General features: G+C 64.2%; 57 protein-coding genes. 36 read left to right on the plus strand and 21 right to left on the minus strand.

Features of this window, described 5'->3' with window-relative positions:
- A partial coding sequence (ychF, locus tag QM797_RS24945; protein WP_283278394.1) for a redox-regulated ATPase YchF occupies nt 1-1,071 on the plus strand: 1,071 nt, incomplete at its 5' end.
- 22 nt (nt 1,072-1,093) lie between these two features.
- On the opposite strand, the gene QM797_RS24950 is transcribed toward ychF, so the two are convergent.
- Complete coding sequence (locus QM797_RS24950) at nt 1,094-1,723, minus strand: DUF4190 domain-containing protein (RefSeq protein ID WP_283278395.1); 630 nt, start codon at nt 1,721-1,723, stop codon at nt 1,094-1,096.
- A gap of 138 nt (nt 1,724-1,861) precedes the next feature.
- On the opposite strand from QM797_RS24950, the gene QM797_RS24955 reads away from it, so the two are divergent.
- The 3 genes from QM797_RS24955 (at nt 1,862) to QM797_RS24965 (ending at nt 3,197) form a co-directional block, all read left to right on the plus strand.
- A complete protein-coding gene (locus QM797_RS24955; protein ID WP_283278397.1) occupies nt 1,862-2,479 on the plus strand; it encodes a class I SAM-dependent methyltransferase in 618 nt (205 codons plus the stop codon).
- 65 nt (nt 2,480-2,544) lie between these two features.
- Nucleotides 2,545-2,808 (plus strand): type II toxin-antitoxin system Phd/YefM family antitoxin, encoded by a 264-nt coding sequence (locus QM797_RS24960; RefSeq protein ID WP_283278398.1) that lies wholly within the window; start codon nt 2,545-2,547, stop codon nt 2,806-2,808.
- Nucleotides 2,805-3,197: a type II toxin-antitoxin system VapC family toxin gene (locus tag QM797_RS24965; protein ID WP_283278400.1), complete on the plus strand. Its 393-nt coding sequence runs from the start codon at nt 2,805-2,807 to the stop codon at nt 3,195-3,197. The genes QM797_RS24960 and QM797_RS24965 overlap by 4 nt, the downstream gene beginning before the upstream one ends.
- Nucleotides 3,198-3,294: 97 nt before the next feature.
- Here the strand turns inward: QM797_RS24965 and QM797_RS24970 are convergent, their stop codons facing one another.
- On the minus strand, nt 3,295-4,467 hold the full coding sequence (locus tag QM797_RS24970) for a winged helix DNA-binding domain-containing protein (RefSeq protein ID WP_283278402.1): 1,173 nt from the start codon (nt 4,465-4,467) through the stop codon (nt 3,295-3,297).
- A gap of 4 nt (nt 4,468-4,471) precedes the next feature.
- Nucleotides 4,472-5,239 (minus strand): metallophosphoesterase family protein, encoded by a 768-nt coding sequence (locus tag QM797_RS24975; RefSeq protein ID WP_283278403.1) that lies wholly within the window; start codon nt 5,237-5,239, stop codon nt 4,472-4,474.
- A gap of 170 nt (nt 5,240-5,409) precedes the next feature.
- On the opposite strand from QM797_RS24975, the gene QM797_RS24980 reads away from it, so the two are divergent.
- Nucleotides 5,410-6,753, plus strand: coding sequence for an MFS transporter (locus QM797_RS24980; protein WP_283278405.1), 1,344 nt, complete (start codon nt 5,410-5,412; stop codon nt 6,751-6,753).
- 84 nt (nt 6,754-6,837) lie between these two features.
- Nucleotides 6,838-7,476 carry a hypothetical protein gene (locus tag QM797_RS24985; RefSeq protein WP_283278406.1) on the plus strand — a complete coding sequence of 213 codons (639 nt, stop codon included), beginning with the start codon at nt 6,838-6,840 and terminating at the stop codon, nt 7,474-7,476.
- A 59-nt stretch (nt 7,477-7,535) separates the two neighbouring features.
- On the opposite strand, the gene QM797_RS24990 is transcribed toward QM797_RS24985, so the two are convergent.
- Nucleotides 7,536-7,946: an ABC transporter permease gene (locus tag QM797_RS24990; RefSeq protein ID WP_283278407.1), complete on the minus strand. Its 411-nt coding sequence runs from the start codon at nt 7,944-7,946 to the stop codon at nt 7,536-7,538.
- A 263-nt stretch (nt 7,947-8,209) separates the two neighbouring features.
- Between QM797_RS24990 and QM797_RS24995 the strand changes: the two genes are divergently transcribed.
- Nucleotides 8,210-8,692: a hypothetical protein gene (locus QM797_RS24995; RefSeq protein ID WP_283278408.1), complete on the plus strand. Its 483-nt coding sequence runs from the start codon at nt 8,210-8,212 to the stop codon at nt 8,690-8,692.
- 11 nt (nt 8,693-8,703) lie between these two features.
- Here QM797_RS24995 and QM797_RS25000 read toward each other — a convergent pair whose 3' ends face one another.
- Both QM797_RS25000 and QM797_RS25005 read right to left on the minus strand, forming a co-directional pair.
- The gene (locus tag QM797_RS25000; RefSeq protein ID WP_283278409.1) at nt 8,704-9,234 is read right to left on the minus strand and encodes a hypothetical protein; all 531 of its coding nucleotides are present in this window, start codon (nt 9,232-9,234) and stop codon (nt 8,704-8,706) included.
- A 61-nt stretch (nt 9,235-9,295) separates the two neighbouring features.
- Nucleotides 9,296-9,862: a DUF2716 domain-containing protein gene (locus QM797_RS25005; protein ID WP_283278410.1), complete on the minus strand. Its 567-nt coding sequence runs from the start codon at nt 9,860-9,862 to the stop codon at nt 9,296-9,298.
- Nucleotides 9,863-10,026: 164 nt separating this feature from the next.
- On the opposite strand from QM797_RS25005, the gene QM797_RS25010 reads away from it, so the two are divergent.
- Nucleotides 10,027-10,251 carry a hypothetical protein gene (locus QM797_RS25010; RefSeq protein ID WP_283278411.1) on the plus strand — a complete coding sequence of 75 codons (225 nt, stop codon included), beginning with the start codon at nt 10,027-10,029 and terminating at the stop codon, nt 10,249-10,251.
- A 13-nt stretch (nt 10,252-10,264) separates the two neighbouring features.
- Here QM797_RS25010 and QM797_RS25015 read toward each other — a convergent pair whose 3' ends face one another.
- Nucleotides 10,265-11,638: an FAD-binding oxidoreductase gene (locus tag QM797_RS25015; RefSeq protein ID WP_283278412.1), complete on the minus strand. Its 1,374-nt coding sequence runs from the start codon at nt 11,636-11,638 to the stop codon at nt 10,265-10,267.
- A 70-nt stretch (nt 11,639-11,708) separates the two neighbouring features.
- Between QM797_RS25015 and QM797_RS25020 the strand changes: the two genes are divergently transcribed.
- Nucleotides 11,709-13,457, plus strand: coding sequence for a helix-turn-helix domain-containing protein (locus tag QM797_RS25020; protein ID WP_502942395.1), 1,749 nt, complete (start codon nt 11,709-11,711; stop codon nt 13,455-13,457).
- A gap of 37 nt (nt 13,458-13,494) precedes the next feature.
- Nucleotides 13,495-14,040 carry a hypothetical protein gene (locus QM797_RS25025; protein ID WP_283278414.1) on the plus strand — a complete coding sequence of 182 codons (546 nt, stop codon included), beginning with the start codon at nt 13,495-13,497 and terminating at the stop codon, nt 14,038-14,040.
- 6 nt (nt 14,041-14,046) lie between these two features.
- Here QM797_RS25025 and QM797_RS25030 read toward each other — a convergent pair whose 3' ends face one another.
- The gene (locus tag QM797_RS25030) at nt 14,047-15,006 is read right to left on the minus strand and encodes an SDR family NAD(P)-dependent oxidoreductase (protein WP_283278415.1); all 960 of its coding nucleotides are present in this window, start codon (nt 15,004-15,006) and stop codon (nt 14,047-14,049) included.
- Between the two features lie 60 nt (nt 15,007-15,066).
- On the opposite strand from QM797_RS25030, the gene QM797_RS25035 reads away from it, so the two are divergent.
- The gene (locus tag QM797_RS25035) at nt 15,067-16,980 is read left to right on the plus strand and encodes an alpha-amylase family protein (RefSeq protein ID WP_283278416.1); all 1,914 of its coding nucleotides are present in this window, start codon (nt 15,067-15,069) and stop codon (nt 16,978-16,980) included.
- Between the two features lie 75 nt (nt 16,981-17,055).
- Nucleotides 17,056-18,012: an alpha/beta hydrolase gene (locus tag QM797_RS25040; protein WP_283278451.1), complete on the plus strand. Its 957-nt coding sequence runs from the start codon at nt 17,056-17,058 to the stop codon at nt 18,010-18,012.
- Here QM797_RS25040 and QM797_RS25045 read toward each other — a convergent pair.
- Complete coding sequence (locus tag QM797_RS25045) at nt 17,987-18,886, minus strand: glycosyltransferase family 2 protein (RefSeq protein ID WP_283278417.1); 900 nt, start codon at nt 18,884-18,886, stop codon at nt 17,987-17,989. The genes QM797_RS25040 and QM797_RS25045 overlap by 26 nt on opposite strands.
- Nucleotides 18,887-18,917: 31 nt before the next feature.
- Between QM797_RS25045 and QM797_RS25050 the strand changes: the two genes are divergently transcribed.
- Nucleotides 18,918-19,277 carry a VOC family protein gene (locus tag QM797_RS25050; protein WP_283278418.1) on the plus strand — a complete coding sequence of 120 codons (360 nt, stop codon included), beginning with the start codon at nt 18,918-18,920 and terminating at the stop codon, nt 19,275-19,277.
- Between the two features lie 39 nt (nt 19,278-19,316).
- Here the strand turns inward: QM797_RS25050 and QM797_RS25055 are convergent, their stop codons facing one another.
- Nucleotides 19,317-20,183, minus strand: coding sequence for a PE-PPE domain-containing protein (locus tag QM797_RS25055; protein WP_283278419.1), 867 nt, complete (start codon nt 20,181-20,183; stop codon nt 19,317-19,319).
- Nucleotides 20,184-20,258: 75 nt separating this feature from the next.
- Entirely contained in the window at nt 20,259-21,632 is a 1,374-nt protein-coding gene (locus QM797_RS25060) for a WS/DGAT domain-containing protein (RefSeq protein ID WP_283278420.1), read from the minus strand.
- 194 nt (nt 21,633-21,826) lie between these two features.
- On the opposite strand from QM797_RS25060, the gene QM797_RS25065 reads away from it, so the two are divergent.
- The gene (locus QM797_RS25065; protein WP_283278421.1) at nt 21,827-23,179 is read left to right on the plus strand and encodes a sialidase family protein; all 1,353 of its coding nucleotides are present in this window, start codon (nt 21,827-21,829) and stop codon (nt 23,177-23,179) included.
- A 53-nt stretch (nt 23,180-23,232) separates the two neighbouring features.
- Here QM797_RS25065 and QM797_RS25070 read toward each other — a convergent pair whose 3' ends face one another.
- Together QM797_RS25070 and QM797_RS25075 are read right to left on the minus strand one after the other, a co-directional pair.
- Nucleotides 23,233-24,054, minus strand: a complete 822-nt coding sequence (locus tag QM797_RS25070) for a hypothetical protein (protein ID WP_283278422.1) — start codon at nt 24,052-24,054, stop codon at nt 23,233-23,235.
- 133 nt (nt 24,055-24,187) lie between these two features.
- Nucleotides 24,188-24,766: a TerD family protein gene (locus QM797_RS25075; RefSeq protein WP_283278423.1), complete on the minus strand. Its 579-nt coding sequence runs from the start codon at nt 24,764-24,766 to the stop codon at nt 24,188-24,190.
- A gap of 228 nt (nt 24,767-24,994) precedes the next feature.
- Between QM797_RS25075 and QM797_RS25080 the strand changes: the two genes are divergently transcribed.
- Nucleotides 24,995-25,744, plus strand: coding sequence for a DUF1906 domain-containing protein (locus QM797_RS25080; protein ID WP_283278424.1), 750 nt, complete (start codon nt 24,995-24,997; stop codon nt 25,742-25,744).
- A gap of 159 nt (nt 25,745-25,903) precedes the next feature.
- Here the strand turns inward: QM797_RS25080 and QM797_RS25085 are convergent, their stop codons facing one another.
- A complete protein-coding gene (locus QM797_RS25085; protein ID WP_371833955.1) occupies nt 25,904-26,764 on the minus strand; it encodes an Rv1157c family protein in 861 nt (286 codons plus the stop codon).
- Between the two features lie 301 nt (nt 26,765-27,065).
- On the opposite strand from QM797_RS25085, the gene QM797_RS25090 reads away from it, so the two are divergent.
- On the plus strand, nt 27,066-28,283 hold the full coding sequence (locus QM797_RS25090) for a mannosyltransferase (protein ID WP_283278425.1): 1,218 nt from the start codon (nt 27,066-27,068) through the stop codon (nt 28,281-28,283).
- Here QM797_RS25090 and QM797_RS25095 read toward each other — a convergent pair.
- Nucleotides 28,228-28,509 (minus strand): 4a-hydroxytetrahydrobiopterin dehydratase, encoded by a 282-nt coding sequence (locus QM797_RS25095; RefSeq protein ID WP_283278426.1) that lies wholly within the window; start codon nt 28,507-28,509, stop codon nt 28,228-28,230. The genes QM797_RS25090 and QM797_RS25095 overlap by 56 nt on opposite strands.
- 14 nt (nt 28,510-28,523) lie before the next feature.
- On the opposite strand from QM797_RS25095, the gene QM797_RS25100 reads away from it, so the two are divergent.
- Nucleotides 28,524-28,937 (plus strand): (deoxy)nucleoside triphosphate pyrophosphohydrolase, encoded by a 414-nt coding sequence (locus tag QM797_RS25100; RefSeq protein ID WP_283278427.1) that lies wholly within the window; start codon nt 28,524-28,526, stop codon nt 28,935-28,937.
- On the opposite strand, the gene QM797_RS25105 is transcribed toward QM797_RS25100, so the two are convergent.
- Nucleotides 28,915-29,091, minus strand: coding sequence for a hypothetical protein (locus QM797_RS25105; protein ID WP_283278428.1), 177 nt, complete (start codon nt 29,089-29,091; stop codon nt 28,915-28,917). The two genes, QM797_RS25100 and QM797_RS25105, sit on opposite strands and share 23 nt — an antisense overlap.
- A gap of 175 nt (nt 29,092-29,266) precedes the next feature.
- On the opposite strand from QM797_RS25105, the gene typA reads away from it, so the two are divergent.
- The 5 genes from typA (at nt 29,267) to QM797_RS25130 (ending at nt 34,824) form a co-directional block, all read left to right on the plus strand.
- The gene (typA, locus tag QM797_RS25110; RefSeq protein WP_283278429.1) at nt 29,267-31,204 is read left to right on the plus strand and encodes a translational GTPase TypA; all 1,938 of its coding nucleotides are present in this window, start codon (nt 29,267-29,269) and stop codon (nt 31,202-31,204) included.
- Nucleotides 31,205-31,307: 103 nt separating this feature from the next.
- A complete protein-coding gene (locus QM797_RS25115) occupies nt 31,308-33,131 on the plus strand; it encodes an ABC transporter family substrate-binding protein (protein WP_283278453.1) in 1,824 nt (607 codons plus the stop codon).
- 50 nt (nt 33,132-33,181) lie between these two features.
- Complete coding sequence (gene mshB, locus QM797_RS25120; protein ID WP_502942394.1) at nt 33,182-34,102, plus strand: N-acetyl-1-D-myo-inositol-2-amino-2-deoxy-alpha-D-glucopyranoside deacetylase; 921 nt, start codon at nt 33,182-33,184, stop codon at nt 34,100-34,102.
- 44 nt (nt 34,103-34,146) lie between these two features.
- On the plus strand, nt 34,147-34,305 hold the full coding sequence (locus QM797_RS25125) for a hypothetical protein (RefSeq protein ID WP_008714214.1): 159 nt from the start codon (nt 34,147-34,149) through the stop codon (nt 34,303-34,305).
- A 66-nt stretch (nt 34,306-34,371) separates the two neighbouring features.
- Nucleotides 34,372-34,824: a hypothetical protein gene (locus tag QM797_RS25130; RefSeq protein WP_283278430.1), complete on the plus strand. Its 453-nt coding sequence runs from the start codon at nt 34,372-34,374 to the stop codon at nt 34,822-34,824.
- Here QM797_RS25130 and QM797_RS25135 read toward each other — a convergent pair.
- From QM797_RS25135 to QM797_RS25145, 3 genes are read right to left on the minus strand one after another with little or no spacing between them, the layout of a single operon-like run.
- On the minus strand, nt 34,751-35,446 hold the full coding sequence (locus QM797_RS25135; RefSeq protein WP_283278432.1) for a uracil-DNA glycosylase: 696 nt from the start codon (nt 35,444-35,446) through the stop codon (nt 34,751-34,753). The two genes, QM797_RS25130 and QM797_RS25135, sit on opposite strands and share 74 nt — an antisense overlap.
- A 1-nt stretch (nt 35,447) precedes the next feature.
- Nucleotides 35,448-36,962, minus strand: a complete 1,515-nt coding sequence (locus QM797_RS25140; RefSeq protein WP_283278433.1) for a PH domain-containing protein — start codon at nt 36,960-36,962, stop codon at nt 35,448-35,450.
- Nucleotides 36,959-37,438 carry a PH domain-containing protein gene (locus tag QM797_RS25145; RefSeq protein WP_283278455.1) on the minus strand — a complete coding sequence of 160 codons (480 nt, stop codon included), beginning with the start codon at nt 37,436-37,438 and terminating at the stop codon, nt 36,959-36,961. The genes QM797_RS25140 and QM797_RS25145 overlap by 4 nt, the downstream gene beginning before the upstream one ends.
- 123 nt (nt 37,439-37,561) lie before the next feature.
- On the opposite strand from QM797_RS25145, the gene QM797_RS25150 reads away from it, so the two are divergent.
- From QM797_RS25150 to QM797_RS25170, 5 genes are all read left to right on the plus strand, one after another.
- Nucleotides 37,562-40,102: a bifunctional FO biosynthesis protein CofGH gene (locus QM797_RS25150; protein ID WP_283278434.1), complete on the plus strand. Its 2,541-nt coding sequence runs from the start codon at nt 37,562-37,564 to the stop codon at nt 40,100-40,102.
- A gap of 38 nt (nt 40,103-40,140) precedes the next feature.
- Nucleotides 40,141-40,899: a hypothetical protein gene (locus QM797_RS25155; protein ID WP_283278435.1), complete on the plus strand. Its 759-nt coding sequence runs from the start codon at nt 40,141-40,143 to the stop codon at nt 40,897-40,899.
- Between the two features lie 113 nt (nt 40,900-41,012).
- Nucleotides 41,013-41,336, plus strand: a complete 324-nt coding sequence (gene fdxA / locus QM797_RS25160) for a ferredoxin (RefSeq protein WP_008714223.1) — start codon at nt 41,013-41,015, stop codon at nt 41,334-41,336.
- 4 nt (nt 41,337-41,340) lie between these two features.
- A complete protein-coding gene (dapC, locus tag QM797_RS25165) occupies nt 41,341-42,444 on the plus strand; it encodes a succinyldiaminopimelate transaminase (RefSeq protein ID WP_283278437.1) in 1,104 nt (367 codons plus the stop codon).
- Between the two features lie 126 nt (nt 42,445-42,570).
- Nucleotides 42,571-43,188 carry a LysE family translocator gene (locus QM797_RS25170; RefSeq protein WP_032380586.1) on the plus strand — a complete coding sequence of 206 codons (618 nt, stop codon included), beginning with the start codon at nt 42,571-42,573 and terminating at the stop codon, nt 43,186-43,188.
- A gap of 12 nt (nt 43,189-43,200) precedes the next feature.
- On the opposite strand, the gene QM797_RS25175 is transcribed toward QM797_RS25170, so the two are convergent.
- The gene (locus tag QM797_RS25175) at nt 43,201-43,623 is read right to left on the minus strand and encodes a hypothetical protein (RefSeq protein WP_032380587.1); all 423 of its coding nucleotides are present in this window, start codon (nt 43,621-43,623) and stop codon (nt 43,201-43,203) included.
- A gap of 2 nt (nt 43,624-43,625) precedes the next feature.
- Here QM797_RS25175 and QM797_RS25180 point away from each other — a divergent pair, with 2 nt between their 5' ends.
- The 5 genes from QM797_RS25180 (at nt 43,626) to QM797_RS25200 (ending at nt 48,356) form a co-directional block, all read left to right on the plus strand.
- Complete coding sequence (locus QM797_RS25180; RefSeq protein WP_283278438.1) at nt 43,626-45,041, plus strand: acyl-CoA synthetase; 1,416 nt, start codon at nt 43,626-43,628, stop codon at nt 45,039-45,041.
- Between the two features lie 152 nt (nt 45,042-45,193).
- Nucleotides 45,194-45,853: an SDR family NAD(P)-dependent oxidoreductase gene (locus tag QM797_RS25185; RefSeq protein WP_283278440.1), complete on the plus strand. Its 660-nt coding sequence runs from the start codon at nt 45,194-45,196 to the stop codon at nt 45,851-45,853.
- A gap of 205 nt (nt 45,854-46,058) precedes the next feature.
- Entirely contained in the window at nt 46,059-46,571 is a 513-nt protein-coding gene (locus QM797_RS25190) for an OsmC family protein (protein WP_283278441.1), read from the plus strand.
- 4 nt (nt 46,572-46,575) lie between these two features.
- Nucleotides 46,576-47,874 carry an O-acetylhomoserine aminocarboxypropyltransferase/cysteine synthase family protein gene (locus QM797_RS25195; RefSeq protein WP_283278442.1) on the plus strand — a complete coding sequence of 433 codons (1,299 nt, stop codon included), beginning with the start codon at nt 46,576-46,578 and terminating at the stop codon, nt 47,872-47,874.
- Nucleotides 47,871-48,356 (plus strand): CoA-binding protein, encoded by a 486-nt coding sequence (locus tag QM797_RS25200; RefSeq protein WP_283278443.1) that lies wholly within the window; start codon nt 47,871-47,873, stop codon nt 48,354-48,356. The genes QM797_RS25195 and QM797_RS25200 overlap by 4 nt, the downstream gene beginning before the upstream one ends.
- 3 nt (nt 48,357-48,359) lie before the next feature.
- On the opposite strand, the gene QM797_RS25205 is transcribed toward QM797_RS25200, so the two are convergent.
- Nucleotides 48,360-49,121, minus strand: a complete 762-nt coding sequence (locus QM797_RS25205) for an SDR family NAD(P)-dependent oxidoreductase (RefSeq protein ID WP_283278445.1) — start codon at nt 49,119-49,121, stop codon at nt 48,360-48,362.
- Nucleotides 49,122-49,182: 61 nt separating this feature from the next.
- On the opposite strand from QM797_RS25205, the gene QM797_RS25210 reads away from it, so the two are divergent.
- Genes QM797_RS25210 through QM797_RS25225 form a run of 4 tightly spaced genes read left to right on the plus strand, consistent with a single transcriptional unit; the run spans nt 49,183 to nt 51,138 of the window.
- Nucleotides 49,183-49,767, plus strand: coding sequence for a TetR/AcrR family transcriptional regulator (locus QM797_RS25210; RefSeq protein ID WP_283278446.1), 585 nt, complete (start codon nt 49,183-49,185; stop codon nt 49,765-49,767).
- Nucleotides 49,768-49,810: 43 nt separating this feature from the next.
- Nucleotides 49,811-50,242 (plus strand): DUF1810 domain-containing protein, encoded by a 432-nt coding sequence (locus QM797_RS25215; protein WP_283278448.1) that lies wholly within the window; start codon nt 49,811-49,813, stop codon nt 50,240-50,242.
- A gap of 10 nt (nt 50,243-50,252) precedes the next feature.
- Complete coding sequence (locus QM797_RS25220; RefSeq protein ID WP_283278449.1) at nt 50,253-50,708, plus strand: 6,7-dimethyl-8-ribityllumazine synthase; 456 nt, start codon at nt 50,253-50,255, stop codon at nt 50,706-50,708.
- Between the two features lie 4 nt (nt 50,709-50,712).
- A complete protein-coding gene (locus tag QM797_RS25225; protein WP_283278450.1) occupies nt 50,713-51,138 on the plus strand; it encodes a nuclear transport factor 2 family protein in 426 nt (141 codons plus the stop codon).
- Nucleotides 51,139-51,330 lie beyond the last annotated feature (192 nt).

Genomic DNA, 51,330 nt, shown 5'->3' on the forward strand with positions numbered 1-51,330 from the left:
ACCCTCGGAATCGTCGGACTGCCCAACGTCGGCAAGTCCACCCTCTTCAATGCACTGACCAACAACGATGTGCTGGCCGCGAACTATCCGTTCGCCACCATCGAGCCCAATGTCGGTGTGGTCGCGCTGCCGGATCCCCGGCTCGGGAAGCTGGCCGAGGTGTTCGGTTCGGAGAAGCTCGTGCCTGCGCTGGTGTCGTTCGTCGACATTGCCGGCATCGTCAAGGGAGCATCCGAGGGCGCAGGTCTGGGCAACAAGTTCCTCGCCAACATCCGTGAGGCCGACGCCATCTGTCAGGTCGTGCGTGTCTTCGCCGACGACGACGTGGTGCACGTCGACGGTCGCGTCGACCCGACCGCAGATATCGAGGTCATCGAAACCGAACTCGCGATCGCGGATCTGCAGACGCTCGAGAAGGTCATCCCGCGCCTCGAGAAGGAGGTGCGGATCAAGAAGGATCGCAAGCCTGCACTCGACGCCGCGCTGGCAGCGCAGGCCGTGCTGAACGAGGGCAAGACGCTGTTCTCGGCCAAGGCGAAGTTGGACTTCGAGCTGCTCGGTGAATTCCAGCTGCTCACCACCAAGCCCTTCCTGTACGTCTTCAACGCAGACGAGTCGGTGCTGACCGACGACGCGAAAATCGGCGAACTGGCTCGCCTCGTCGCCCCCGCCGATGCCGTGTTCCTCGACGCAAAGATCGAATCCGAGTTGCTCGAACTCGACAAGGAATCGGCGGCGGAACTGCTCGAATCCGTCGGACAAACCGAGCCCGGTCTCGACGCGCTCGCCCGCGCCGGCTTCCACACCCTGGGCCTGCAGACCTACCTCACCGCAGGCCCGAAAGAGGCCCGTGCGTGGACAATTCACCGGGGTGACACCGCCCCGCAGGCAGCAGGCGTCATTCATACCGACTTCGAGCGCGGCTTCATCAAGGCCGAAATCGTTTCCTTCGACGACCTGGTTGCCGCAGGTTCCATGGCCTCGGCCAAGGCTGCCGGCAAGGTGCGCATCGAGGGCAAGGACTACGTCATGTCCGACGGCGATGTGGTGGAGTTCCGCTTCAACGTTTAACGGCCTTAGTCGCGTTGATCGGCTACGGCCCAGGCGACCAGTAGCCGCCGCCTTCTGCGCCGTCAGAGACGCAGAACATGTCGAATCCATCCGGCGACACCGCGATGCCTCTGACAGTCGGATCGCATGCCGATCCTGCCTCCGCGTTGCCGTCGATGATCGGTGCGGACTGCACCCACCGCGCGCTGGTCGACCCTGCGTAGGTGCACTTTAGGAATGTGCCATCGGCGGAGGTGTCGTGATTGTCGGTGCTCGGGTCGCATGGCCCGTCCACTTTGGGCAGCGAGGCGACGGGTACCTCGGTCGCATCGACGGTGGTCTCCGCCGGAGGTAGAGCCGTCGTCGCGGACGGAACCGTCAACATCGCGGTGGCCGGTACCGAGTAAGGCGTGAATGTTTCGCTGGATGCCGAATTGCTCGGCGTGAGAGATCCGAAGCCGTACAGGAAAGTCGCGACAACGAGCAGCTCGATCACCCCGATTGCCAAGCCAGCGAAAGCAATTCCTCTACCAGCAGGTCGCCAGAAGGCCAGGATCGCGAACACTATTGCGACGGGAAACAGCCCCAACAGAGCTGCCACCAGTGAGATCACGGCGTACGGGTTGACCGGTCCGGCGGCGCGGTCACCGCCTTTGGTGAGATCTACGGTCATCGACTCGTTCCCCGTTCACGGTGCGGAAAGTCATTCGGTGCAAACGCTACAGCCATTGGCTGTGGGCACGAACCAGCCGTCGTCTGCATGGAGCATCGAAGTTGGCTACGCTCCGAATCAGACGATAGGAGAACGTAGATGGGTCTGCAGGAACTCGAAACGTTGGTGCACCAAACGGCCACTGCTGGAGAACCTTTCGAGCGTGGAGCCGATGAGGCGGAGCAGAAATACCTGTCCTCGCTTGCGGCCCGGCGGGGTACGAAATTGATCTGTGAGGTCGGATTCAATGCCGGTTTCTCGAGCTGGGCTTTTCTGTCCGCGTCACCCGACGTGACCGTCGTATCCTTCGACTTGGCCGCGTATGCCTACAGTGACGCCGCGAAAGCCCATATCGACGAACACTTTCCGGGCCGCCACACCTTGATCCAGGGTGATTCGCACACCACCATCGCCGCGTACGCGAAGGAACATCCGGAGCAGCGATTCGATGTCATCTTCGTCGACGGCGACCATTCCGTGGAGGGTGCTCGCGCGGACCTAGACGACCTACGTGCGTTCGCTACCCCGGACACGGTCGTGATCATGGACGACATCACCCCGTGGCTCTGGTTCGGTGAAGGCCCGACCCAGGCCTGGCAGGAAGCAGTCGACGGGGGTCGAATTCTGCACACCAGCTACTTCCGCGACGGCGAGCCCGTCGACGAGGTGGCGCCCCCTGCTGCTCGCGTTTGGGCAGAGGGTCGCTACCAGTTTTGACCACTTGCTGTCGAGGCGTTCTTCAACCTTCAGTCGAGTAGCACAAGAAGTGCTACTTTGGTGTGATGGAGAGAATCGGAGTCCGCGAGCTTCGCCAACACGCAAGCAGATATTTGGCGCGCGTGAAGGCCGGCGAAACCGTAGAGGTCACCGATCGTGGTGAGCTGGTAGCGCTCCTGGTACCACCCGAACCTGGGCGTAGTGCTGTAGAGCGTCTCGCTGCCGAGGGGCGACTGACGGCCGCAACGCTGCCCGTCCGCTTCCCGAACCGTGTGCGTACCGAGACTCCCACGCAGTCCATGCTCGACGAGATGCGTGAAGACCGGTGATCTATTTGGACTCTTCCGCTGTGCTGAAATTGATTTTCGATGAGGCGGAGAGCGACGGACTGCAGACTTGGCTGACTGAGCGGGCAGGGGTGCCCTGGGCCAGTAGCGAACTCGCGAAGGTGGAAGTGGTGCGGGCGGCGCGGCGATATGCACCGAATTCGGTGGACACAGCGCGGGCATTGGTTGCGCAGCTGAACCTGGTGCCGATCACAGGTGGCATGGCCGATCGAGCAGCCGGTGTCGGTGACCCGACGCTGCGCACCCTCGACGCGATCCATCTGGCCAGTGCGTTGTCGATTCAAGACGAACTCACAGCCTTCGTCGCCTACGAACACCGCCTTGCTTCTGCGGCACATGCGCACGGGCTTGTCGTCGATGCGCCTCGCTGACGCTGCCTTGCCCTGCGGCAACAAACGTTTGCCCACAAATTGTTCGGGTGCCTACCTGTGACGGTGGGCAGATGGATAGTTCGTGGGCAAACGCCGGCTACTTCTTCCCCCGCAACCTCTTCTCCAACGGCGTCGGGAAGGACGGGACCACCGAAGTTCCGTCGAACAGGTTGGTGAGTCGGTCGGCCTCTGCCGCAACGGCTTTCGACACCGTCGAGCCGACGTCTTCCAAAAATTCGGTCACCACCGCCCCGGCCGAAGTCACGGCCCACCCGCCGACTATGCGACCCCCGGACCAGATGGTCGGACCGATGTTGCCGAAGGTATCGAACAGCGGTGCCTTGTGTTCGCCGAGATACCAGGAGCGGTGTTTCCATCCCATCGGCGTGGGATCGAGTGCAGGCAGCAGCAATACGCTCGTCCCAGCTGGCTTGTCGAAGGTAGTGCCGGTCAACATGATTCCTTCGCCCTCGGTCAGCTCGACCGCCACGGTGTCGAGGCCCGAAACCGCACCACGAGTCTGTGTCTTGTTCCAGCCCGTCCACCATTGCAGGTCGTCGAGCGTCGCCGGTCCGAATACTTCGAGCCAGCGTCGGGCAAGTTCGGCGCGTGCCTCGGCTTCGTCGAGATCGGGAATCCCGTCCGGCCACCAATGATCGATAGGTGCCCACGCATGCCGTCGAGAAGTCCATGCTCCCCGCGGCTCCACGCGAACCAGTTTGCCCTCGGCGGCCATCATCACCAGCACCTCGGAGGTGACGTATCGCCTGACGTCGTACACCTTGTCGGTGGTCGGTAGCAGCGCGGTCTTGAGGCCGGGGACCACAGCCGACAGCTCCGCCCCGGTGGCGGTGCCCATCGAGCGCAACGCCGCCTCGGTCTCTTGTTCCGTTGCTGCAAGCCAGGATTCGACGTTATCGAGCACCGGTTCGGTGGGTAGCGTGGAGACTTGTTTGAGCAAGCGCGCCCGCATCGTGCGCGCAACCCCGAGACTCGCGGCGGCATGAATCATCGGGACGTCGTCGTGATCGACGACGAACATCGTGCGCCGCATCGCCATCAGGCGGACCAGGCTCCGACGTTCGTACATCGCGTCGCGAATATCGGAAAGTCCCAGCGATCGAGCACGCGCCAACACCGAGAGATACACCGTCGCCGGGTCGGTGGCATGCAATGCGAGCACTGACGACACAACGTCGTCGGCAGTCGAGGCACGGGAGAAGTGCTGCGCGACGAGCCGGTGTCGCCGCTGGGCATCGGTGATCTTCACGCGATCAGTGTGACGCTCCATCCGGTCTCGAGTCGACATAACCGGTGAGGAGGGCGTCGGCGATGGCGCTCATGCCGTGTGCGCGGGCATCGGCGGCAGCAGCGACGTGGTCGTACTGGACCAGCTCGAAAGACGCAGTCCAGCTGCCTCTGCCGTGATCGTCGAGTATCGCGTAGCGCGCATGCGGCGACCCGGATTCCATGACGTGCGGGTAGGGCTGATCGTCGTCGTACGCGGGGATTCCGACGCTGCCCGGGTTGACCACGAGTGTGCCGCTGGGAAGAGTCCACCGGCGCTGCAGGTGGGTGTGCCCGCAGGCGATGACAGATCGGTCCATGAAACCTGCTGCCCGATCGAGGATTTCGGCTTCGGTGGCCTCACGAGAGCCGTCGGGGTCCACCGAGTGCAGGAAATATTGCTGATCATCGGTGGGAGTTCCGTGCACTGTAAGGATTCCGTGATCCAGCTCGAGTGAGAACGGGAGCGAGCCCAGCCACTGCAGATGCTCGTCGTCGAGTTGATCGTGGGCGTGCCGATCCCAACTACCCATGGACTCGGGATCCTGCTCGAGCAGATAGCGATCGTGATTTCCGGCGATGGTGGGAAAGTTCAGCGACATCAGCCGGTCCGCAGTCCGACGCGGATGCAGTCCGCCGGACAGCAGATCGCCGAGGTTCACCACCGAGTCGACGCGTTGCCGTTCGATGTCGTCGAGGACGGCGTCGAGCGCCGCGATGTTGCCGTGGATATCGGCTATGAGAGCTACCCGCACAATCACAGGATCGCAGCGTGGGCATTCGACTGCAACACGGCAGCCCTCGGCGAGCGTTGGAGGTCTCGCCCTCGGATCTCCGCCGTCGGTGGGTGATATCTCCATAGACCCACGTCCGATAGGTCCATAATGTGGTTCAGGTCACTTTCGCTCCAAGGAAAGCCGAGCCCATGCCTGCCGTCACGTCGAAGCCCGAGATCGAAACGAGGGTGGTCAAGAAGGTCGCCCGACGCATCATCCCGTTTCTCGGGTTGGCCTACTTCGTCAACTATCTCGACCGCACCAACATCGGTCTCGCCAAGCTGACCATGAGCGACGAATTGGGCCTCACCGAAACGATGTTCGGCCTGGCGTCGGGACTGTTCTTCATCGGGTACCTGCTGTTCGAGGTGCCCAGTAACCTGGCGCTGCACAAATTCGGTGCCAGACGGTGGATCGCTCGCATCATGGTGTCGTGGGGAATCGTTGCCGCTGCCATGGCATTCGTGCCGACAGCAGGGTGGCTGTACGGGCTGCGAGTGCTACTCGGTATCGCCGAGGCCGGCTTCTTCCCCGGCGTGCTGCTGTACATGACGATGTGGTTTCCGCGCGCCTACCGAGTCCGGTTGATGGGCCTGTTCATGCTGGCACTACCGGTGTCGTCGGCGCTCGGTGCGCCCCTGTCGAGCGCGATCATTCAGTACATGGACGGGCTGTTCGGACTGTCGGGTTGGCGGGTGATGTTCCTCCTCGAGGGCATTCCGGCGATCCTGCTCGGAGTGGTGACCTGGTTCTATCTCACGGATCGGCCCTCGCAGGCGAAGTGGCTCAGTGCCGACGAGAAGGCCTGGCTCACCGCGGAATTGGAGTCTGAGGATGCCGTCAAGGGTGGGCACATCAGCGGCTCGGTGAAGCGTGCTCTCGGTGACGTCCGGGTCTGGATGCTCGGCTTGGTGTATTTCGGCATCACCTACGGTCTCTACTCCCTGAGTTTCTTCCTGCCCAGCATCGTCGCGGGATTCAAGCAGACGTTCGACACCGACTTCTCGCTCGTGACAACGGGACTCATCGTGGCCGTGCCGTTCGCAGTGGGCGCAGTGGCAATGGTGCTCTGGAGTCGACACTCGGACCGGACGGGCGAGCGCACCTGGCATGTCGCGATCCCCACCCTGATCGGTGCGATATCCATTCCGTTTGCGCTGTATATGGATTCACCGTTCACCACCATGATCGCGGTGACGGTCAATGCCGTCGGCGTGTTCTGTGCGCTTCCCGTGTTCTGGTACCTGCCCAGTACGTTCCTCACCGGAGCGGGGGCAGCCGCCGGAATCGCGATCATCAACTCGGTCGGCAACACCTCGGGCTTCGGTGCCCCCTATGTGACGGGGTGGCTGCTCGACGCTACCGGCAACGCCAAGGCCGGTTTGTGGGTAGTCGGCGGTGTCATGCTCATGGCGGTTGTACTGGTGATCGCTCTGCGCAGCCGAATGGGAGTGCGCTCCGAGAGCAACACGGAAGTGCCGGTAGCGCACTGACTAACGGCTGCGTAGTCACGGAGCGGAGTATTTGCACGGAACAGGATCCAGCTATTGCGCCCGAACACCGGACATACTCGACGGATGACAAGTCGTGGGCGGGTCCGGAGCTGGGAGATTCTCGGCATGCAGGGCGTGATCGATTCTGAGGACACACCGGGCGGAAGTTGGACGCCGTCGGTATCGGTCGCTGTTCACGGACCTCCTGTTCTGACTCCGGGCGAGGAGGTGGAGTTCGAGTGGCAGCACCAGGCAGAACCTCTGTACGGGCATAGCTTCTTCACAGTTCGCGCGTGGCCCCTGGGTACCGAGCCGGTCGCACAGTCGGATCGCCCGACATCCGGTGCTTGGAATATTGCCCCTGACGGCACCGTCACCGAAGTGACAGATCTGGATTGGGAAGAACCGATTCGGGTTGGAACGTGGTCTGTCGGCGTGGTGTCCGTGTGGAACGGCGAAGAGAGTTGGGGTGTCATCGATTCCGAGGACACTCCGGGTGGGTGCTGGACTTTCTTCAGTGCCCTTCATCCAGACGAAGTCATCAACTCTCGATCGGTGGGAGGTTTCAGCATCGGTGGAGGTGTCTCCGACCTCGACGTAGGCGAACAGGTCGACTTCGAGTGGGAGCCCGCCATCGATCAGGACGGGTATCGGTTTCGTGCGATCAAGGTCCGACCGCGTCGGGAGATTCCGCCGTGGCGGGTCGAGCGATTCGAAGGCTGAGCGGTTTGCACCCGCACGGGCGGTTGTCGAGGGGCGATGTCATCGCCCGCTTCGATGCGTCACGAGAACTTTCTGGCTCCGCCATCTGGGGCAGTTCGTTGGAACATGGCTGTTGCGGATCCGATGACCGCCATAGGAAGAGCGAGAACAAGCAAGTTCCAGTAGGAGTCATGTGTCACGGCCGCGATTCCGGCGATGAACAGTACAACGAGGGTGGTGACGGCAAACCAGGAAACCCACTGACGCAGTGCTATCGCGGCCACCGCAGGTGGCGTGGCAAGCAACAGCCCGACGGCAACCAGAGGCCACACCCCAAGCACGTCGATGGCTCGGTCATCGCAGTGGTAGGAACCGCCCTCGCCGATCTTGGAGCACGCCATCGACACGTCGAACATTGTCAGCGACAACCCGTTCCATGCGGTGAAAGCCAACGCGGCTACGGCGAGGGCCCACCACACCGATCGCAACATGCCCGCAGCTTAGTCTCCGGACGTGGACGGACGGCAATGTCAACGCGCGTATGCCTCGTATCCGAGTGGCCCACGAACAGTGAGGTCCGACCAATCGCGGTCCGCGGTGAGTAACCACTGAGCTGGGGAAGCATCGGTGCACGGTCGAACGGTCATGAGGCGATGGTTTCACAAGCCGAAGCGATCCCGGACAAGTGAACGATAAGGCCCCTCTGCATGTGATTCGAGGCCTCCGACCACGACGTGGAATGTAGGTTGTTGACGTGCTCAGCTCGAAGAGAAGCGAGCTGCTCATTGGTTCAGTTCGAGGTCGTCGCTGTTCATGTTGTAAGGAAGCGTTTTTGAGAAGAGTCCGCCAGCTTTTTCGCCATCCGATCAGCTGGATTGTCTGTGCACTCGTATCGGCTGCGTTCGCCGTCTTCGCGCGATCCAGTTTTACTGACCAAAGTCACTGGGAAGTACTACTGCAATGGCATCAGGGGCCACCGTTGGTTGCGCTGATCCTTGTTGGTTCGATCAGCGAGATACTTTTCTCGAACGGCCGGATGCGTCGAAAAAGGGCATTAATTCTGTTGCCAGTGGCGATCTTTCAGCTGCACTATGTGCTGCTGTTTTTTTACGCCCCGGATCCGACATGGTTACCGGGTATCGCTAGCGCCGCGCTGATCCTGGTGGCTGCTGTGGTTGCGCTCGAGAAACACGGCCCCGAAATCTCGTCTGAATCTTCGTTGTCGACAGGGCGGTAACGCCTGTCCCTTCACGGCCCAGCAAGCACTTCGCGGCCGTCTCTTGTGTGGACGACGATGGCCGAGTTGCTCGTGTCGGTGGCCTCGACGAGTGCCAACACCACCCCGTCACTGTCTGGAACTGCACGAAATGTATCGACATCGCTGGTGACGACGACGTGATCGACATCGACTGCGGCTAGGCCGGTCAGCGTGAACCAGTAATGCTCCGGTGTAGAACGTTTCGGGTCGGTCGACGGCCAGCGCACCTTTTTCATGCTCTTTGCTTGGAGTCCCATCGGGCCGGTTTCCAGCGCCCGGGCAGCGGTGTTGCGACGAGAGCCTGTCAGCATCGTCGGCACACGCCAACCGCCTTCGTGGTAGTCGACGACAACCGTGATTCGCATGGCATTGTTTTGCAGCACGACGGCGACCACGCCGGGGCGCTGCACGTGAGCCAAGGCGGCGAACGGCGTAGTACCCATCATGTCGACATGAGAGGCGCGCTGCCCCTCCAGCTTCGTCAAGGCCAGATCGATCGCTTCCGACGCGTCGTTGTCCATCGTGCAACCATACGGATTCTGTTTTCGCTCGGTTGACCTGTTCTCGGCCGGGCGGGCTTGGTTACATTCGTCGAGCCGCGACCCCCTCGCCGTCGACGCGGATCGTAGGGAGCCACGTTGCCAAGGTGCGACCGAGCGTGGCGACCATACGCGGTCCGAAGACACACAAGGTGCGTTCCCACGGGTGGCCGAAGGTCCCTTCGGTAAAACCGTCGCGGGCGAAGATGTAGTAGTCGCCGTTCGGGTGGACGGGGACCCGCCACTCGCCGTCCTCGGCCGCGTCGGCGTGCGCTTCCGCGTCGAAGCTGTAGCCGGGGTGTTGCCAGTCCAGGACGACGAAGGTCGGGTTGTCCGAAAACTCGGTGACGAAGCAGCGCAAAGCTTCCGCGTTGACGGCGTCGACCCGGGCAGACCACGAGGCCGTCGTACGGACGGTATGGGCGTCCAGGTCGAATGTCATGGAGGGTGCAGGCTCGGCAATGGCAGGCCACGACTCAGGTTTGGTCCCGGGTCGAAATGCGAACTTACTGTTGAACACCGACCAGTGCTGCGTTTCCGCAGTTCGGTCGAGTTCGGTCCACCCGATGGGTAACGTAGATCCGAAGTCCATGGTCAGCTTGGTCGTCATCGGTCTATCGTTCCAGGCCCGGCAGGCTGCGCGCGTGGACAGCAGTCGGAAGGGGAGACGAGTACATGTCGCTTGCGTTGTGTGCCATCACGTTCGCTGTTCTGTTCCACGTCGTGGCAGCTCGAATCGCATCTCGTGAAAATTATGGCCGTAGGTTGCCAGCCGTGAACGGCTCGTATCCGGTCAGACCTGCCCGGCGCGCCCGACGTGCCCAGGCCGCCGGATGGATATTGAGTATCTTCGGTGCGCTGCAGCTCGGCAATCATTTCTGGCTGACCGAGCCGTGGTTGGCGATGGGTCTCGTGGTGGCCGTTCTCTTGCTGGTCAACGGCCTACCGAGTCTGCTGGGGACTGCGCTGCACAACGGCAATCTGCGCATTCAACCGTAGGATCTCAGCGTTGTCAGGACGTGAACACCTTGCCTGGGTTCAGGATTCCGTGTGGATCCAGCGCTTTTTTCACAGCTCTGTGCATGTCCAACACCACCGGATCGAGTTCTTGCACCAAGCCGTCCATCTTGAGTAACCCCACTCCGTGCTCGCCGGTGACGGTGCCGCCGAGTTCCAGTGCCGCGTCGATGATCTCGGCAAAGGCGGCCTGCGCTCGCTCGCGGGCCGGAAGGTCGTCGTGGGGTGTGATGAGCAGCGGGTGCAGGTTTCCGTCACCGGCGTGTGCGATGTTGGCGATCGTCGTCTCGTACCGTAGGCCGATCTGTTCGATACGCGAAAGCATCTCGGGCACATGCTTCTTCGGAACACACACGTCCTCGGTCAACACCGGACCCAGGCGCTCCATCGCCGGATACGCCAACCGGCGGGCAGCGAACAGCGCGTCGGCCTCCTCCTGATCGGTCGAGACCGCAGACCAGGTGGCCCCAGCCTCGTCGAAGCACGAGAGCATCTTCTCGGCTTCCTGGTCTCCGATGAGCCCTGGATCGTCTATCCGCCCGAGTAGCAACACATTCGCCTCGACCGACAGGCCCATGTTCTTCCAGGCGTCGACAGCGATGAGGCACTGCTTGTCGATCAGTTCCAACGCAGAGGGCGTCAATCCGGCGGCGGCAACCGCGGCCACGGCACGCCCGGCGTCGACGATCGAATCGAAATAGCCCGCAACGGTTCGCTGCGGATCCTGCAGCGGGCGCAGCTTGAGTGTCACCTCTGTGATGATGCCGAGGGTGCCCTCCGAACCGACCATCAGACCCGCAAGGTCGTATCCGGCAACGCCTTTGGCGGTCTTGCGCCCGAGCCTCACCAGTTCTCCGGTTCCGGTGACCACCTGCATCCCCATGACGTAATCGCGGGTGACGCCGTACTTCACACAGCACAGCCCGCCTGCATTGGTGGCAACGTTGCCGCCGATGGTCGACCACGGCGCACTGGCCGGATCCGGTGGGTACCAGAGACCCTGTTCGGCGACCGCTGCCCGCAAGTGATCGTTGATCACCCCCGGCTCGACAACGGCGTATCGCTCGAGCTGGTCGATCTCCTTGATCGCGTCCATGCCGTCGAGGGCGAGTACGACACATCCCTCGGTGGCGTTCGCGCCGCCGGACAGTCCGGTGCCCGCCCCGCGAGTGACAACGGGTGCGCCATGGGCCAGGCATGCGCGAACCACAGCCTGCACTTCTTCGGCGCTACGGGGCCGCACGACGGCAACAGGCACCGCAAACGGTGCCCATTCCGCCTCGTCGTGCTGGTACGACGCGATGACGTCGGGATCGACGACGACGCGGTCCGCGGGGAGGGAATTCGACAACTGTTCGACGAGCGACATATCTCGACTCTAGCTGTGACCTGGGTCTCGGCCAATGTAGGTTTTCTCTATGTCGCCAGCGAAGTCATGGATGGAATTGCTGCTGGACGACGCGTCCATGGACGAACTGGAAGCCCACCGTCGAACACATCCCGGTGCCGAGGCGCACGCGGCCTCGAGGTTGCGCGCATTGCTCGATCAGCGCAAACAGCGCAGTACCGAACTCTCGGCCCTCAACGACATCGCGGTGCGCCTGACGACTGTGCGAGACAATCGGATTCTGTTGCAGGAGGTGGTGGACCAGGCGCGCACACTTCTGGGCGTGGATCTGGCCTACATGGGTTCGGTGTACGGGAACGAGTTCGTCATCGAGGTCACCAGTGGTGCATTGACGCCGAACCTCGTGGGAATCAGGCTCGCGCAAGACGAGGGGCTGGTCGGCCTCATCGTGCGCGGTGCCTCGCCGTCGTGGACTCCCGACTATCAGAGCGAACCTGCCTTTCGGCACATCACCGGAGCAGACAGCGCAGCGCGATCGGAGAACATGCGGGGCTTGCTGGGCGTACCGCTGCGGGTGGGCGACCGCGTGATCGGCGCATTGTTCGCGTGCAAACGGTCGGAGCGGGACTTCGCAGACAGTGAGATCGCTCTGCTGTCGGCACTGGCCGCACACGCGGCCATCGCCATCGAGAACGTTCGGGCGATCGACAAGCTCGAAACCCTCAATGCCGAGTTGTCCGTTCGCACTACGGAATTGGAGCAAACACTGCAATGGGACCGCACGTTGACCCAGGTCGTGCTCCAAGGGGGCGGGGTGCGAAGTCTGGTTCGGGAGGTCGCTGCGGCCACCGAACGGCCGGCGTACTTCGTGGCGGATGTTGCGTCCGTGCCGGCCGCTCTGGAGTACACGGCAACAACGGTCGACACTCTCGTCGACCGTTGTAGGGCGGGCGCGGAGACGGCCGTCGACGACGCGATGACCGCTCGGCGGGTGGTAGCAGCGGGTCACTTTCTGGGGGTGTTGATCTCTGTCGGACCCGAGGACCACAAAACTCGTTTGCTTCTCGATCGGGCCGCGCCGGCCATTGCGTTGTCGTTGGCGGAGGAGCGTGCAGCAGCGGAATCTGCACGCCGCGCGCAGGACGCCTTTCTGGTGGATCTGCTTCTTCATCCCACCTCGTCACCCGATGACGAACGCAGGCAGTTCCACCGTGCCGGACTGGCGCCGGACGTGACGTACTGCGTGGCAGTTGGGCAAGGGAATGCGTCGAGAGCCGAGTTCGAAGCCACTGCACTACCGCCGGGATCAGTAGTGGCAGAGCAGGGTTCGAGGGTTCTGCTGGTCGTGCCGGCCCGAGAATCTGCTGCCGTTCGCCGCATGATCTCCACCCGTGCGACGGTAGGAATCTCCGAGCCCGCGCGAGGTGCCGACGCCTTGGCAAGAGCATTCCGCGAGGCGCAACAGACCGTCGATGTGCTGACGACTCTGGGCAGGGACGGGGAGGTGTCCTCGGCTCGCGGTCTGGGGATCTATCGAATCCTGCTCAGCCACATGGCCCGTGAGCACTTGGACGAGCTCACCGAGGAACTGCTCGGCCCTTTGATGGCGGAGCAGAACAAGCGCGGGGTTCCGCTGATGGAGACGCTGTCGGTGTATCTCGCACACGGACGGCACCATTCGGCCACGGCGTCGAGCCTGGGTGTGCACGTCAACACGCTCTATCAACGACTGGAGGCAATCGACCGGCTGATCGGTACGCAGTGGCGCGACCCGGACGATGCCCTCGATCTTCAGGTGCTGATGCGGTTGCGAAGATCTGCCGATCTGCTGGGTCTGTGATCCGAGCGAATCGGTGCTGGTCGGATAGCGTCGGGTAATGGCAGTCGACTTTTCGTGGTCTCAGTTTCTTTGGATAGTCTTCGTTTTCGTCGGTGTGCCGTCGACACTCTGGGCTCTCGTGCTGTGGGCCCGGTTCAGGAAGCGCCGGGAGAGAGCGGACACCGGCCCGCTGGGCCTGTGGGCCACCGGATCGATAGCGCTCGCATCGGGTTTCGTCTCGTGTGCAGGTTGGTTGAGCTGGTCTGCCGATCAACGGGGTGAGTTCCGTGGACCCGGGCTCCCGGCTCCGAATGCGTTCCCCACCTGGCAAGTGGCCGCGTGCGGGGCGACGGTGGTGTTGCTGTGCCTGCTTGCCGCGCATCTGTCGCGATGGTCGAATACCGGCGGACACGTCGCTGCGCTGGGCATGACCGCTGGGTTCTCGACGGCGTTCTGCGTCGAAGCCAGCACCGACGTGACCGGGCAGTCGGGCGTTGGTGTCATTCTGTGCATGCTCGGCTGGGGGTTGGGCTTGACCCTGCTGATCCTCATTCGGAACACGTCTGCGAACCTCGTGCGAAAACGGCCGCCAGTCGAGCCGTGAACGAAGTCAGATCTCGATTCCTGTTGCCTCGACCACGCTGGCCCACAATGCATCTCGTACGCGGGGTGAATCTCCGCGCCAGGAGGGGTAATGAGTCGGGCGTGGCGCGCGGTCGTGCCAGAATGTGCCTGTGCTGGTCAACGGGGGATCGGCTGCCACGAGCCAGACGACGGTATCGGCTCCGTCGCCGGCGCTGCGCAGAATGGGCTTCATCACCGAACCGAACAGCGGCATCGAATCGGTGACTCCAGGAGTGGCCGCCCATCCCGGGTGCATGCTGTGCACCACTGGATCGTCTTCGAGCGAAAAGCGTTCGGCCAGTTGCTCGGCCACCACCACCTGCATTCGCTTCGTGCGAGCGTACGCCGTCATGCCGGAGTACTTGCCGTTCTCGTACTCGAAGTCCGAGTTCTGCAGCGGCACCGCATACATGCCGCCGCTCGAGACGAACACGACTCGTGATCCGGCGTCGAACAGCTCTCGCAATCCCACCGTCACCGCGACCGGTCCGAGAACATGGGTGGCGAAAGCGGATTCGTGCCCCTGTGCCGACAACTGCCGCTGGTCCGGCATCACCCCGGCGCAATGTACGAGCGCGTGCACCGCCGTGAGCTCGGACGCCAACCTTGCGATCAACGCAGCCACGGAATCGAGATCGCTGATGTCGCACTCGTGCACCACCAGCGAGGCGTCGGGCACCTCGGTTCGGATCGCCGCGGCGGCGGACTCGAGTCGGTCGGCCGATCTGCCGACCAGGTGCACCCGCGCCCCGAGCCGCGCGAGTTCTTTCGCGGTGGCGGCTCCCAACCCGGACGACGCACCGGTCACCACCATGTCGATGGGTGAGGCGAACGGCGTCGGATCGGCGGCCCAGAACCGGCGACGCACCGTGGCACCGATTCGGGAGTATCCGGGAACGATTGCTCTGTCGAGGATCGTGTCGACCGTGCGGCTCAGCAATGACATGCGTGTCCGATACCCCGCGCTATCGGAATGTATGCGGGTACTCGATGCCAGAATGAACCTATGGTTCACCCCGCCGTCTCCGACGTCACCCGCGAGATCCTCGCCGAACTTCCCGCACACCGACGCGAGACGTTCGAGTTGCGTCTCGAGCAGTGGTTTCCCGATCTGCACGATGCGGTCACCGCTGTCTACCCCGATCCCGACGGCGTCGCGGCCGGCCTGGTGGAGACTGCTGCTCGCGCCTACGCTGCCCGGGCAGAGGATCTGCACCGGCTCGATCAGCGCCGACTGCTCGAGCCCGACTGGTTTCAGCAGCCCGACATGTTCGGCTATGCGTGTTACGTCGACCGGTACGGACAGACGCTGCGCGGGGTGGGTGAGCGGCTCGACCACCTGACCGACCTCGGTGTCACCTACCTGCACCTGATGCCGCTGCTGCAGCCCCGGCCCGGCGACAACGACGGCGGATACGCGGTGATGGACTACCGCGCGGTGCGAGAAGACCTCGGCACCAACGAGGATCTGCGGGCGCTGGCGGAAACCCTGCGCGAACGCGGCATCAGCCTGGTGGTCGACCTGGTTCTCAATCACGTTGCCCGCGAGCACGAGTGGGCCGCCAAGGCGCGTGCCGGTGATCCGACGTACCGAGACTACTTCCTGATCTATCCCGATCGGACCACTCCGGACTCGTACGAGCGCACCCTGCCCGAGGTGTTTCCCGACTTCGCGCCCGGAAGTTTCACGTTCGACGACGAACTCGGCGAATGGGTGTGGACGACGTTCAACGAATGGCAGTGGGATCTGAACTGGGCCAATCCTGCTGTGCTGCAGGAGTTCGCGAGCGTCGTGCTGCATCTGGCCAACCTGGGAGTGGAGGTGCTGCGGCTCGACGCGATCGCGTTCCTGTGGAAGCGGCTCGGCACCAACTGCCAGAATCAACCCGAGGTCCATGCGGTCACGCAGGCTCTGCGCGCCACCGCTCGGCTGGCCGCTCCGGCCACGCTGTTCAAGGCCGAGGCGATCGTCGGACCCCGCGATCTGCTGCCGTACCTGGGCCAGGGGCGGCACACCGGACGAGTCTCGGACATCGCTTACCACAATTCGTTGATGGTGCAGGTCTGGTCGATGTTGGCAACGGGCAGTACAGCTTTGGCGCGTCACGCGTTGGCGTCGTTGCCCCCGACACCGCCGAGTGGCACCTGGGTGACGTACGTTCGCTGCCACGACGACATCGGCTGGGCCATCGACGACGGCGACGCAGCGTCACTCGGTCTCTCCGGTGCCGGGCACCGGCACTTTCTGGCCGACTGGTACTCCGGCGAATTCGACGGCTCCTGGGCCGAAGGCCTGGTGTTCCAATACAACCCCGACGCCGGCGACCGCCGGATCAGTGGAACCGCGGCCGCGCTCACCGGCCTGGGCCCGTCCCGCCTGGATCCCGACGGCGCGTTCGGGCGAATCTTTCTGTCGCACTCCATCATTGCCGGGTGGGGCGGCATTCCCGTCGTGTGGAGCGGCGATGAGCTCGGCTCCCCGGGAGACCCGAACTGGGCAGACGAACCGGCTCAAGCCGAGGACAACAGGTGGGTGCATCGCCCCCGCGTCACCGACGCCGACCGCGCCGGTCGGTTCGAGGAGGGGAGCGACGCGCAGCGGGTGTTCGACGGTATCGCTCGAATCGCGAAGGTGCGTGCCGGTCTGCCGATGTTGCACGCCGAGGCACCGGTGGACGTGCAGACCGAATCGGACGACGGTCTGCTCGTCGTGCGCAGGCGTCATCCGAGCGGCACCCTGGTCGGCCTCTACAACGTGACGGCAGAGCACCGGCCCTTTCCCCACACGCAGCTGATCGAGCTCGGCATCCCGGCACCGACCGAGGTGCTCTCGCAACACGATCTGCACGTCGACGACACCGGATCGGTGTGGTTGCCGCCGTACGCGGCGTGGTGGATCGTCGACAGCCCTCTGCGCTAGAAGAAGCGCTACCGTGACCGGGCTGTTACTCTCCCCGGGACGGTGGGGCTGGATACGAACAAGGGGACAATGTCGATGCTGCATGCTCGGATACGAAGTCTGGTGCTCGCTGTAGTGGCGGTGTTGGTCGCCACGATGGCAACGGTGCTGATGGGGACCGGTGTGGCGAAGGCCGATTCCGAGCTCGTCTACGTCTACTCGCCGTCGATGGACAAGAACATTCCGATCAAGGTCCTCAAAGCTGCCGGTGGCGGACCGGCGCCCACCCTGTATCTGCTCGACGGGCTGCGTGCGCCCGACAACAACAGCGGCTGGCTCATCGAGACCGACGTCGAGAGCTTCTTCGCCGACAAGCACGTCAACGTGGTCATTCCGTTCGGCGGCGGCGGAACCTTCTACTCCGACTGGCAGCGCGACGACCCCAAGCTCGGACGGGTGAAGTGGGAAACCTTCCTCACCCAGGAACTGCCGCCCTTCATGGCCGATCGTTTCGGCAGTGACAACGTCAACAACGCCGTCGCGGGGCTGTCGATGAGTGGAACGTCCGCGCTCAATCTGGCCGCGCATCGACCGGATTTCTACAAGGCGGTGGCATCGTTCAGCGGCTACCCGACCGCGAGCAGCCCCGGATTCGCGCAGGGCATCTCGGTGGCCGTCGGCGAGATGGGCGGCAACGCTCGCAACATGTGGGGCACCTGGCCGTCCGCGGACTGGATCCGCAACGACCCCTCCCTCAACGTCGGTGCGTTGCGCAACACGGCGGTCTTCGTCTCTTCGGGCAGTGGCTCACCGGCTACCGACCCTGTGTTCAACCCGGCCAGCAGCCGCTTCGACCCCGTCAAGTTCGCGCAGATGGTGCCGCTGGAGACGGCCGCCGGCATGAGCAGCCGGGCATTCGTTCCGTTGCTGCAGGCCGCGGGCGGTCGACCCAACGTCAAGATCACAGGTACCGGTGTGCACTGGTGGAACCACTGGGAGCAGCACCTGCACGAGGCGTGGTTCGAGACTATCGCCCCGGCAGTAGGCGGCTGAGGCCGGACTTGGTCAGCGCGTGCCGCAACCGCATCGAGATGGTTGCGCGCGTGCTGCCTGCGCTCATTGCCCACATGCCCTTCGGTAGGGGTGACAGGGCTTTGGGTAGCCACGGATTTCTGACAGTCAACATGTAGACGAAAGTGGCCAGTTCACGGGCGCTGGGCTGGCGGGCACCGTTCGGCTCGTGCTTGTGGGTGACTTCCCAACCGGAGCGGCCGTAGCCGATGCCCTGCTCGTAGGCGGCCCGGGCAGTTCTCCGAAGCCGATACGCGACCATCGCGTCGGGAACATGCCCCAAAGTCAGGCCGGCCTGTTGAATCCGCCACGAAATGTCGGCGTCCTCACCGCCGCCGAGAAAACTCTCGTCGAACTTGCCCACCTGATCGACGACGCGTCGCCACATTCCGAAATTGTTACCGTGCGCGAAGGGCAGGTACCCGGTCTCGAACCTCTCCTCCGGCGCCGGCACCGCGCGCCACGACGCGACTTCCTCCGAGTTGAGCGTCTGTACCTCGATCGGACCGCCGACTGCATCGAAGGTCTCCGCCGCACGGGTAAGGGCGGTGAGCCACCCCGGGTACACGGCATCGTCCTGGTCGGTGAACGCCAAGAAATCACCGCGGGCTGCGTCTATCCCCGCGTTTCTCGCGTGTGGGGTGCCTCTGACACCAGAGCTGTCGATCCAACGGATGTCCAGTGGCGACTCGAGCTGTGCAATGTGCTCACGCAGCCCGTCTGTCGAGCCGTTGTCGCTGATGATCACCTCGAACTTGCCATCGAAGTCCTGAGCTTCGAGAGCAGACAATTGGTCGTCGAGGTCGGGCAGGCCGTTGTAGGCGGGAATGATGACGGACACAAGACCGGCAGACATGGTTTTCGAGTGTAGTCGGTATTCTCAGCACATGACGACCCCTGTGATCACCGTGGATTACACCGTCCTCGATTGCCCCGACCCTGCGGCGCTCGCTCGTTTCTACAGCACCATTCTCGGATGGGAGCACACAGATGACGACGGCGACTGGGTGGTCATCCACGGTCCCGGTCAACAACGTCTGGCATTTCAACGGTCACCGGATTTTTCCCCGATCGACTGGCCGAGCGAGGGCATCAAGATTCATCTCGACCTGGTGGTCGACGACATGGAACAAGCAAGGGACTTCGTCATCGACGCGGGGGCGAAACTCATCGACCACGCGCAGTCCTCGTTCTGGGTGTACCGCGACCCCGCGGGGCACATCTTCTGCCTGTGCAAAAGAAAATGAAGCAACAGCGACGCAGCCCGCTGAATTCCGAGAAGAGCCTCAAGCAACTCGGGTCTGCGGCAGAGAAGCCCCGAGATCTACGTGCTCGCCCAGCCAGCGTGCGAGCACCTGGCAACCGGTGAGCTCGCCGTCGTACGGTTCACGCGCGTAGGCGATGTGTCGGCCGCCGCCGGGGTTGGCCCATTCGAATCGGTGCCAGCGCATCGACTGCGGCAGATAGCCGGCCACCTCGGTGGCCGCGGTGCGGAGGCGTCGAACATCCTTGACCCACTGGGAGGGTCGCAGGCGAGTCCGGGTCGCATTCTGGAAGCTGTTGCTGCGCAGTAAGGTCCACAGTTCATGTAGCCAAATTCTCGGGGTGCGAAACGACATCGAGCGGGTGAGGTCGGCGATGTCGCGAATCAGACTGTCGTCGCTGGCGTTACAGATCATGTCGGTCTCGAGTCCGATCCACCGAACCGGAATCGACTCGGGCAGAGCCGGACCCGCGCCTGCGACGCCGCGTCCAGCGCATCCGCTCAAAGCGCCGGCCGGTTGCTGGGGATCGGACACCAAGCCCGCAGCGAAAATTCGGGAGCCGTCGATCGTTCCATCGGCGACGAGTCCGAGCACCTCGCGCACGACGGTGGCACCTTGGGAGTACCCGATCAGCGCGATCGGCCCGGTGGTGCCTTCGACTGCGCGACGGAGGCGTCGAACACCGATGTCGGCACTGTGACGGAAGCACAGTCCGCCGAGTGAAACAGGACCGTACGACGCCGGGTAGCCGACCCATCGGCCGACGAAACGGTCGTCGAGTTCACCGACCACGCAGGCGAGCAGTCCGGTGACATGCGTCCGATGGTCGGACGGATGCGATTCTCCGGTACCTCCGACGGCGAGTACGGTGACCTGATCCTGGTTCATGACCTCGAGTCTGGCGGGCGAACCTGAGCTCGACGCCCGGCAAATGCTGAGAACTGTCTGGCATTTCGGTCCAGATCAAGTCAAAGCCGTGCGCACCTGGTCGAGGGCATCGCGTAGAAGCGCCTCGTAGCGGTCCGGGTCGGGTACGGCGGCGCTGTTGGAGGTGATGCCGATGGTGACGGTGTTGCCGATGCCGTGCACTCCGTGGGTCAGGCTCATGGCGGGGGAGAGGGCGGGAAAGCCTGCAGTGAACCGGACGGGGCCGCCGCAGAGCATCAGGTCTGCGGCACCGCGCGTGACGCTGGAGACGACGGTGTTGCCGGTGACCGTCGGGGGGATCGCGGTCGGATCGAACTGTGCGACGCCCCATTCGGCCAGAAATGCCGGCACGTGTACTTCGACCTCGTCTTGCGATGCGCGGGCCGCCTCCGCCAGTGGATGACTCGCGCGGACTCTGCGCGCGGCCAGGTCGTTCGAGATGAGCAGCATGCGTGTCCGGATGTCCGGCTCGGCGGGAAACAGTCCGACTCCCACGTTGCCGAAGTTGTTGCGCGCGGGTCCACGCGTCCGTCGGGCGAGGGTCACCTCTGCGGCCAGATCGGCCGGAGTGTCGAGAAAGGCTTGCAGTGCAATCGAAATGGCGGTGAGTGCAAAAGCGGTGACCGTGGTGCCCTCGGCGTGCAGATCGGACTTCGCGAGCACGATGGTCCGCACGGACGTCCGGCCGGTTGGCGCGACGTCGAGGGCCGTCAGGACTCGCGACCGAGCAGGCGGCGGGATCGAACCCGAGTCGGTGGCTCGCCCGAGGGCCAGCGCGTCCCGTCGAACGCGCAGCCCGCCGCGAACCATCAGCGCCGTGTGCAGCGGAAGGACTGCCGCGGCACGCACTTCGGACGCCAGTTCGGTCCCGGTGGAACGCGAGGTGCGCTCCGGCACGGGCGCGAGTCGATGCGTGCCGAAGAGGTCGCGGGCGGTCTTCGATGCCAGTGCCCCGTCGGCCGCTGCGTGTGAAAGTTGCAGCACAGCAACGACAGTCGAGCCCGGTTCACCCGGCGAATCCGTGATGTTCGGATACAGGTGCAGATGCCACACCGACCCTCGGGGGTCCACCTGATGCTCGAACGACGACGAGATCGCATCGAGGCAGTCCGGCCAGGTGCGTGGTGTCCGGTGAACGATGACCGCGTCGGTGCGCGGATTCGCGGACGTCCACCGTGGATAGTCGAGCCCGAGAGGCGCGTCGGTGACGTGTCGGCGCAGTACGTCGATCCGAGCGCTGCGTTCGAGCAGTCGCACCACCTCGGCATCGAGGTCGTCGGGCCCGGTGTCGAAGCAGTACAGCAGAAACTGGTCGCTCGGAATCTTCGACGCCATCCAGTACGCCCGCGCATCGGCCGGGTGCAGGTGCATCGACTCGGGGCGATTGCTGTCGGGTCGATCGCGGGGCACACGGTGAAGCCTAAGCGCCGCGACGGCACCGGGCAGGTTACGAACTGACCAGTTCGGTTCTGTGAACTCTCACCACGACGGGCCGAGGACTTCTTCGATTGCCTCGGCGATTACTCGCCGCATCCCCGTTAGCCTGGATCAATGCATTGCCTCGCCCTCCGTCCGCGACGCCGTGAGATCGCACGGTCGGTGTCGTGACGCCCAGAGTTGCCTCGGGCTATCGGGCGGGTCTGCGTTCCTCGACCAACGCTGCCGCCTCGGCCGACTACGTCACCGACATTTCCTACAGCGAGTATGGTTCGGCGGCTTGCACCCTCGGGGTCGCGTCGGACAGCATCGTCTTTCTCGCCCCTGCCTTCACCGTCGACGGGATCGGTGTGTTGCGGTCGTCGGACTTCGGAAAGTCATGGCGCGCCTCGGTTCCGGAGGGCATGCGGAACGGTGGACGTCGGCCGTATCTGTACTTCGAGGATGTCGACGACCGACTGTTTCTCCATGCCGGCCGATTCGGCGCGGCACCGCTGCATCTGTTTCGGACGGGATTCACTCTCGGGGTCAGCGATGACCGAGGTGAAACCTGGCGCATGCGAAAGGTAGCGTCCAAAGCCAGAATGAACGCGAAAATCTTTGCTGGACCACGTAATTCGAGCAGCGGGAGAGTGACATACCTGTCTGCTCCGACGCCGTTCGCGCTGCGTGTGCGACCGCTGATCAACGTGACCCGTCAGGTGATCTGGCGGTCGTACGACGGCGGCGTGAAGTGGGAGGTGGCCGGCGGATTCGACATCGATCCGAAGAACATCCCCGGTCTACCGAGCCGTGAGTACGTCACGTTCGGCAAGGGCGTCGTCGGCCCGGATGGAACGGTCTACATCGGCGGCCGTTACGGTCGACGGTTCGCAGTGGCAGTCAGTCACGACGAGGGTCTGACCTGGGATGTCCGCATGGTTCCCGGGTCGGCACTGGCGAGATACCACAACCCACTGCATTTTCTGTTGCTCGGTTCGCGCTATCGGCTGCCGGAGTCGACGGCCGTCGACGACGAGGGAAACGTCTACGTGGTGTGGCCGGACCGCGACGGAGTGCTCCATGCCGCCTGGTCCTCCGATGGAACGGTGACCTGGTCGAGGCCGGTGGTTGTCTCCGCGCCCGGAGTGCGCGATGCCCGCCTCGGCGCTATCACCGCCACCGGGTCCGGGCGAGTGGGTATCGCCTATTACGGGCGTGAGCGAGGGCGCGCATTCCACGGGTTCATCGCGCAGTGCCGTGACTTTCGCACCGGCCGCCCGGTGTTCGTCGGTGGCAAGTACAACGAACCCGACGCGCCACTGCTTCCGCACGGCTTCTGCGGTGGGCTGAAGGATTTCGCATTGGGGCGCTCACTCGACGACATCGTTCGGGTGCACTTCGCCCCCAACGGTGACCTCCTCACGGGAGCCGTGATGCAGATGCGGGGCAGAAACCGGCAGCGCCCCTGGGCGGCGCGTTCGAGACGCACCGAGATGCAGGCAGTACTCGGACGGCTGGGCCGAGTCGTCAGAGTCTGAGCAAGCGAAAGGCCCTGCAGCGCATGCGCTGCAGGGCCTTCGCGGTTTCGATATCAGGCGACGTTGATCAGACCGACGGTGGGGAAGAAGAAGCAACTCTTGGCGGTACCGTCGAGCGCCTTGTGGTTCACCGTGCCGAACACCGCGGCCAGGACGGTTCCCGATCCGGTCTCGACGGGGACGGCGCGGGCACCGGCAGCGGGAAGCGAGTTGATCGCGTTGACGACGAGGGGCTCGGCCATCCCTTTCAGTTCGTTCGGAATGCCGGAGTTGGCGAGCATCGACTGAGCGAGAGTGGTTGCCAGGCCGCCGAAGTCGGCAAATCCGCCCTTCAGTGTGTTGACGTTGAACCAGGCCACCTGCATGCCGGTCTTGTCGGCCGAATCGTTCACGATGCCGGCCGGTACGAACGCGAACATCGTCTCGCCTTTGTCGACGGCGTTGAGATCGGGAATCTTCAGCGGCGGCAGACCCGGGAGTGTGGGGATCGACGGCACGGCCAGCTGAGGCCACGGGCCTGCTGCTCCGCCTGCGACGCCCGGGACGATGCCGAGGGGTGAGGCCCCGGTTGCTGCGCAGTTGATCGCAGCGGTGGGGTAGAAGAACGGGGTGATGCCGAAGTCGGTCAACGCCTTGTTGGCTGCGTTCAGTGCGGCGAACGGATCGGTGCGCGCGTCCTCGGCGACCGGGGTGCGCGAGTCGGCGATGGCGTTCGCGGCCTCGAGAGATGCACCGCCCTGACCCTGCAGTGCAGCAATTGCCTGGGCCAGCGGATCTACCGGTGCCGGCTCCGCTGCTGCGGTAGCGGGGACTGCGAGCAATGCCGCGCAAGAGAGCGCGAGCGCGCCCGCCAGACGGCTGAGGCGACGAGACATGTGTGACTCCTGTGACTGATGTGGCTTATGTTGCGGTTGCGCTGATACCACCACACATCATCTCGACGTCACAAGTTCTGCCGGAATCCGTTGTCCAATCGAGACGGTCCGATCGAGACGGTCCAAGAACAGTTCAGCCCACGTCGATGCCGAAGTCCCGAACGATTCCTTCCAGGCCCGATGCGTAGCCCTGGCCGATGGCGCGGAATTTCCATTCGGCACCGCGGCGGTACAGCTCACCGAACACCATGGCGGTTTCGGTGGAGGCATCCTCGCTCAGGTCGAAGCGGGCGAGCTCGCGTCCGTCGGCCTTGTCGACGACGCGGATGAAGGCGTTGACGACCTGACCGAAGTTCTGCCCCAGGGCGTCTGCGTTGTGAATGGACACCGGAAAGACGATGGAGTCGACTTCCGGGGTCAGTGCAACCAGGTCCACATCGATGCTCTCGTCGTCGCCCTCGCCTTCACCGGTGCGGTTGTCGCCAGTGTGCTCGATGGCGCCATCGGGGGAGCGGAGGTTGTTGTAGAAGACGAAGTAGAGGTCGCTCAGCGCCTTCTTGGTGGTGCCGAGGCCGATGGCGCTGGCATCGAGATCGAAGTCGCCGCCGGTGGTGGCCCGGACGTCCCAGCCCAGTCCGACGGAGACAGCGGTCAGGTTCGGTGCTTCCTTCGTCAGCGAGACATTTCCACCCTTGGCAAGAGTTACGCCCATGTCCATCCACTCCTTCGCGCGTTCTTTCTGTGCATCGTTCCACCCACCCTATTCATCCCCGCGGTTCGGATGCCCGAGTTGCCGATGTGATGCCAGGGAGAAGGGTGGCGAGTGTGAGCTGTGGGGCTGGCGGTGCCGATGGGATTGTGGTGGGATACGACAAAAGATCACAAGCTAGCAGTGGTGGTGCAGTTCTGTGCGTAGGCGCGCCGCGGCGATCGAACGACTATGGAGATTTCTGTGCAGGTTTCGCGACGTGAACTGTTCAAGTACGCCGCCGCAGGGTCCGCTGCCGCCGTCGGACTGGTTGCGCTGGGGACGGCGACCGCGCATGCGGACGCCGGACTGGGAACTCTCGTCGACTATTCGGGCGGGGTGCCGTCTGCCTCGGCGATCAAGCAGGCCGGTCATCGCGGGGCGGTGCGATACGTGTCCGATCGTCGACCCGATGCGGACTGGATGATCGGCAAGCCGATGCGTAAGTCCGAGGCCGACTCGCTCACCGCCGCCGGACTGGAGGTGGTCTCGAATTACCAGTTCGGAAAAGGAAAGACGTCGGATTGGCGCGGTGGGTACGCAGCGGGTGTGAAACATGCCGAGCGCGGCCTCGAGCTCCATACGGCTGCCGGAGGTCCCGCGGACCGCCCGATCTACGCGTCGATCGACGACAATCCCTCCGCGGTGGAGTTCGCGACTCTGATTGCGCCGTACATCCTGGGTTGGCAGTCGGTGATCGGGGCCGAGAACACCGGCATCTATGCCAATTCGCCCACCATCGAATTGGCCTCGGTAGCCGGTCTCGGCCAGTGGTATTGGCAGCACAATTGGGGTTCACCGAAGGGCTTCGTTCACCCGGCGGCGCATATTCATCAGATCCGAATCGACAAGGATTCTGTCGGCGGAGTCAAAGTGGACATCAACAATATTCTCGAAGCCGATTACGGGCAGTGGTCGAAATCCGCCGCCGATATCACCTGAATTACATCGATGTAATACAGCGGCAGACAAGTGGATAACTACGTCCGGTGTTTGTCGCATTCGACCATCTTCGAAGTCGACGAATCCGAAACATCTTCGAAAGAACTTCACCCCCGGCCGAGGAACAGCCGGGGGTGAAGTGCGTCGTGCGCGCAGGAACTACGGAACGTAGACCGTTCCGATGGTGGGCAGGAAGGTGCAGCTGCGAGGAGCCGCTGCCGGATCTTCCTTCGACTGCGTGGTGATCGAGCCGGAGACGACCGACAACACGCGTCCGGGACCGGTATCGGCAATTGTCGACAGCGTTGCCGGACCGTCGGCGTTGATCTTCGATGCGCCGGTCAGGTCCTGTGTTCCCGAGCGACGGTTGTCGATGTTGAGCCAGGTGACGGTGAGCGGAGCGGACTGCTCGGCGGCGATGGGGGCAGTGCCGAGCGCAGTGAACACGAACCCTGCCTGGCCCGCGGCCGGTCCGGGAGGAGGCAACGTGGCCGGACCTGGTACGGCGAGAGCAGTTCCGACGGAATCGGCGGTGTCGGAGATGCACCCCCTGCCGAGCGTCGGGTAGAGGAACTGAGCGATGGCAGGTCCATTGGCGGGCAGTTCCGGACCGCCGCCGCCGGATCCGTCCAGGAAGGTGATGACGGACTCGAGCAGTGACTTGACCTGCTCGGGCAGCTGCGCCGTTGCGAGTAGAGCGCGGGCCTGGCTCAGCAGATCTGCGGCCGGGGCGGCTCCGACATCGGCGGGTCCGGCGGCAGCACCGACGATCGCGGGCGCGAACGAAGCGAGCGCCTCGATGTCGGCCAGGTTGGGCATGGGCTCACCGGGTGCGGGAAGGAACTGAGCGATCAACGCGGCGGGATCGGCCGGTGCAGCAGGCAGATCAGCGGGCGCCATGGGCACCAGAGGCTGTGCGGATGCGCTGGTCGGCACGACGAGTGCGGCGGCTGCTGCAAATGCAAACGCCGTAACTACGCGACGCGTTCCGCGGGTACGAAGCACGGTGATATTCCCCATTCTGATCATGACGCGGGCCCCGGCGACAGCCGGTGCTCGAGGGGCCACTCTATGTAGCGCTATCCCCGATGTACAGCTGTTGACGTCGAACCCTCCCCCGTCGCAACTGTGCCAGGGCAGTCTATGTGGTCCACGCTGCGAATTCTCCGCAGGGCCAAACAATAACCTGTTACTGGAGTTATCAGTGTTAAAGGTGATGCAAATGTTACTCGTCCGCCCATGCGGTTAGGGAAGGCCTCTGACGACCTATAAGCTTCGTTCTCGATATACCGCACCGATACCGAACGGAACCGCACGCACAGTGAACCGACTCGTTCGGCTGGCCCCCGTTCTGTTGGCGATATCGGTGATCAGCCGCTTCGTCTGGGCCTTCGTGACGCCGAACGGCATGAACCTCGTCGATTTGCACGTGTACGTCGAGGGTTCCGCAGCGCTGCTGGGTGACAATCTGTACGACTACACCTACTCGGTGCAGACCCCGGACTTCCCGCTTCCGTTCACGTACCCACCGTTTGCCGCGCTGGTGTTCTTCCCACTGCATTACCTGCCCTTCACTGTGGTCGGCGTCCTCTGGCAGGCCGCGACCATGGCCGCGTTGTTCGCGGTGGTGCGCCTGGCGCTGTCGATGGTCCTGGGCGATGAGCGCGCCGCCGAACCTCGCTGGGTGCGCATCGCGATGCTGTGGACCGCGCTGGGGCTGTGGTCCGAACCCGTACGAACGACACTCGACTACGGCCAGGTCAACGTGTTCCTGGTGCTGCTTGCACTACTCGCGGTACGCAGCTCGCGGTGGTGGATCGCCGGCGGCCTCGTCGGTTTCGCTGCGGGTATCAAGCTGACCCCGGCCATCACCGGCCTGTACTTCCTGGCTACGCGCAAGTGGAAGGCCGCAGCGTTCTCGGCGTTGGCCTTTGCGCTGACGGTCGCGGTCAGTTATGCGGTGCTCGGGCATCAGGCCGCCACCTACTTCACCACGTTGCTCGGCGATGCCGACCGCATCGGCCCCGTCGGCTCGGTCTGGAATCAGTCACTGCGTGGAGCCCTGAGCCGCATCGTGGGCGAGGATGTCGGCCAGGGACCGCTGTGGATCGCCGCCGCCGTGAGCGCCGCGGTCCTTGCTGTGTCGGCATGGCGAGCACTCGATCGCCGCGACTACCTGGGCACCTTGGTCATCGTCCAACTCCTCGGCCTGTTGGTGTCGCCCATCTCGTGGTCGCACCACTGGATCTGGGTGATTCCGATGGTGATCTGGCTGCTGCACGGTCCACTACGCGATATCGCCGGTGCCAAGCTCGTCGCGGGATACTGGCTGGTGACGGTCACGGTGGGGGTGCCGTGGTTGCTGAGCTTCTTCCAGGAATCGATCTGGACCATTCCCCGTCCCGGCCTCGAGGCGTGGGCCGGTGCCGTCGACGTGATCGGATCCGCTCTGTTCCTCGGCTGGGTCGTCTATGCCGGACGCATCAGTTCGCGATCAGTGCATCGATCCGACGCGCCAGATCCACATCCTTCTGCGTGAGTCCGCCGGCAGAGTGCGTCGAGAGCGTGAACGTGAGCGTCCGCCACCTGATGTCGATATCGGGGTGATGGTCCGCCTCCTCCGCGGCGTCGGCCACGCGGTTCACCGCCTCGATCGCTGCGGGGAACGAGGCCAGTTCGACGGTTCGCGTCAGGGATTCATCCACCACCGCCCAGTCGGTGAGCTGGGCGTCTTCGATATCGCGTTCGGTCAGCAGTTCGGTCATAGAAAGATGGTGGCATGTCCGGTACCCCTACCGCTGTGGTTGTCGCAGCCGCGTTGATAGAGGACGGCCGACTCCTGCTCGCGCAACGAACCCGTCCGCCGGAGCTGGCCGGCCGCTGGGAACTGCCCGGCGGCAAGGTGGAGCCGGGGGAGTCCGAGGACGCAGCGCTCGCGCGTGAGCTTCGCGAGGAATTGGGAGTCGAGTGCTCCATCGGTGCGGCGCTGAGCGGCGATGTCGATCTGCCCGGCGGACTGGTGCTGCGTACCTACCGCGCGACGCTGGTCTCGGGAACCCCTGCGGCGCTAGAACATTCGGCTTTGCGGTGGGTGGACGCGGCCATGTTGTCGACGATGGATCTGGTCGATGCCGACCGCCTCTGGCTGCCCGAATTACGCGAGATTCTGCTCACTTCGCCCGGGCGGTCTTGAGGCCCTTCTTGAGGTCCTTCTTGGTTGCGCCCGCCGATTCGAGCTTCTTCATACGCATGATGACCACGGGGCACGAGATGCACCGAACCTTCTTGCGACAACATTTTTTCTTGGGCTTCATCCCCGAGACATCTACGGCCTTTATCTTGCCCATGAACACCAAGACTAATGGGTGGCGCAGGTCACAGACCTGAGGGTGGCGCGGGGCCCGGTCGGACTACGGGTAAACTCGATCAGTCGCGAGAACCTCGCGGTGCAGCGCGCTTCTCTAGCGACATAAGCCCGCTAGCGAACAAGAGCCCGCATTCGACTCCAGGAGAATTTTTCGCGTGAGCGCCCCAAGCAGTGCAGACAACATCGACAGCACCACCACATTTCGCAACGTCGCCATCGTTGCACACGTCGACCATGGCAAGACCACCCTGGTCGACGCCATGCTTCGGCAGTCCGGCGCGTTCGAGGAGCGCGCCGAAGCGATCGACCGCGTCATGGACTCGGGTGACCTCGAAAAAGAAAAAGGCATCACGATCCTGGCCAAGAACACGGCCGTTCACAAGCGCAATGCCGACGGCACCATCACCGTCATCAACGTGATCGACACCCCCGGCCACGCCGACTTCGGCGGAGAGGTCGAGCGCGGCCTGTCCATGGTCGACGGCGTCGTCCTTCTCGTCGACGCATCCGAGGGCCCGCTGCCGCAGACCCGTTTCGTGCTGCGCAAGGCGCTCGCCGCCTCGCTGCCGGTGATCCTGGTCGTGAACAAGACCGACCGTCCCGACGCGCGTATCGAAGAGGTCGTCTCGGAGAGCCACGATCTGCTCCTCGACTTGGCATCCGACCTCGACGACGAAGCGTCCGAGGCGGCCGAGCTCGCACTCGACCTTCCGGTTCTCTACGCCTCCGGCCGCGAGGGCAAGGCGTCGCGCAAGCAGCCCGAGAACGGTAATGCTCCCGATGCCGAGAACCTCGACGAGCTGTTCGAGGTGCTGCTCAGCTACGTCCCCGCTCCCAAGGGCAACGTCGACGCACCCCTGCAGGCGCACGTCACCAACCTCGACGCGTCGGCCTTCCTCGGCCGCCTCGCCCTGGTGCGTATCCACAACGGCCAGCTCTCCAAGGGCCAGACAGTGAGCTGGATGCGGGAGGTCGACGGCGAGCCCGTCGTCCAGAAGGCCAAGATCACCGAGCTGCTCAACACCATCGGTGTCGAGCGCGTTCCCGGTGAGAAGGGTGTCGCCGGCGACATCGTCGCTGTCGCGGGCTTCCCGGACATCATGATCGGTGACACGCTCGCCGATCTGGAAAACCCGGTCGCTCTGCCGCGGATCACCGTCGATCAGCCGGCCATCTCGGTGACGATCGGCACCAACACGAGCCCGCTCGTCGGACGCGTCAGCGGCCACAAGCTCACCTCGCGCATGGTCAAGAGCCGTCTGGATCAGGAGCTCATCGGCAACGTCTCGCTCAAGGTCCTCGACATCGGTCGCCCCGATGCCTGGGAGGTTCAGGGTCGTGGCGAGCTCGCTCTCGCCATCCTCGTCGAGCAGATGCGTCGTGAGGGCTTCGAGCTCACCGTCGGCAAGCCGCAGGTGGTCACCCAGCAGGTCGACGGCAAGCTGCACGAGCCCTTCGAGGAGCTGATGGTCGACACACCGGAGGAGTACCTCGGTGCCGTCACTCAGCTGCTCGCCGCACGCAAGGGCAAGATGGTCCAGATGACGAACCACGGCGCAGGCTGGGTTCGCATGGAATTCATCGTTCCTTCGCGTGGACTGATCGGTTTCCGCACCGAGTTCCTCACGGACACTCGCGGTACCGGTATCGCCAACGCCGTCTTCCACGGCTACGCGCCGTGGGCCGGCGAAATCCGCGCCCGCCACACCGGTTCGCTCGTCTCGGACCGTCACGGCAGTGTCACCCCGTTCGCGATGATTCAGCTTGCCGATCGCGGCACGTTCTTCGTCGAGCCGGGCGCAGACACCTACGAGGGCATGGTCGTGGGCATCAACCCGCGTCAGGAAGACCTCGACATCAACGTCACCCGCGAGAAGAAGCTGACCAACATGCGTCAGTCCTCCGCTGACGTCATGGAGACCCTGGCCAAGCCCAAGAAGCTGGACCTGGAAATGGCCATGGAGTTCTGTGCAGGCGACGAGTGTGTCGAGGTGACCCCCGAGGTCGTCCGCGTCCGCAAGGTGCACCTCGATTCCAACGAGCGCGCCCGTGAGCGTTCGCGCAGCAAGACTCGCGACAAGGCTGCTCTGTAAGACTCATCTCGTGCAGGAGAAGCGACGTGTCACTTTCGTGGGGCGTCGCTTCTCCTGTACCGGTAGCCGACCACGAAGGAGATCCTCGTTGCGCAACGTGCTGATGCCGGCGGTTCTGGTTTCTGCCATCGCACTGGTACTCACTGCGTGCACCGCGGATCCGCCACCTCCGATCGAGAGCGTGGAGACGCCGGTCAGTACGACGATGGTTCCGGCCAAGACCGGCGATCCGGTGGTCGTCGCCATCGACGACGTCGGAATCGGATTCAACCCGCACTTGTTGGCAGACCAGTCGCCCGCAACGGCCGCGGTGAGTTCTCTGGTGCTACCCAGCCCGTTTCGTCCCAACCGGAACGCCGACACCGGGGTGACCACCTGGGAGCCCGACCTGTCGCTGATGATCTCGGCAGAGGTGACCTCGCAATCGCCGTTCACCATTCGCTATCAGTTACGCAACGAGGCGCAGTGGTCGGACAGCGCACCGATCGCCGCCGAGGACTTCCGCTACCTGTGGCAGCAGATGATCACTCAACCCGGTGTGGTCGATTCCGCCGGGTACGCCCTGATCAGTGACATCGCATCCTCGGGCGGCGGCAAGACGGTCGATGTCACTCTCGAATCGCCGTACCCGGCGTGGCAGCGACTGTTCACCGATCTGGTGCCCTCACACCTGCTCAAAGACTCGCCCGGTGGTTTCCAAGGTGGTCTCACCGACAACGTGCCGGTCTCCGGATCCCGGTTCAACATCAAGACCGTCGACCAGGGGCGTGACGAGATTCTGCTCGAGCGCAACGACCGCTTCTGGGGCGAGCCCGCATCGCCCGATCAGATCCTCATCCGCCGAGGCGGTACCCCCGCGCAACTGGCCGATTCTCTGCGATCGGCCGACGCCCAGATCGCCCAGGTTCGTGGTGACGCGGCCTTGCGAGCTCAGCTCTCGGCAATTCCCGGCGTCCGAACCGACACGATCCGGCAATCCCGGGTGCTGTCGATGACGGTCAACGGCCGAGCGCCCAACATGTCGGATTCCATTGTGCGCCAAGGTATTTTCGGTTTGCTCGATCCGAATCTGCTCGCCACTGTCGGAGCGGGCGGTGGCGCGACGGACCGTCGAGCTGCAGCGCACCTCCTCTCTCCCTCCGACCCCGGATACACCGCGACGTCGCCCGCTCCCATCGGCAGAACCGCAGCACTCGATCTGCTGCGACGCGCGGGCTTCGTTCCGACGCCCGACGCAGTGGTCACATCGACACCGACTGCGACCGCACCGACCACTGCAACCGCGCCGACGTCCGATGCCCCGACAGGTGATGCCCCGACAAGTGGTGCCCCGACCGCCGACCCGGCGACGACGAGTGCCCCGGTTCCGGGTGTGCCCCGTCTTGCCGACGCGAGCGGTACTGCGTTGCGGTTCGTGATCGGTGCCGTCGAGAACGACGACATCGCGCTCGCTGTCGCGGGGACGGCCGCGGACGAGCTCGTCAGCGCGGGGGTCGATGCGACCGTCACCCCGCTGCCCGCCGACGAGTTGTATTCGACGGCGTTGACCGACGGGAGCGTCGATGCAGTGGTGGGCTGGAACAGCGCGGGAGTCGACCCCGCGACGGTGCTGGCATCACGGTTCGGCTGTGTCCAGGAGCCCGCCGCAGGCAGCGGCGACCGCGCGGCGGCCCCGCGAAATCTGTCCGGCCTGTGCGTTCCCGAACTTGGACCGACTATCGACAGGGCTCTCCTGAACGGACTCGATCCGTCCGTAGCCACCAACGACGTCGAGCCCAAGCTGTGGTCGCTGGCGTCGGCGCTGCCGATCATGCAGGACTCGTCGGTGGTGGCCGCAGTTCCCGGCATCACCGGCGTCTCTTTGACCGGCCCGGTCGAGGTCGGCATCTTTGCCGACGCAGCGCAGTGGATGCGGACGCCCTCGTGACCGATCGCCGCGGCGACACCGCGACGAATGACGAAGTGAGCACAGGATCGATGACAGAGGCAGTGACGGAGCAGGCGATGACGGAGCCGCAGCGGTTGCTTCTCGTGCATGCGCATCCGGACGACGAGACCATCACCACCGGCGGCACCATCGCCCACTACGTTCGTGCCGGGGCCGACGTCACCGTACTCACCTGCTCGCTCGGCGAGGAGGGTGAGGTGATCGGCGAGACGTGGGCCGACCTGGTCGTCGATCGTGCCGATCAGCTGGGCGGCTATCGGATTCTGGAATTGCACCGTGCCCTCGCGGCTCTGGGCTGCAACCCGCCGCGCTTTCTCGGCGGAGCCGGCCGCTGGCGGGATTCCGGAATGGCCGGGACGTCCGCTGCCCGCAAGCCGCGCGCATTCGTCAACGCCGACCGCGACGAGGCTCTCGGAGCGCTCGTGGCGGTGATGCGTGAGCTTCGGCCGCAGGTCGTCATCGGATACGACCCCGAGGGCGGCTACGGCCACCCCGACCATCAGCAGGTGCACTCGTTGGTGACCGAGGCAGTCGAGGTCTGCGGGACGGCTTCCTACCCCCGGGCCGGGTCTCCCTGGGAGGTCTCGAAGTTCTACTGGACCGTCACCGGCCACGACCAATTGCAGTCGGGACTCGACGCGATCGACGACATTCCGGCCGGGTGGCGACTGCCTGTCGACGGTGAGCTACCCAGCGTGCCCGAGAACACGATCACCACCAGCATCGACATCCGCGATGTGCTCGACGCCAAGCGCGATGCGTTGCGCGCACACGCCACTCAAGTCACCGTCGCACCGTCGGGACGCGAGTACGCACTCTCCAACGACATCGCCCAGCCGATCCTGCTGGACGAGCAGTACGTGCTGGTTCGGGGCGAGCTCGGTACCGATGCGACGGGCAGGGAGACCGACTTGTTCGCGGGCGTACTAGGCTGTGCTTCGCATCACTGAATTCACCACAGGATCGATCTCATCACAGCAGGGGCGGAACATACATGTACAACTGGGTAGTGCAGGACGCCATCGTCGCGTTCGTCGATTCTCTCAAGCCGCAGTTCGGCGCACAGGCAGATCTGTACCAGTACGTTCTGGGCCAGATCGCCATGGGCGCGAGTAACTTGCTCACCTCGCTGGGCTATCCGCCGGTTTCCTGAGTGCCGATGCCCGGTTTTTCGAATGCGATGCACTGAAACAATCCGGGTCAAGGCAGTATTGGGCGCATGATCTCGAAGGCCGCATCCAATACTGTCGCCCTGGTGTCCTGGGCGACTGTCGCAGTACTGGTGTTCGACGGCTTTCTCTCCGGAATTCTGTCGGTCTTCTTTCTGCCGACATACCTCGGTTCGGTGCAATTCCCCATCAGCGCTCTACTCGGCGGCATCGCCAACGTCGCGCTGATCCTGGCCGCACGTAAGGTTGCCGAGCGGTCGATCTGGGTGGCGTCACCCCTGATCGGTTGGTTCGTCGCGGTGGTGTTGTGCATGCTGGGCGGTCCGGGAAACGATGTTCTGCTGCTCGCCGATTGGCGCACGATGCTGCTCATCATTGCAGGGGCGGGCCCGGCCGGTGTTCTGCTGTTCATGTTCCGGATGAAGGCGATCACAGCAAGCGTGCATGCCGACCCGCATCCCGAAGCACATCCTCGATCATCGTCGGCGTCAACAGTCCGGTGAAGGTGTTTCGCTGGCTGACGTGGTAGCTGGCGAACAAAGTGATCGATCCCAGCTCGAGTCGAACTCCATGGCCGAACTTCGGTGCAGGCCTGGGTATTTCCCATCCGTTGGCGGCCAGTATCGGAAGCAGGGACTGCCAGCCGAAGGCACCGAGAACGAGCACCGATCGCAACGTCGGACGCAGCAACCGCAATTCGTCGTCCAACCACGGTTTGCACCTGTCTCGTTCGGCCGGAGTCGGCTTGTTCTGCGGCGGTGCGCAATGCACCGGGGCCGTGATGCGAACTCCATTGAGCGTCAGCCCGTCGCCGATCTGTGTCGCGGTGGGTTGGCTCGCCAGCCCGACGGCATGCATGGCTCGGTACAGCACGTCACCACTGCGATCGCCGGTGAACATTCGGCCGGTGCGGTTCGCGCCGTGCGCTGCCGGAGCAAGCCCCACTATCAGCATCGCCGCGTCGGCCGGTCCGAATCCGGGAACTGCCTTGCCCCAATAGGTTTCGTCCGAGAATGCCGCACGCTTCTCGGCGGCGACCTGCTCGCGCCACCGCACCAGGCGCGGGCAGGCGCGACATTCCGATACCGCGATGTCGAGTTGCTCGATGCTCTGCGGCCGCGTCATGTCAGGTCCGTTGCAGCCAGACGTCCCCGGCTCCCGGGGTGACGGCGTCGATCATCGCCCACGCGTTCTCGATGGGGATGTCGATCACCTCGTAATGTCCGACGCCTGCCGGAGTTGCGGCGACGATGGTGGCTACCCCGGCGCGACGCTGAAAGAACGTTTGCCGCACCGTCCATCCGATGATGCCCGCGGCTTCGAGGCTGTGCCGAGTTCGGTCCAGCGAGCCGTGCTGGGTGATGAGCCAACCGGGTAACACCGCGTGGCCCAGGCCCCGGTAGCGATCGTGAGCCAGGCCGAAAGCAGCGACGAACAACACCGCGATCGCTATCCACGCGAGGATCGGAATCGGCGCGCCGAGATACTGTGCCACTGCCAGGACGGCCGCGATCACCGGCAGCGGCAGCACTGCCCGGGTGTAGCGGCGTCGCCGCGCTGCGGGTCCGTGCTGCAGCAGCGGCCGGTCTGCGCCGCCGTGCAGACCGGCGTCGCCGAGCACCGTGGTCATCATGCGTAGCGCCTCGGCCTGCGGGGCCTGGGGGAGCAGCAGGGACGATTCCTTCTTCTCGGCGCTGACGCCGGTCATGATGGCGTCCAGGCGGGCACCGCTGACCGCGCGGAGTAGCAGCGGTTGGGACAGGGAGGTGCCGCGCAGCCGCTTGCGGTCGAGTGTCGACTGCCGGGTCCGTAGCAGCCCGTGGCTGACGTCCAGGGTGCGACCCTGGTCGGTGACAGTGAGATTGGCGTAGGTCAACAGGTAGCGGACACACGCGAAGATGCTCGACACAACGAGTAGTGCGACCAGGGCCACCACGACGAACACGGCGATTCCGAATTGCTCGGCGGAGTCTATGCTGTTCGAGACCACCGACGACTCGGCCAGCGTCTGCCCCAGTCCGTACTGAAACAGCACGCCGACGGCAGCAGCGATGGTGACGATGCCGGTGATCGAGAACGGGGCGAATCGCACCCACGAGAACTGCCAGTGCGCAATCTCCACTTCGGGATTCGGTGCCGCGGTGGGCATACCGTCGGCTGCCGGAATCTGTCCCGACACTCGCTGCAGCAGATCGACGCGCAGCGCGGGGACCAGTGAGGTGTCGAGCGCGTTGAGCTCGAAGGCCTCGCCCTTGCCCGCCTGCTGGCCGGTGCCGATCCGCAGGATCGACAATCCGAGCACCCGGTGCAGCACGTTCGCTTCCACGTCGACCGAGCGAATCCTGTTGCGCGGGATGGACAGGACTTTTTTCTGCAACACCCCGGTGCGCAATTGCACGTGCACCGGACCGATTCGGTAACTGGTGGTGAACCATCGCAGAATTGCGAACACCACGACGACCGCGAGGATGCCGAGACTCCAGTAGTGATTACCGCTCTGGCTGCCGACGAAGAACGAGATCAACACCACCGGCAGGATCTTGATGCCCTCGTTCACCGGATGCACCAACAACATTCGCTTGTCCAGGCGCAGCCACGGCTGCTCTTCCTCGACGGCGAGCAGTTCGGTCTGATCGGTCATGTCGCGTCTCCGACGGTCCGGCCTGCGATGTCGGTCAGGCGGGCGACAGTCTTGTCTGCGACGTCTCGATCGAGTGCCGTGATCTTTACCGCGCCCGCCGATGACGCCGTGGTGACGGTGACGGTGGCCAAACCGAGTAGACGATCGAGTGGGCCACGTTCGGTGTCGACGGTCTGTACTCGCGAGATCGGTGCGATGCGGCGCTCCTGGCTGAGCCAGCCGGTGCGGGTGTAGACGGCGGTGTCGCTGATCTCCCACCGATGTACGCGATAACGCCACTGCGGCACGATTGCGATGTGCAGGGCCGCCAACACGATCGATGCGACGAGGACAACGACATGCGGCCACGAGGTCCACGTCGAGTCGACGATCGCCCAGACGATCTGGGCGATGAAGACCGGTAGCCACAGCAGACCGGCGCTCAGGGCCCAGAGAAGACGTGCACGTGGAGACGGCTGCCACTGGGGGTCGGTCATCGTTGTCACGGGTACAAACCTAGAGGTGTCCTTTGGTATCCACCACCCCTCGTCGGAGAGGGGTGGTGCACCACCGAGGCCCTGCAGTGGCACGGGCGTACCGGGAAGGCGCATGATCGACGGGTGACTTCTCTACCGGATTCCGTACCAGCCCCCTCTGCGATGCGACGAGTGTTGCGCCGTGCCCGCGATGGAGTGTCTCTCAACGTCGATGAAGCCACGGTGCTGCTACACGCTCGCGGTGACGATCTGACCGACCTGATGACGTCGGCGTCCCGGGTACGCGATGCCGGGCTCGAATCCTCCGGCCGGCCGAAGACGGTCTCCTACTCCCGCAAGGTATTCGTACCCATCACGCGGTTGTGCCGAGACAAGTGCCACTACTGCACGTTCGTCACGGTGCCGGGCAAGCTGAATGCGGCCGGTCACGGGATGTTCATGGATCCCGACGAGATCATCGACGTCGCTCGCAAGGGTGCCGCGCTCGGGTGCAAGGAAGCGTTGTTCACTCTCGGCGACCGGCCGGAGGAGCGTTGGCCCGAGGCCAAAGAGTGGCTCGATTCCCGCGGCTACGATTCGACCTTGGATTACGTGCGCGCCATGTCGATCCGGGTACTCGAGGAGACCGGCTTGCTGCCGCACCTCAACCCGGGAGTGATGTCGTGGCAAGAACTTTCGCGACTCAAGCCGGTCGCCCCGTCGATGGGGATGATGCTCGAGACCACCTCGCGTCGGTTGTTCGAGGAGAAGGGGCAGGCGCACTACGGCAGCCCCGACAAGGATCCCGAGGTTCGGCTGCGCACGCTGACCGACGCGGGCCGGCTCAATATCCCGTTCACGACCGGCATTCTGGTGGGCATCGGCGAGACGCTGCGCGACCGCGCCGAGTCGATCATGGCAATTCGCAAGGTGCACAAGTCTTTCGGGCACGTGCAGGAAATCATCGTGCAGAACTTCCTGGCCAAGTCCGATACCGCGATGCGGTCGGTGCCCGACGCCGGTCTCGAAGAATTCCTGGCGACCATCGCCGTGACGCGCATGGTGCTCGGCCCGTCGATGCGGATTCAGGCTCCGCCGAATCTGGTCGCCCCGGAGGAGACTGCCGCGTTGCTGGGCGCAGGCGTCGACGATTGGGGCGGGGTCTCGCCGCTGACTCCCGATCACGTCAATCCCGAGCGGCCGTGGCCGAACCTCGACACTCTCGCCGAACTGTCGTCGGCTGCCGGATACCGGTTGGTCGAGCGCACTGCCGCGCAGCCGCAGTACGTTCTCGCCGGTGCGCCGTGGATCGATCCGCGGATCTCGGCGCACGTGCGGGCAGTGGCCGATCCGGAGACCGGGATGGCACGCGAGGGCGTGAATCCGACGGGTCTGCCGTGGCAGGAGCCGGACGAGGAGTGGGAGTCCTCGGGTCGGGTGGATCTGAACACCGAGATCGACACCCAGGGCCGTAACACGGAGACTCGGTCGGATCTGGCGAATGCGTTCGGCGACTGGGAATCGATCCGCGAGCAGGTCCGCGATCTCGCAGGCCTCGAGCGGGTGGATCGGGACCTGGTGTCGGCGTTGACGGCAGCGGAGAAGGACCCGGCCGGGTTGTCCGACGAGCAGTACCTCGCGTTGGCGACGGCCGAGGGCCCGGGCATGGATGCCGTCGCTGCGCTCGCCGACGATATGCGCAAGCAGGTCAACGGAGACACCGTCACATACGTGGTGAACCGGAACATCAACTTCACCAACATCTGCTACACCGGTTGCCGATTCTGTGCGTTCGCGCAGCGCAAGGGCGATGCCGATGCGTTCACCCTGTCTACCACCGAGGTAGCCGATCGCGCGTGGGAAGCGCATGTCGTCGGAGCCACCGAGGTGTGCATGCAGGGCGGGATCGACCCCGAACTGCCGGTGACGGGATACGCCGATCTGGTGCGGGCGGTCAAGGCCAAGGTGCCGTCGATGCACGTGCATGCGTTCTCGCCGATGGAGATCGTCAACGGGGCATCGCGCGGAGGCCAGTCGATCCGCGAGTGGCTCACGGACCTGCGGGAAGCCGGGTTGGATTCGATCCCGGGTACTGCCGCGGAGATCCTCGACGACGAGGTCCGGTGGGTGCTGACCAAGGGCAAGCTGCCTGCCGCCGAGTGGATCGAAGTGATCACCACGGCGCACGAGGTGGGGCTGCGGTCGAGCTCGACGATGATGTACGGGCACGTCGACAATCCCTCGCATTGGGTCGGGCACCTGAACGTGCTCAAGAAGATCCAGGACAAGACCGGTGGTTTTACCGAGTTCGTGCCGCTGCCGTTCGTGCACCAGTCCTCGCCGTTGTATCTGGCCGGTGCGTCGCGGCCCGGTCCGACCAACCGGGACAACCGCGCGGTGCATGCTCTGGCACGGATCATGCTGCACGGTCGTATCGACAACATTCAGACGTCATGGGTGAAATTGGGAATCACGGGTACACAGGCGATGCTGAACGGAGGCGCGAACGATCTGGGCGGGACCCTGATGGAGGAGACGATCTCGCGGATGGCGGGTTCGCAGAACGGTTCGGAAAAGACCGTCGCGGAGCTGCACGAGATCGCCGAGGGCATCGGACGACCGGTTCGTCAGCGCACCACCACGTACGGCCCGGCACCGGCGGTGTCGGTCGCCGGCCTGATCTGACCCTGGGTCCTGAATTCCTGAAATGGAGCTTGTCTGACATGGACGACCGTCGAGTCGCCGCGGTGCTGAGCAGTGCCGTCGCCATCATTCATCCCGTGCTCGACATCCTTGCCACACGCGACCCGATCGGGCTCAAGGGCCGAACGTTCCGCAAGTCCTCCGAGGACGATTCGACCCTCGACAACGTGCTCGATTTCCTCGCGAAAGCCTTCGACACCACCGACTTCCCGGGCACCGCAGGCTGGGAGGAGCTCGACAGCAACGCTCGCTCGCAGTGGTGGGTCAACCGGATCGGCGCGCTCAACACCGTGGCCGTGGCGTTCCCCGGTGTGTTCGGTCTGCTGGTCAACCGTCTGCCGATCCAGGATCTGCTCGGGTTCGCCAACCAGGCCATGGTGCTCGTGGCCGTGGCCCGCGAATCGGGTGTGACCGACCGCGAGACGCATGTGGCGCTGCTCGGATCGGTGCTGTGCAAGCGCGATCTGACCTCGCTCGCCGACAGCGTTCCGGCGAAGAAGGAAGAGTCGCCGAAATCCGGTCCTTTCGCGCTGCTGCGCGGAATGTGGCAGATCGCGAACGTGCTGCGCGACGTCGTCGGCGAATTGGACAAGCGTCCGCACCCCCGCGGCATCTACCGCGTGCTCGGTGCCATCCCGGTCGTCGGTGGTGTCGCCGGATATCTCGGTGAGCGCGGCGCTCTCTCGCGGGCCGCCAAGCAGGGACGCAAGTGGCTCGCCGCCCACAAGAAGGCCTCCGCCCTCGGTGCCGACTCGCCCGTGAAGCAACTACGGCGATAGCCGACCGGGGCAGGTGAGGCCACCCTGGTCGGTTTGCCCCAGGCTCGGACGGCGATACTAGGATGCTCAGGGCGCGCGAGCGCCCACAATCGATACAGGAGGGGAGAGCAGCAGTGACTTACTCGATTGCAGAACCGTGCGTAGATGTACTGGACAAAGCGTGCATCGAAGAGTGCCCGGTGGATTGCATCTACGAGGGTAATCGAATGCTGTACATCCACCCCGACGAATGCGTCGACTGCGGAGCCTGCGAGCCCGTCTGCCCCGTCGAGGCCATTTTCTACGAGGACGACGTTCCCGAGCAGTGGAGCGCGTACGTCGGTGCCAACGTCGACTTCTTCGACGACCTGGGATCTCCCGGCGGCGCAGCGAAGCTCGGCAAGACCGACTACGACCCGCCGTTCATCAAGGCTTTGCCTCCCATGGGCGAGAACTGACGCCTTGGCACGTAGAGCGGTGGCAGCGGCGCTGCCCGATTTTCCCTGGGACTCGTTGACCGCTGCCAAGGAGAAGGCGTCGGCGCACCCGGACGGCATCGTCAATCTGTCGGTCGGTACGCCGGTGGATCCGGTTGCCGAGGTGATCCGGGTCGCGCTGAATTCGGTTGCGGCCGAACCCGGGTACCCGACGACCGTCGGCACCGTTGCGCTGCGGGAGGCCGCGGTGGCGGCGCTCGAGCGCCGCTACTCGATCACCGGCGTCGGGGTCGACGCGGTGTTGCCGGCCATCGGCACCAAGGAAATGATCGCCTGGCTGCCGTCTCTGTTGGGTCTGGGAGCCGACGACCTGGTCGTCATCCCCGAATTGGCTTATCCCACTTACGAAGTGGGTGCTCTGCTCGCCGGTGCTCGCATTTTGCGTGCCGATGGTCTTGCGCGTCTCGGCCCGGAGCGAGCGTCGTTGGTCTTCGTCAACTCTCCGTCCAACCCGACGGGAAAGGTGCTCGGTGTCGACCACCTGCGCAAGGTCGTCGACTGGGCCCGCGAGCGCGACGCCATCGTCGTCTCCGACGAGTGCTATCTGGGTCTGACCTGGGACGCCGACGCCGTGTCGGTACTGGATCCTCGCGTGTGCGACGGTGATCACACCAATCTGCTTGCCGTGCACTCACTCTCGAAGACCTCGAACCTGGCGAGTTATCGCGCCGGCTTCGTCACCGGCGACGCGTCCCTCGTGGCGGAGTTGCTCGAGGTGCGCAAGCACGCGGGGATGATGGTGCCGCTGCCGATCCAGGCCGCCATGACCGCGGCGTTGGCCGACGACGAGCACGAGAACATTCAACGCGAGCGATACCGTGCCCGGCGAACAGTGCTCAAAGCTGCCGTTGAGGCAGCGGGATTCACCGTCGACCATTCCGAGGCCGGGCTCTACCTCTGGGCCACGCGGGGCGAACCGTGCCGCGACACCGTCGACTGGCTCGCCGAACGCGGCATCCTCGCCGCCCCGGGAGAGTTCTACGGGCCGAACGGCGGACAGCATGTGCGTATCGCTCTCACGGCCACGGACGAGCGCATCGAGGCTGCGGCGGCTCGGCTTCGCGGGTAGGCCGGGTTTCTCTAGTGCGCTGAGCGTCCACTATTCGGTCCGGCGAACGGGATCCCGCTTCTCGGAGCACAGAGTGGGCGCTCACGTCAGTTGGACCGAGCTCGAGCTGGGTGTTCTCATATACGCATGACCCTCACCCTGCTGCTCAGCTTCGCCGGCGTGTGTTTTCTGTTGGCGATCCTGCCCGGGCCAGATTCGTTTCTGGTGCTGCGTTACAGCATCGGCGGCCTCAAGCCCGGGATCGCGGCGGCGATGGGCGTCGCGATCGGCGGGCTGTTCTGGGCCGTGCTGGTAGCCGTTGGGTTGGCGGCGATCGTCGAGCAGTCGGCGACGGCGTATCGCGTGGTCAAGATCCTCGGCGGACTGTATCTGCTGTACCTGGGCGTGAAGGCGTTTCGGGCACGCCGAAAGAACAAGGTGGCCGGTGAGCCGCTGGTGCCGGTTGCTGCGGCCGCGTGGTCGGCGTTCGGTGCCGGGGTTCTCTCGTGCGCGCTCAATCCCAAGGTGGGCCTGTTCTACCTGGCCGTGGTGCCGCAGTTCCTCACTGTGGTCACGTTCACCGGTGCGATGACGCTCGGCCTGGTGGAGGTGGTGGTGGCCGCCCTGGTGATGGGAGTGTTCTCGGTCGTCGCCTCACGCGCGGTCGCGCTGCTGCGCAAGCCCGCGGTGACCGACTGGCTGGACCGCATCAGTGCCGGATTCCTGGTCGCCCTCGGCGTCGGAACCGTTGCATCCTCGGCCTAGCGGCGACATCGGTCAATCGAGGTCGGGCTCGCCCACGTCCCAGCCGCCGCGTCTGATGCGCAGGATGTAGACCAGTTCATTGCTGCCGAACGCTTCGACGGTGGTGAAGCGCTTCGGCTCGGTGTTGACCTCGGGATTGCGGGCGTGGGCTTCCTCGTAGAGCTGAGTGGCTCGGAGATCGGCCAGCTCTACCCGCGTCCAGAAATCGTCCGATTGCACCGAGTAGACCAGTCTCGGCGCGCCGTCGGTGACATGCGCGATGTCGATGGCGTCGTCGTCCGAATCCTCGTCTTCGAGATCCAGGTCGAGTTCGTCCTCGGAATCGGTGTCCTGCTCGGCGTCGGTTCCGATCAGATAGACGCCCGCCTGCAGGTCACCGGCGGCGACCGTCATGTACTCGGCGTAGTCGCCGGTGTCGATTCCGTCCACGTCCATGTATGTACGGTAGCCATGTGCTGCTTCGTTCACTGAACCCACTCGCCGTTGCGCGGGGAGACGATATTCCCGACGCCATCACCATCGAAGGAGTCTCGCTTTCTCGCGCTGACATCCTGGGTGCGGCCACCTCGGTTGCCGAGCGCATCGCGCGGGCAGACCGGCTCGCGATCTACGCAACGCCCTCGGTCAAGACGGTGCTCGCGGTCGTCGGTGCCCTGATCGCCGGGGTCACCGTGGTCCCGGTCCCGCCGGACGCGGGCGTCGCCGAACGCGAGCACATCCTCCGGGACTCGGGTGCGCAGGCGTGGCTCGGCGAGGCTCCGCCCGATGCCGCCGGGCTCGAGGTTCTACCGGTGCGTCAGCACGCGCGGTCGTGGCACAGCTACGCCGAACCGCAGCCGTCTTCCGTTGCGTTCGTGCTTTACACCTCCGGTACCACCGGCCCGCCGAAAGGCGTCCTGATCTCGCGCAGTGCCATCGCCGCCGGCCTCGACGCGTTGGCGGAGGCATGGAGCTGGACGTGGAAAGACACTGTGGTGCATGGGCTTCCGCTGTTCCACGTACACGGATTGATACTCGGAATGCTCGGGCCACTGCGGGTCGGCAGCCCACTGATTCACACCGGTAAGCCGACGCCGGAGCTCTACGCGGCAGCGCGTGGGTCCCTCTACTTCGGGGTGCCGACGGTGTGGTCGAGGGTCGCCGCCGACGAGACCTCCACCCGAGCTCTCGCGGGCGCCCGACTGCTGGTCTCCGGCAGTGCGCCGCTTCCGGTACCGGTGTTCGAGAAGCTGCGCGAGCTCACCGGCCAGGCCCCGATCGAGCGGTACGGCATGAGCGAAACCCTCATCACCATCAGCACCCGCGCCGACGGTGAGCGTCGCCCGGGCTCGGTGGGAGTGCCGCTCGCAGGCGTCGAAACCCGACTGCGCGGCGAGCAGGGCGAAATCGTGCCTCACGACGGTGAATCGATCGGTGCACTCCAGATCCGTTGCCCCATGCTGTTCGACGGCTACCTGAACAACCCCGAGGCGACGGCCAAAACCTTCACCGAGGACGGCTGGTTCGATACCGGAGATGTCGCCCTCATCGAGCCCGACGGCTTCCATCGGATCGTCGGGCGAGCGTCGACGGACCTGATCAAAACTGGCGGCTATCGCGTCGGCGCGGGGGAGATCGAGACGGTGCTGTTGGGGCACCCCAGCGTAGACGAGGTCGCCGTCGTCGGCTTACCGGACGACGACCTGGGCCAGCGCATCGTGGCCTTCGTCGTGGGCACCGATGTCGAGGATCGGGTGCTCATCGATCTGGTGGCCACCGAGCTGTCGATTCACAAGCGGCCGCGCGAGATTCGCGTGGTCGACTCGCTCCCGCGCAATGCCATGGGCAAGGTGCAGAAGAAGCTGTTGTCATAGTCGTCAGCGGGAGTGGAGCCTGCGGAACGACCCCACAACACGGGAGTGGAGCCTGCGGAACGACCCCACAACACGGGAGTGGAGCCTGCGGAACGACCCACGATGAACGCCGTCGTCAGCGGGGGTGTGAGGTGGCCGTTAGCCTCGAACGTATGACGACACTCGACGGCGCACGCATTCTCGTATTCGGTGCCAGTGGCGGTCTCGGCGGTCCGATCGTCGACCAGCTCGCGAAGGCCGGTGCTCGGTTGACCGTGAGCGGCCGGAGCATCGAGTCGGATCATCACACGGTGGATGCCGATCTGACGCTTCCGGATTCGGCTCGCTCGGTGGTCGCGGAGGCCGTCGAACATCACGGCGGACTGGACGGAATTGTCATTGCCGCAGGTGTCGTGGCGTTCGGGCCGGTGACCGAAGTGGACGACGACACCGTCGACGAGTTGCTGCTGCTCAACTACCTCGCACCGCTGCGGATCCTCCGTTCAGCTCTGACGACCCTGGATCAGGGTGGCTTCGTCCTCAACATCAGCGCGGTGGTGGCCGACAAGCCGATGCCGAACATGGGTGCCTACTCGGCGAGCAAGGCCGCGGCCAGTGCGCTGCTGAAAAGTGTTCGGACAGAAGCGCGTAAGTCGAAGATCAGGATCGTCGATGTGCGGCCACCACACACCGAGACCGGCTTGGCCACTCGGCCGATCGCCGGGCAGGCGCCGAAACTGCCGCAGGGGCTGACCCCGGATTCGGTGGCAGCGCGCATCGTCGCGGCCATCACCGACGACGAGACCGACGTCGGCGCGGACCAGTTCTCGTAGGCGAGACGTTCCTAGGCTATTGTCGGCTTCGTGACCGAGACACACGTGACCGACGCAGCCAGAAGGCTCGTTCGTCGCCGCACCATCGACTTCGGTCTCGTCTGCACCTCCTCCTGTTCGTAACAGTCGATCGAACCCATTCCCGACGGGCTTTTCGCGCTCCTCGGGTAGTTCCGGCAACCCTTTCAATCGAACAGGAATTCTCATGACCACATCTGTGTCCCATCTCGGCGGCGTCATCGCTGCCACCGATGACGCCGTGCAGGCCGACGCGAAGAACGCGAAGGCGGTCTTCCGTGCTTCCGCAACGGCGCACGACGCCGTCGCCAGCACCGTCACACTCGGTAAATACAGCGTCGAGGTCGACGAGCCACCGGCCCTCGGCGGGGAGAACACAGCAGCCAATCCCGTCGAGTACTACCTGGCGTCGCTTCTGTCCTGCCAGGTGGTCACCTACCGCGTCTGGGCCGAGAAGCTGGGCATCGTCGTGGACGACATCAAGGCAAAGGCCGAGGGTGATCTCGACGTTCGCGGATTCTTCGGTTTCGACGACGCTGTGCGCCCAGGATTCGGCGAGGTGCGGGTCGTCGTCACGGTCACGGGGCTGGAGACCCGGGAACGGTACGAGGAACTGCAACAGGCCGTCGACGATCACTGCCCCGTGCTGGATCTGACGCGTAATCCCACCCCGATCCACACCGTTCTCGAAACGGCCTGAGTCCATGAGCGAACGGACATTCGGTCTGCGTACCAGAGCAATTCACGCCGGAGCGAGGCCTGATCCTTCCACCGGTTCGCGTGCTGTGCCGATCTATCAGACGGCGAGCTACGTGTTCGAGAATGCGGCGGACGCAGGCGATCTGTTCGCTCTGCAGAAGTACGGCAACGTCTACAGCCGTATCGGTAACCCGACCGTCGCCGCCTTCGAGGAGCGCATCGCGAGCCTCGAAGGCGGCATCGGAGCAGTCGCGTTCGCAAGTGGGTTGGCGGCCGAGTTCGCGGTGTTCGCCGCTCTCGCGGGCACCGGGGACCACATCGTCGCGGCGGCGGGTCTCTACGGCGGCACGGTGACTCAACTCGACGTCACGCTTCGTCGCTTCGGTGTCGACACCACGTTCGTTCCGGGCACCGATCCGGCGGATTATGCTGCTGCAGTCACAGATTCGACCAAACTCATCTACGCCGAGATCATCGGCAACCCGTCGGGGGAGATCGCCGACCTCGACGGTCTCGCCGCCGTTGCGCACGAGCACGGGATCCCGTTGGTGATCGACGCGACGATGGCGACGCCGTGGCTGAGCCGGCCCATCGAATTCGGTGCAGACATCGTGATCCATTCGGCGACGAAGTTTCTCGGCGGACACGGCTCGACACTCGGGGGAGTAGTGGTTGAATCCGGTCGATTCGACTGGGGCTCGGGCAAATTCCCTCAGATGACCGAGCCGGTGGCCTCGTACGGGGGCCTGTCGTGGTGGGGAAACTTCGGCGAGTACGGCTTTCTGACCAAGCTGCGCAGCGAGCAACTGCGCGACATCGGTGGTGCGTTGGCACCGCAATCGGCCTTCACCCTGATCCAGGGAGTCGAGACGTTGCCGCAGCGCATGGACGCACACGTGGCCAATGCCCGAGCGGTGGCCGAGTGGCTCGAACAGGATTCCCGCATCGACTATGTGAGATGGGCAGGGCTGCACAGCCACCCGCACCACGAACGTTCCGAGAAATATCTGCCCGCCGGACCGGGCGCGGTGTTCGCCTTCGGTATCGACGGGGGCCGCGACGCCGGGCAGACGTTCGTCGAGAGTGTCCGGGTCGCCAGTCATGTGGCCAACATCGGTGACGTGCGCACCCTGGTGATTCATCCGGCCAGCACCACGCACCGGCAACTGACCGATGATCAACTGCGCGGAGCGGGCGTCGGCCCGGAATTGATCCGCATCAGCGTCGGACTCGAAGACGTCGAGGACATTGTCTGGGATCTGGATCAGGCTCTGACGCTGGCAACCGGAAAGGCACGCTCGTGAGGACAAGCACCTGGCAGGGCCCGTCCGCCCAAGAGCGTCAGCGGATTCTGCGAGAAACCAGGACGGTCGCAATAGTCGGTGCGTCCAAGAACCCCTCGCGGGCATCCTATTTTGTCAACCGGTACCTGTCGTCGACGAGCAACTACGAGATCTTTCTCGTCAATCCGACGATCACCGAGATCGAAGGAACGACGGTCTATCCGACGCTCGCAGACCTGCCGAAGCCGCCGGATCTGGTCGACGTCTTCCGGAAGTACGACGACCTTCCCGCGGTGCTCACCGAAACCATTGCAGCGCAGGCGAAGACGATCTGGCTGCAGCTGGGACTATGGCATGAGCAGGTGGCCCTCGACGCCGAAGTAGCCGGCTTGAACGTCGTCATGGACCGTTGCCTCAAGATCGAACACGCGCGATTCCATGGGGGATTGCATCTGGCCGGATTCGATACTGGAGTGATCGATTCGCGTCGCACACTCGGTTAGGGGTCATGCTTTCAGCAGGCGACCGCTGATCACCGTTGCCAGACCGCGCGGTGCGAGGCGTACGCTGCCCGCGCTGATCTTGTTGGACAGACCGGACACGACACTGGCCGGAGTGCGACGAGAGTCCAACGCGCGCAATGCCGTCGAGACCACCTGCTCGGATGTCTGAAAATTGCCCACCGCGGCGTCTTTCGATCCCACGACGTCGAAGAACTCTGTGCGGGTGGGGCCGGGGGAAAGTGCCAGCACTTTGAGCGGGGAACTGCGGTACTCGAACGCCAGGGCTTCGGTGAAGTTCAAGACGAACGCTTTCGTCGCCCCGTAGACGGCCATGTTGGGCGTCGGTTGATACGCGGCGGTACTCGCCACGTTGATCAGCGCACCGGTCAAGTTCGCCAGGAATGCCTGCGTGAGGTCGACCAGCGCACTGACGTTGAGAGCGATCTCTGCTGCCACGCGCTCCGGATCCTCGTCGGCGAACCGTCCGTGTGTTCCGAAGCCTGCGTTGTTGATCAGAGAAGTGGGAGTGATTCCTTTCTCGGCCAACGTGGTTCGCAATGCCGCGCCGACTCCAGGTACGCCCAGGTCCATGGCCACGACGGTGGCAGTGACGCCGTGGTCGGCTTCGATGCGGCGAGCGAGCGCCTCGAGTCGATCGGCCCGCCGCGCCACGAGGACGACGTTCTCGCCGCGCGCGGCGAATCGGGTGGCGAATTCCTCGCCGAGGCCTGAGCTTGCTCCGGTGATGAGCACTGTGGAAGTCATGAACGCAAATGTAGGCAGTGTCAGCATTGTTGTCAATGCCAACATCCCTTAGGGTGAGTGCATGGCAACGCGGAGCTACCACCATGGTGACTTGCGGGCGGTATTGCTCGACGCGGCGGAACGGAGCATTGCGCAGGGTGGCGTCGACGCGCTCTCGCTGAGGCAGTTGGCCAGAGATGTCGGAGTCAGTCATGCCGCCCCGGCTCGCCATTTCCGAGACAAACAGGCGTTGCTGGATGCGCTGGCGCTACACGGTTTTCAGGAGATGAACCGTCGGATGGCCGCCGCCGCGACCGGTCCCGGCGAGCTGATGTCGCGATTTCGTGGCGTCGCACGTGCCTACCTCGGATTCGCCGTCGAGCATCCCGAACTGCTGGATGTCATGTACAGCACCAAACATCATCCCGATGCCAGCGAAGACCTGAAAGCTGCTGCGGGCCAGAGCATGACGGCAACCCAAGCGTTGCTGAAGGACGCCATTGGCGCCGGCATGATCACCGAGGCACCCCCCGAGATACTCGCTCGGGTGGCATTCGCGAGCGTGCATGGCCTTGCGGTGCTCGCCACCGGTGATCTCCTCGACGGCGTCCCCGTCGAGGACCTACTCGATGCAACCGTCGACACTCTGATGCGCGGGTTCACCTGATCGCGTCGTTCCACAGGCTCCACTCCTGACTAAGTTGAGTGGCATGACCGAATACGACCTGCAACGTTTCGCGGACGCCCAGGACCCCGTCTGGAATGCAGTGACGAAGGAACTGAAGGCGGGACGCAAGCAGACGCACTGGATGTGGTTCGTGTTCCCGCAGTTGGCGGGGCTGGGCCGCAGTGCAACTGCTCAGCACTTCGGCATCGCCGATCTGACCGAGGCGGAACTGTACTTGTCTCACGAGGTGCTGGGGCCGCGCCTCAACAAGGCAGCTCGGCTGACCGTTGGAATCGAGGGCCGGACGGTCGACGAGATCTTCGGTTATCCGGACAATCTGAAACTGCACTCGTCCATGACGCTTTTCGCCGAAGCTACCAAGGGCACGTCCGTTTTCGAAGAAGTGTTGCAAAAGTATTTCGACGGTGAATCCGATGGCGGAACACTCGACTTGCTCGACGAGCGATACCGCTAGCATCGCTCCCATGACGACTCCACTCGCCGGATCCATTGCCTTCGTTCACGCCAGCTGGCACCTGGACATCGTCGACCGCGCGCGAGTGGGTTTCGCAGCCGAGCTCGAGCGGCTCGGCCATGCCGGGACGTCCATCGACGTCTTCGAGGTCCCGGGAGCATTCGAGATCCCGCTGCATGCGCAGCGGCTGGCGAAGACCGGGAAGTACTCGGCGATCGTTGCCGCCGCATTGGTGGTGGACGGCGGAATCTATCGACACGACTTCGTCGAGACGGCGGTCATCGACGGTCTCATGCGAGTGCAGCTGGACACCGACGTCCCGGTGTTCTCGGTGGTGCTCACTCCCCACCATTTCCACGAGCATGCCGACCACAATGCCTTCTTCACAGCGCATCTCGAAACCAAAGGGGCCGAGGCGGCGCGAGCTGTCGTCAAAACTCTGGCGTCGCTGGGAACCATCGGCTGACGCCGTGGTCGATTCTGTGCGCGGGCCCGATTGCCACTCTGCGCGTGAGCTGGATGAAGTACTCGCGGAACTCGTACGGCGAGAACCGATCTTCCATCGCCGCGAGTACGGCACCGCGCGGGACGACTTCGAGCGACTCACCGATCCAAGTTTCTGGGAGATCGGAGCTTCGGGGCGGATCTACAGTCGCGAACACGTCTGGTCGGTCCTCGACGACCGGTACCTGTCCGACCCCAGCGGTCGTCTCGACGGTGATTGGGAGACCAGCGGGTTCGAGCTACGGGAAATTGCCCCAGCCACCTACCTGATGAGGTACACACTGCGGCTCGACGGCAGGCATACCCGCAGAACTACGTTGTGGCAGCAACGTGACGGTGACTGGAAAATCCTCCATCACCAAGGAACCGTGATCGCAGTCCACGAATCGTGAAGTGTGACGGATAAGCCGACCTCTATCACGAGCTACCGACAGGTTTGCGATCACGAATACTTATGTAGGGCAATAGTTTTCGATTCGACTATCCTTGCGCATCGAACATGAGTTCGATATTCTTGTCTCCATGACCGCAGAGATCTGGCAACTGAGCGAGACAGAACTCCTCGCCGACGCTGCTGATGTCTC

The organism is Rhodococcus sp. IEGM 1381 (assembly GCF_030056795.1).
Lineage (GTDB): Bacteria > Actinomycetota > Actinomycetes > Mycobacteriales > Mycobacteriaceae > Rhodococcoides.

Bases quoted from the DNA above. Each gene is read 5' to 3' on its own strand.
- QM797_RS25205 (WP_283278445.1), bottom strand. From the start codon at position 49,121: ATGACTTCCACAGTGCTCATCACCGGAGCAAGCTCAGGCCTCGGCGAG.
- QM797_RS25075 (WP_283278423.1), bottom strand. From the start codon at position 24,766: ATGGGCGTAACTCTTGCCAAGGGTGGAAATGTCTCGCTGACGAAGGAA.
- QM797_RS25125 (WP_008714214.1), top strand. From the start codon at position 34,147: ATGTACAACTGGGTAGTGCAGGACGCCATCGTCGCGTTCGTCGATTCT.
- QM797_RS25100 (WP_283278427.1), top strand. From the start codon at position 28,524: ATGTCCGGTACCCCTACCGCTGTGGTTGTCGCAGCCGCGTTGATAGAG.
- QM797_RS25035 (WP_283278416.1), top strand. From the start codon at position 15,067: ATGGTTCACCCCGCCGTCTCCGACGTCACCCGCGAGATCCTCGCCGAA.
- QM797_RS25130 (WP_283278430.1), top strand. From the start codon at position 34,372: ATGATCTCGAAGGCCGCATCCAATACTGTCGCCCTGGTGTCCTGGGCG.
- QM797_RS25085 (WP_371833955.1), bottom strand. From the start codon at position 26,764: ATGGGGAATATCACCGTGCTTCGTACCCGCGGAACGCGTCGCGTAGTT.
- QM797_RS25210 (WP_283278446.1), top strand. From the start codon at position 49,183: ATGGCAACGCGGAGCTACCACCATGGTGACTTGCGGGCGGTATTGCTC.
- QM797_RS25095 (WP_283278426.1), bottom strand. From the start codon at position 28,509: ATGACCGAACTGCTGACCGAACGCGATATCGAAGACGCCCAGCTCACC.
- QM797_RS24990 (WP_283278407.1), bottom strand. From the start codon at position 7,946: ATGTTGCGATCGGTGTGGTGGGCCCTCGCCGTAGCCGCGTTGGCTTTC.
- QM797_RS25115 (WP_283278453.1), top strand. From the start codon at position 31,308: ATGCCGGCGGTTCTGGTTTCTGCCATCGCACTGGTACTCACTGCGTGC.
- QM797_RS25180 (WP_283278438.1), top strand. From the start codon at position 43,626: ATGTACGGTAGCCATGTGCTGCTTCGTTCACTGAACCCACTCGCCGTT.
- QM797_RS25195 (WP_283278442.1), top strand. From the start codon at position 46,576: ATGAGCGAACGGACATTCGGTCTGCGTACCAGAGCAATTCACGCCGGA.
- QM797_RS25030 (WP_283278415.1), bottom strand. From the start codon at position 15,006: ATGTCATTGCTGAGCCGCACGGTCGACACGATCCTCGACAGAGCAATC.
- QM797_RS25105 (WP_283278428.1), bottom strand. From the start codon at position 29,091: ATGGGCAAGATAAAGGCCGTAGATGTCTCGGGGATGAAGCCCAAGAAA.
- QM797_RS25005 (WP_283278410.1), bottom strand. From the start codon at position 9,862: ATGACGACCAAGCTGACCATGGACTTCGGATCTACGTTACCCATCGGG.
- QM797_RS25070 (WP_283278422.1), bottom strand. From the start codon at position 24,054: ATGTCTCGTCGCCTCAGCCGTCTGGCGGGCGCGCTCGCGCTCTCTTGC.
- QM797_RS25155 (WP_283278435.1), top strand. From the start codon at position 40,141: ATGGACGACCGTCGAGTCGCCGCGGTGCTGAGCAGTGCCGTCGCCATC.
- QM797_RS25020 (WP_502942395.1), top strand. From the start codon at position 11,709: ATGGAATTGCTGCTGGACGACGCGTCCATGGACGAACTGGAAGCCCAC.
- QM797_RS25000 (WP_283278409.1), bottom strand. From the start codon at position 9,234: ATGGACAACGACGCGTCGGAAGCGATCGATCTGGCCTTGACGAAGCTG.
- QM797_RS25140 (WP_283278433.1), bottom strand. From the start codon at position 36,962: ATGACCGATCAGACCGAACTGCTCGCCGTCGAGGAAGAGCAGCCGTGG.
- QM797_RS25080 (WP_283278424.1), top strand. From the start codon at position 24,995: ATGGAGATTTCTGTGCAGGTTTCGCGACGTGAACTGTTCAAGTACGCC.
- QM797_RS25055 (WP_283278419.1), bottom strand. From the start codon at position 20,183: ATGAACCAGGATCAGGTCACCGTACTCGCCGTCGGAGGTACCGGAGAA.
- QM797_RS24980 (WP_283278405.1), top strand. From the start codon at position 5,410: ATGCCTGCCGTCACGTCGAAGCCCGAGATCGAAACGAGGGTGGTCAAG.
- QM797_RS25190 (WP_283278441.1), top strand. From the start codon at position 46,059: ATGACCACATCTGTGTCCCATCTCGGCGGCGTCATCGCTGCCACCGAT.
- QM797_RS25170 (WP_032380586.1), top strand. From the start codon at position 42,571: ATGACCCTCACCCTGCTGCTCAGCTTCGCCGGCGTGTGTTTTCTGTTG.
- QM797_RS24960 (WP_283278398.1), top strand. From the start codon at position 2,545: ATGGAGAGAATCGGAGTCCGCGAGCTTCGCCAACACGCAAGCAGATAT.
- QM797_RS24955 (WP_283278397.1), top strand. From the start codon at position 1,862: ATGGGTCTGCAGGAACTCGAAACGTTGGTGCACCAAACGGCCACTGCT.
- QM797_RS25025 (WP_283278414.1), top strand. From the start codon at position 13,495: ATGGCAGTCGACTTTTCGTGGTCTCAGTTTCTTTGGATAGTCTTCGTT.
- QM797_RS25145 (WP_283278455.1), bottom strand. From the start codon at position 37,438: ATGACCGACCCCCAGTGGCAGCCGTCTCCACGTGCACGTCTTCTCTGG.
- mshB (WP_502942394.1), top strand. From the start codon at position 33,182: ATGACAGAGGCAGTGACGGAGCAGGCGATGACGGAGCCGCAGCGGTTG.
- QM797_RS25220 (WP_283278449.1), top strand. From the start codon at position 50,253: ATGACGACTCCACTCGCCGGATCCATTGCCTTCGTTCACGCCAGCTGG.
- QM797_RS25050 (WP_283278418.1), top strand. From the start codon at position 18,918: ATGACGACCCCTGTGATCACCGTGGATTACACCGTCCTCGATTGCCCC.
- QM797_RS25175 (WP_032380587.1), bottom strand. From the start codon at position 43,623: ATGGACGTGGACGGAATCGACACCGGCGACTACGCCGAGTACATGACG.
- QM797_RS25215 (WP_283278448.1), top strand. From the start codon at position 49,811: ATGACCGAATACGACCTGCAACGTTTCGCGGACGCCCAGGACCCCGTC.
- QM797_RS24985 (WP_283278406.1), top strand. From the start codon at position 6,838: ATGACAAGTCGTGGGCGGGTCCGGAGCTGGGAGATTCTCGGCATGCAG.
- QM797_RS25045 (WP_283278417.1), bottom strand. From the start codon at position 18,886: ATGTCTGCCGGTCTTGTGTCCGTCATCATTCCCGCCTACAACGGCCTG.
- QM797_RS25040 (WP_283278451.1), top strand. From the start codon at position 17,056: ATGCTGCATGCTCGGATACGAAGTCTGGTGCTCGCTGTAGTGGCGGTG.
- QM797_RS25015 (WP_283278412.1), bottom strand. From the start codon at position 11,638: ATGTCGCTCGTCGAACAGTTGTCGAATTCCCTCCCCGCGGACCGCGTC.
- QM797_RS24950 (WP_283278395.1), bottom strand. From the start codon at position 1,723: ATGACCGTAGATCTCACCAAAGGCGGTGACCGCGCCGCCGGACCGGTC.
- QM797_RS25135 (WP_283278432.1), bottom strand. From the start codon at position 35,446: ATGACGCGGCCGCAGAGCATCGAGCAACTCGACATCGCGGTATCGGAA.
- QM797_RS25185 (WP_283278440.1), top strand. From the start codon at position 45,194: ATGACGACACTCGACGGCGCACGCATTCTCGTATTCGGTGCCAGTGGC.